Raw genomic sequence first — 56388 nt, forward strand, 5'->3', positions numbered from 1 at the left:
GAACGTCATCGGCCCGGCGCCCGAAACGCTCACCGGCATGGAGGTCGCGACCTTCGTCGCCGAGGTGGACTGCGCCGCGCCGCCGTTGCCCGCCGCCGAACCGCACCAGCCCGTCTTCACCCGCTACTGGCTCAACAACACCGGCCCGGCCCCGATCGGGAACATGCCCGTCGCCGTGCACCTGTCCGCCGCCGACCTCGACGGTCCCGGCGAACTCACCCTCTCGATCGCCTCCTCGCTCACCGAGGACACCGCCGAGGGCGTCGTGAGCCTGCTCGCCCCCGACGGCTGGCTGGTCGAGCCCGCGATCCGCCCGTACGTCCTGCCGCCCGGGGGCCACGCCACCGTCCCCGTGAGCTTCGCCCTCCCGCCGGGCGTCCGCGACGGCCTCTACTGGCTCCGCGCCCGCACCTCCTTCGCCGGCCAGGAGTACGAGGACATCACCCGCGTCCACATCGGCGGCCGTCACCCCGTCGGCCTCGGCGTCACGACCACCGGCCCCCTGCGGCTGAGATCCGGCGAGCACGCCGAGATCGCCGTCCGGCTGGCCTCCGGCGCCCTCACCCCGGTCTCCGTCCAGACCCAGCTCATCAGCCCGTGGGGAACCTACGACATGTTCCCCACCTGGAACACGGGCGTCGTCATCCCCGCCGAGGGCGAGGCGGACGTGCGTTTCCCGGTCGTCGCGGGCCTGCCCGGCCGCTGGTGGGCCCTGGTCAAGGTGGCCTGCGCCGGCTGGCTCCACTACACCGAGACCATCGAGATCGAGGTCATCCCGTGAGAACCGCCGCGGCCCGCGAGGGGGAGATCGTCGGCGACCGGACGAGGTCTGGCTGCGGGCGTCGCCGCTCTCGTCCGGGCATGAGAAGCCGTCCTCGATGCGATGGAGGCTGGAGCGATGGAGGCTGGAGCGATGGAGTCTGGAGCGATGAGGGCCGGAGCGATGGAGGCTGGAGCGATGGAGGCCGGAGCGATGAGGGCCGGAGCGATGAGGGCCGGAGCGATGGGGGCGCCGTCGATCTGGTGGGGGGCGGACGGTGAAGGTGGCCGCTGTCGTTCGCGGGCAGGAGATCACCGTTGCTGAGGTGGAGGTCCGGCTGGCGGACATCCGTGGAGGTCCACTGGCGGGGAGGCTGCCTCATCCGGACGCGCCTGAGGGGCGCAACGTGCGGCGGTGGCTGGTTCAGGTGATGGTGGCCGAGCTTCTCGTCCGGCAGGAGATGGCTGAGCGGCGGGGCTCCGGGGCGGGGGCGGAGCTGAGTCTGGAGTTGGCCATGCGGACCGGCGGAGTGGTCGCGGCCGTGCTCGCCACTCCGGATGGGCGCGCCCTGTTTGAGCAGGTCACCGGCAACATCCACGCGGACGAAGCCGAAATATCCGGCTACTACGTGCGCAATGGTGACAGGTTCACCGTGCCCGAGGTTCGGTGGACTCGTGAGCTCGGTCCGGTCCGGCGCGGGGAACTCACCGGGCCGATCGAGGAGGCCGTCTTCGGGGCCGCCGAGGGTGAGGTCGTGGGGCCGGTCGAAGGGCCGGGCGGCCCGTGGACGATCACTGTGGAGCGGATCGAGGGCGGGGGGCGCAAGCCGTACCAGACGGTTCGGGAGGAGGTCGGACGGGAGCTCACGGCCGCCCGGCGTGAGGAGGAGTTCGCGCGGTGGCTCCAGGCCAGGACCGCCGCCTATGTACGGCTGTCGCCGGGGTTCGAGCATCCGGGCGATCCGAGCCAGCCCGACGCGGTCCACCGGCACTAGGGTGAGCGTCATGGGACGGCAATTGAGCGCGCTGGACGCGCAGTTCCTCAACTTCGAGACGGCCGCCAACCTCGCGCACATCGCCGGGCTGACCGTGCTCGACCCCTCCTCCGCCCCCGGCGGGATGGTGGCCAAGGACGCGATCATCGACCTGCTCCGGGAGCGCGCGCATCTCGCGCCGCCGCTGCGGCGCAGGCTGGTCGAGGTGCCGTTCGGGCTGGACCATCCGTACTGGGCGGAGGACCGGGAGGTCGACTTCGACTACCACGTGCGGGAGCTCGCGCTGCCCCCGCCCGGCAACGACCACCAGCTCGGCGAGCAGGTGGCGCGGCTGCACGGCAGGCGGCTGGACCGGCGCAGGCCGCTCTGGGAGCTCTACCTGATCCACGGCCTCGCGGGCGGCAGGGTCGCGATCTACACCAAGGTCCACCACGCCGCCATCGACGGCATCGAGGGCGCCGAGGTGCTGGCCGCGCTGATGGACCTGACGCCGGAGCCGCGCGAGGTCGAGCCCGACCTGACGCCGCCGGAGACCGCGCCCGAGCTGCCGGAGATGATCAGCCGCGGGGTGTCCCGGCTGCTCGACAACCCCTCGGCCGTGCTGCGTTTCGTCAGCAACGCCGTGCCCCGGCTGGACGAGATGCCCGTCGTCTCCCAGATCCCGGGAGCCGGGCTGGTGGCGCGGGTCATCCGCGGGATGGGCTGGACCGGGGACACGCCCGGCCCCGAACTGCCCGACCTGCCCCGCCTGACCGTGCCGCGTACGCCGTTCTCCGGGCCGATCACGCCGCATCGGCGGTTCGCGTTCGGCAGGCTGTCGCTGGCCGACGTGAAGAAGGTCAAGAACGCGCACGGGGTCACCGTCAACGACGTGGTGATGGCGCTGTGCGCGTCCGCCGTCCGCCGCTGGCTGGTGCAGCGGGACGAGCTGCCCGCGGAGCCGCTGGTGGTGGGCATCCCGTTCTCCACCCGGGGCGAGGCCGCCGACGACTCGATCGCCAACCAGGTCCTGCTGGCCACCACCGGCATCCCCACGGACGTGGCCGACCCGCGGGCGCGGCTGGCGCTGGTGAGCACGGCGATGGCGGCGGTGAAGGAACGGTTCGCGGTCGCCCCCGCGACCTGGCTGCTGGAGTTCAGCCAGGCCATGCCGGCCGCGCTGAGCAGCCTGGCCGACCGGGCCGCCTTCCGGCTGGCCGCCAGGACCGTCCCGGCCATGAACCTGATGATCTCCAACGTGCCGGGGCCGCAGCTTCCCCTCTACATCTGTGGCGCCCGCGTGCTGGCCCAGTACCCGGTCTCGGTCATCACCGACGTCAGCGGCGGCATCAACATCACCGTCTTCTCCTACGACGGGTTCCTGGACGTCGGCATCGTCGTGGACCGGGAGATGGTCCCGGACGTCTGGGACTTCGTGGACTACCTGCAGGACGCGCTGGCCGAGCTGATGCCCTGATCCGCGGCACCCGGGCGCGCCGTCACTTGGCGAAGTACGTGCCCGGGTCGCTGCGGCCGACGACCCCGCCGACGCAGCGGTAGCTGCGCACGCCGCGGGAGAACTGCTCGGTGGACGGCGGCAGGACCGACAGCTGCCAGCGGTCGGCCGTGTAGCGCGCGGCGGCGGCCGATCGGGAGGCCATCAGCACCTTCATCGAGCAGAGCTTGGTGACCGTGGGGTGTTGCTCCAGCTCGTTCAGGTTGCTGGTGAGGGCGTCCAGGGGCAGCGGCGCGACGGCGAACGTCTCCCAGGCGTGCTGCGCCTCACAGCCGACCCGGGGGGAGGTCACCGCGCCCGCGATGGAGACGATGCCGCTCCAGCACTCGGACTCCTTGACGCAGGCCGCACCCGGCACCGTCGCGGCCGCGCAGCCGTCGGTGTAGGTCGCCACCTCGATGCCGGCCTTCTCCTCGCCGCCGCCGAGTTCCTGGCCGATGCTGGGCACGCTCCCGGTTCCTGTCCCGCCGGGATCCCGGTCCAGGACCATGTAGACGATGCCGCCGGCCAGCAGCAACGCGAAGATCGCGGCGATCACCGCGAACACGGCGGTGGAGTTCCGGGCGGGCGGCGGGGACGGCGGGGACGACGGCGCGATCTTGGGCGTGGTGGCCGCCCGGTGCACGTCCGGCCCCGCGTAGGCCCCGCCGCCCGGGGAGGTCATCGAGTAGGGGATCGGCGGAGCGGCGTACCCGCCCGGCCCGGGAGGAGCGTAGCCGGGCGGCGGCGCGTAACCCCCGGGCTGGGGCGGTGGCCCGCCGGATCCGAAGGATGGTCCCGCTTGGGGGGGCGGCCCGCCGGATCCGAAGGATGGTCCCGCTTGGGGGGATGGCCCGCCGGGCCCGAAGGGCGGGCCCGCTTGGGGAGGCGGCCCTCCGGGGGCGAAAGGCGGGCCCGTCTTGGACGGCGGCCCACCGGGTCCGTGGGGTGGTTCTGCGTATAAGCCCGCCTTGGGCGATCCGCCCGGACCATGCGCCGGTCCCGCGTTGGGGGGAACCCCGCCGGGGCCATGACCCGCCGACGCTCCCGCGTACGCGCCGGGAGAGTCGTCGCGGGGGGAGGACAGGGCGGCGGGGGCGGGGCCCGCGCTGGTGCCGTCCACGGTGAGCAGGGTCAGGGCGTCGCGTAAGCGGGCCGCGGTCTGGGTGCGCCGGCCCGGGTTGCTGGCCATGGCGTCCCTGAGGACGTCCACGAGGGCCACCGGGACGCCCGCGATGTCCGGGATCGGCTGCCGGTGCAACGCCATGATCACGGCGATGTTGACGACGCCGTTCTGGGGGAAGCGGGGCGGCCGGCCGCTCAGCAGGGCGTAGAGGGTGGCGGCCAGCGCGTACACGTCGCCGGCGGCGGTGGGCTCGGTCAGCTCGAAGGCCTCCGGCGGCGCGTACGCGGGCGTCAAAGACTCCCGGGTCACCGACAGTTCGGCGCCCTCGCCGGAGGACGGCATGGTGGCCAGCCCGAAGTCCGACAGCGCCACCAGGCCGTACGAGTTGATCAGGATGTTGGCCGGCTTCACGTCCCGGTGCAGCACCCCGGCGGCGTGCGCGGCGGCCAGCGCGTCGGCGATCTTGATGCCGATGTCGCGCACCTCGCGCACGCTCAGCGGCCCGTGCTTGCGCAGCCGGTCGGCCAGCGACCCGCCCGGGCACAGCTCCAGCACCATGTACGGCCGCCCGTCCGGCATCACGCCCGCGTCGTACACGTCCGCCACGTGCGGATGCCCCGACAGCGCCCCGGCCGAGGTGACCTCGCGCATGAACCGCCGCCGGTCCCGATCCGACACCAGCACCCGGTTGTCGATCTTCAGGGCCACCTCGCGGCCGACGGCCAGCTGCCTGGCCCGGTAGACCACGCCGAACCCGCCCTGCCCGAGGATGTCCAGCACCTCGTAGCCCTGCACCAGCGGGGAGCCCGCCTCACTCATGGACTCTGGCCTCCTCTTGCCAGCGGCACCATACCGCACCTGAAGAGGACTCGTTTATTCGCCGGATTCCCCTGCCACGCCGAGGAGTTTCTCCGCTTCCATGTGGAGTGCGTGGATGAGGACGAGGCGCACGCGGAGTTCCGCGTCGCCCAGTTCCTCGGTCGTGATGGGATCGTCCATTCCGACTGGTGGACGCCCCATCGCGGCCGGTGGTTTGCCGGGCATGCCGGGCTCGTATGCGTACGGCTACTCCCCGAAGCGGGACAGTCTGCCCTTGGTCCTGGCGTGGCGGAGGGTCAGGCCGTACAGCCAGAGGGCGGCGGCCACGTAGGCGACGTCGAGGCACGCGGCGGCGGTGAGGCGGTCCCAGGGGATGGCGCCGCCGCCGAGCACCGCGCGCATGCCCTCGAAGACGTGGGTGGCGGGGACGAAGGCGGCGATCGTCTGGAGGGCCTGCGGCAGGACCGAGACCGGGTAGAAGACGCCCGCCAGCGGCTGGAAGACGAAGACCAGGCTCCAGGCGATCACCTGGGCGCCCTCGCCGAAGCGCAGCACGCAGGAGATCGCGACGACGGCCAGCGCCCAGCCCATGACCATGAGGACGGCCATGAACGGCACCAGCCCGATGCCGACGGTGAGCAGGCCGAACCCGTACAGGACGTACGCGAGGACGGCCATGATGACGATGCTGGCGGCGATCTTGGTGAGGGAGAAGAGCACCAGGCCGGTCAGGTACTCCGCCGGGGTGACCGGGGTGACGTGCACGTTGAGCAGGTTCCTGCTCCAGATGTCCTCCAGGAAGCCGATCGCCACCTCGTTGGCGGCCCGGTGCAGCACCTGCCAGAGCAGGACCGCGCCGAGCAGCATGGAGACGATGAACGGCACCTTCTGGGCCTGGAGGAAGAGCGTCACATAGCCCCACACCACCAGCTCGATGACCGGCCAGAAGACGATCTCGAACACCCGGATCGGGCTCCGCCGGAGCGCCGCCAGGTCCCGCACGACGACCCCGCCGATCCGCCTGCGCCGCGCGGCCAGGCTCAACGGCGGGTACGCGAGGTCCGTGACGCTCATGCCGGCACCGTGCCTTCCCTGGCGACCTTGAGGAAGACCTCCTCCAGGTCGTCCACGCCGAAGTCGCTGGCCAGTTCGGCCGCGCTGCCCCGGGCGACGATCCGGCCCGCGGACACGAAGTGGATGCGATCGCACATGCGCTCGACCTCGCGCATGTTGTGCGAGGTGATCAGCAGCGCCGTCCCGGTCTCCCGCGCGACCCGCACGAGCAGGCCGCGGATGCGGTCGCCGGCGTCCGGGTCCAGGGCGGCCGTCGGCTCGTCCAGGATCAGCAGGCGCGGCTCGTTGAGCAGGGCCTTGGCCAACTGCACGCGGGTGTGCTGGCCGGAGGAGAGCTCGATCACCTTGCGCCGGGCCAGCGCGCCCAGGTCCAGCAGGTCGACGATCTCGGCGACGCGGCGGCGGGGGCGGCGCAGGCCGTACAGGCGGGCGAAGGCGTCCAGGACCTCGCGGACGTGGAGCACGCCGGGCAGGCCCAGGTAGCTGGCCGAGAAGTTGACCCGGCTGAGCACCTCCGTGCGGTGCCTGGCCAGGTCGAGGCCGAACATGCGGACGGTGCCCGAGTCCGGCGTGACCAGGCCGAGCAGCATGTGCAGGGTCGTCGACTTGCCTGCTCCGTTCGGGCCGAGCAGTCCGGCGATCTCGCCCGTGCCGACCGTGAGACTGATCCCGTCCACGGCCTGCACGTCCCCGAACCGTTTGGCGAGGTCTACCGCCTCAAGAATCCCCACCCGCCCAGCGTGCGGGGCTCAGCCCTCCGACCGCAACGCGTTTTCAGGCGGGCGCGGGCGCGGGCGCCGGAGGCGGGGGTTTGGGCGTCTCCGGCGGGGTCGCGGGCGGGCCCGAGTCGGGGGAGCGGCCCTGCGCGCTGCGGATCAGGGCGACGGCGACGGAGGTGACCGGCGCGGCCAGGAAGGCGCCGACGATGCCGGCCACGACGCTGCCGACGGCCAGGGCGACCAGGATGACGGCGCCGGGCAGGTCCAGCGCCTTGCCGTAGATCATGGGGGCCAGCACGTGCCCTTCGAGCTGCTGGATGAGGATCACGACGGCGATGACGATCACGGCGACCAGCCAGCCCTTGGCCACGAAGGCCACCACGGCGGCCAGCAGCCCGGCCAGGAACGCGCCAACCACGGGCAGGAAGGCGCCCAGGAAGGTCAGTACGGCGAGCGGAAGCGCGATGGGCACGCCGAGCAGCCACAGGGCCAGGCCGATGAAGAAGCCGTCCACGAAGCCGACCGCGGCGACGCCCCGGATGTAGCGGCCGACCACGTCGAAGACGACCCGGCTGGTGGTGACGATGTGCGGCCGGGACGCGCGGGGCGACAGGTCGGCGAGCCAGCGCAGCAGCACGTCGCCGCTGTGCACCAGGTAGATGGCCAGGATGACGGCCAGCACGGCGCCGATCACGATCTCGCCCGCGATGGTGACGCCGGTGAGCGCGCCGGTGGCGATCATCTGGCCGCGTTCCTGGAGGAAGGTGCGGGCCTGGGCGATCAGCTCGTCCAGGCGGGCCTGGTCCAGGCCGAGGGAGGCGGCGAACGTCTGCAGGTCGGCGACGGCCTTGTCCACGCTCTCGCCGAGCTGGCCGAAGCCGCTCACGGTCGGCGGCACCAGCAGGGCGATGAAGCCGGCGAACAGCGCCAGGCCGCCCAGGACCACCAGGAGCGTGGAGAGGGTGCGGTTGACGCCGCGGGCGCGGAGCCAGCGGGCCGGGGGGTACATGAGGGCGGTGAAGAAGACGGCGAAGACGGCGGAGATGGCCACCGTGCGCACCTGGTAGAGCACCCAGAGGATGACCGCGGTGAGAGCGATCAGGATGAGGATCTGTTTGGCGGTGAGGCTGGCCCGGTACAGGGCTCCTCCGCTCTCGGCGGTCGCCGGTTTCATCAGCGCTCCCTCGCGTCTCCTGCGATCTGCCCGCTGATGATCGCAGAAGATCCGCCGCGGCGGCGAGGGGACCGCGGGGACCCCCTCGCCGTCAGGCGATCACGTGGAGCCGCTGATCTCCAGATCCCGGAGCTTGGGGTCGCCGGCGTCGGCGTAGTAGTCGTCCGGCCGCGTGGCGTCGGGCCCGTCGGCCACCTTCGCGGCGCGGGCGATCAGCGTGCCCAGCACCGCGAAGACCAGGTTCACGATCAGGGCCAGGAAGCCCGCGTACACGGTCATCTTGGTGTCCAGGCCCAGCTTCTCCAGCGGGAAGGCCGAACCGCCGAAATGGGCGTGGTCGATGGCCGGGTTGGAGATGTTGTAGAGCAGCACCATGCCGGCCGACATGCCCGCCACCCAGCCCGCGATCAGGCCGGCCCGGTGGAACCAGCGGCTGAACAGGCCGAGGGTGATGGACGGCAGCGTCTGCAGGATGATCACGCCGCCGATGAGCTGCAGGTCGATGGAGAACTGCGGGTCGATGAGCAGGATGAACAGCACCGCGCCGACCTTCACCACCAGCGAGGTGATCTTGCTCACCGAGGCCTCCTGGGCGTCGGTGGCGTCCGGCCTGATGTACTCCCGGTAGATGTTGCGGGTGAACAGGTTGGCCGCCGCGATCGACATGATGGCCGCTGGGACCAGCGCCCCGATGCCCACCGCCGCGAACGCCACGCCCGCGAACCAGTCCGGGAACATGCGGTCGAACAGCTGCGGCACGACCGTGTTCACGTCCCGCCCGATCGGGGTGACCCCGGCCGCGATGGCCATGTAGCCGAGCAGCGCGATCAGACCGAGCAGCAGGCTGTAGGCGGGCAGCGCCGACATGTTCCGCTTGATCACGTCCCGGTTTTTGGAGGCCAGCACGCCGGTCACGCTGTGCGGGTAGAGGAACAGCGCCAGCGCGGAGCCCAGCGCCAGGGTCACGTACTGGAGCTGGTTGTTGGCGTTGAGGAGGATGCCGTCGCCGGGGGCGGGCGTCGCGTCGAACTTGGCCTGGGCCGCGTCGAAGATCGCCCCCCAGCCGCCGAGCCGCGCCGGGATGTAGATGATCGCCACCAGGATGACCACGTAGATGAGCGTGTCCTTGACGAACGCGATCAGCGCGGGCGCCCGCAGCCCCGACTGGTAGGTGTACGCCGCCAGGATCGCGAACGCGATGATCAGCGGCAGGTCCCCGGAGACCCCCATGGTCTTCAGCACGGCCTCGATCCCGACCAGCTGCAACGCGATGTACGGCATCGTCGCCACGATCCCCGTGATCGCCACCAGCAGCGCCAGCGTCGGCGACCCGAACCGCGCCCGGACGAAGTCCGCCGGGGTGACCAGGCCGTGCACGTGCGAGACCGACCAGAGCCGGATCAGGATCAGCATCACCAGCGGATACACGATCACCGTGTACGGCACCGCGAAGAACCCCATCGCGCCCGCCCCGAACAGCAGCGCGGGCACCGCCACGAACGTGTACGCCGTGTAGAGGTCGCCGCCCACCAGGAACCAGGTGATCCACGACCCGAAGTTCCGCCCGCCGAGCCCCCACTCGTTGAGGCTGGCCAGGTCGTCTGCCCGCCGCCACCGCGAGGCCACGAAGCCCATGCCGCTCACCAGCGCGAACAGCGCGGTGAAGACGACGATCTCGGTGATGTGCCCGCTCATGCCCGGGTCCGCCAATGCACCAGAAGCGTGACGGCCACGCTGAGCAGGATGAACAGCAGCTGCAGCCAGTAGAACAGGGGGATGCCGAACAGGCGCGGTTCGATGGAGTTGAACAGCGCGGGGATCAGCGGCACCACGACGGGGACGACGAGCAACCAGTACCAGGGGTTGCGGTCGGAGCGGGGAGCGTCCAACGCGTCTTTCCTTCCAGGAGGCCTTCCGGGAGACCGGACAGACTGTCAGATCGCAGCGTAAAGTTCCCCGTGTCACAGTCGGCCCGACTGATCGGTGAGCGGTGCCTACAGCGCGGCGAACGGTCAGTCGAGCTGCGGCAGCAGCACGGCGGACGGGCGCGCCGGATCGTGGAAAACCTCCTGGTCGCTGGCCACCATCGGGCCGCCGGCGCCCAGCGGCAGGCCGGTGCCGGGGTTGCGCGGGATGCGGGGGTAGGCGCCGCTGGCCACCTGCACCCGGATCTGGTGGCCGCGCCGGAACCGGTGCCCGATCGGCCACAGGTCCACCGGCACCCGCCGTACGCCGTCGGCGTCCGCGGCGTCGGCCGGGGTGAGCCGCCGCACTCCCTCGCACACGTTCATGGACGTCCCGTCGGGGCGTACGTCGCAGATCCGGACGACCAGGTCGGTGTGCTCGCGGCTGGTCCGCACGTACAGCTCGGCGGAGACCGGGCCGATCACGTCGGTGTCGGCGGTCAGCTTGGGGGAGGTGTAGACGAGCACGTCCCTGCGGGCCTCCAGCCGCCGGTTGTCGCGCGGCTCGGAGTTGCCGATCAGCACCGGGCCGCCCAGCACCGGCGTCGGGTGCTCCGGGTCGTACCGGTAGCGGTCCGGCGAGGACTCGCCCGCGCGCTCCGGGCCCAGGTTGAAGCCCGGCTGCAGGTGCCAGCGCCGTGTCCGCGTCCCCGGCACCGGCCAGTCCGGGTAGTCCCGCCACTCGCCGGCCCCGGTCACGTACAGCCGCACCGGCGACGTGCGCAGGCCGGAGGGGTCGCCCAGCAGGTGCGCCCGGAACCAGGCCAGCGCGTCGGCGTTGGCCGTGCGCCCGTGCCGCACGTCCGCGTGGTACCAGGGCCCGATCGTCAGGTACGGCTGCCGCCCCGCGGCCCGCATCGCCGCGTAGTCCTTGAGCTGCCACGGCAGGAACACGTCGTACCAGCCGCCGGTCATCGTCACCTCGGCCGCCACCCGCTCCACCGACGCCGAGAAGTCCCGCTTCCGCCAGTACGCGGAGGCCGGGTTGCCGTGATGGGCCAGCAGGTCCTGGAAGAACGGCAGCGGCCGCCCGGCCGACACCCGGTCCAGCTCGGCCAGGGGGCGTCCCGACAGGACCGCCCGCCGGGTGCGCCGGGGCGCCAGCAGCGCCGACGCGCCGCCGATCGGCCCCTCCATGCCCGCCGTGAGCGTGGTCCAGATGAGCGAGGACTCCAGCGCGAACGCGCCGCCCACGTAGGCGGCCTCCCGGAACGAGGACGCGGTCACCTGGGTGGCCATGGCCCGCAGGTCGGGGGTCTCCGCCGCGATGGCCCACTGGGTGAAGCCCAGGTAGGAGGGGCCGTGCATGGCGAAGCCGCCGCCGTACCAGGGCTGGGATCGCATCCACTCGACGGTGGCCAGGCCGTCGTCGTGCTCGTCGCCGAGCGGGTCGAGCAGGCCGCCGGAGCCGAAGCCGCCCCGGCAGCTCTGCACCACGACCTGGAATCCGTGGCGGGCGAAGGCTTTGCCGTACATCCAGCCGACCATGCCGGACCGGCCGTACGGCGAGCGGATCAGGATGGTGGGCGGGCGGGGGCCGCCCACGGAGGAGTTCACGAAGGAGTTCACGGAGGAGTTCACGGGGGAGTAGAGGTCGGCGAGCAGGGTGACACCGTCGTGCATCGGCACGGGCACGTCTCGCCGAACGGAAACGCGCGACATCACGTACTAATTGGTAACATAACGGACATACTCCTGTCACGTGCCGAATTGCCGATCGGGGACGGCACCGCTATTGTGTGCCGCATGCGAACTCCTCAGCAGTGGTGGCGCCGCTAACAGGCGGCAGTCGAACCCAGGTTTTCGCATTCGCGAGCAAGCACTGGCCGCCCCGGAACGGGCGGCCTTTTTGGTATTCGCCCCCGGGGCTCGATGAGAGATCAAGGGGCGAACCGTGGAGATCACCCGATATAGGACCGGCGGGGGCGTCGAGGTCGAGCGCGGCGTGCGCGAGGTCTCCGAGGCGGCGCTGGAGGAGATCGTCACCGCGCTCGGGGAACGGCGCGGCGGCGCGTTCTCCTCGGGCATGGACTACCCCGGCCGGTACAGCCGGTGGGCGTTCGGCTATGTGGATCCCTGCCTGGAGATCGTCGCGCGCGGGCGGAACATCTCCGCCCGGGCGCTCAACGCGCGCGGCCGGGTGGTCCTGCCGGCCGTGGCGGCCTGCCTGCTCGCGGCCGGCGAGATCGCCGGGGAGCGCACCGAGGACTGGATCGAGGTGACGGTCGCCGAGTCCGCCGAGTTCCTGCCCGAGGAGATGCGCAGCCGCCGCCCCACCGTCTTCACCGCGATCCGCGAGGTCATCGCCGCCTTCAAGGGCGAGGACCCGCACCTCGGCCTGTACGGCGCCTTCGGCTACGACCTGGCCTTCCAGTTCGAGCCCATCCGGTTCGCCCTCACCCGCCCCGAGGACCAGCGCGACCTGGTCCTGCACCTGCCCGACCGGCTCGTCGTCATCGACCGCGTCCGCGAGACCTGCGTCGAGTACACCTACGACTTCGCCGTGGACGGCGCCACCACCCGGGACCTGCCCCGCACCGGCGACGCCCACCCCCTCCGCAAAGCCACCGAGATCCCGAAAAATCCGGAAAGAGGTGCTTATGCGGAAGTGGTGGCGCGGGCCAAGGAGAAGTTCAAGCGCGGCGACCTGTTCGAGGTCGTGCCCGGCCAGGTCTTCCACGCGCCCTGCGACGACCCCGCCGCGTTCTACCGGTCGCTGCGGGTCAGCAACCCCGCGCCGTACGAGTTCCTGATCAGCCTCGGCGACGGCGAGCACCTGGTCGGCGCGTCCCCGGAGATGTACGTCCGGGTCGCCGGCGACCGGGTGGAGACCTGCCCGATCTCCGGCACCATCGCCCGCGGCGCCAACCCCGTCGAGGACGCCGAGGCCATCCGCACGCTCCTGTCCAGCGTGAAGGAGGAGTCGGAGCTGACCATGTGCACCGACGTGGACCGCAACGACAAGTCGCGGATCTGCGTGCCCGGCTCGGTCAAGGTCATCGGCCGCCGCCAGATCGAGATGTACTCCCGGCTGATCCACACCGTGGACCACATCGAAGGCCGCCTGCGCCCCGAGTTCGACGCCCTGGACGCCTTCCTCACCCACATGTGGGCGGTCACCGTCACCGGCGCCCCCAAGACCTGGGCCATGCAGTTCATCGAGGACCACGAGGCCACCACCCGCCGCTGGTACGGCGGCGCCGTCGGCTTCATCGGCTTCGACGGCTCCATGAACACCGGCCTCACCCTGCGCACCGCCCAGGTCAGGGAGGGCGTCGCCACGGTCAGGGCCGGCGCGACGCTGCTCTACGACTCCGACCCCGACGCCGAGGAGCGCGAGACCGAGCTCAAGGCCAGCGCCCTGCTCGGCGCCCTCGCCGCGGTCGGCAAGCCGGCCGGCGCGGGCGAGCCGGGCCCCGAGCGGGAGCAGCCGGGCAGCGGGCACACCGTGCTGCTCGTCGACCACGAGGACTCCTTCGTCAACACCCTGGCCGACTACTTCCGCCAGCAGGGCGCCTCCGTGGTCACCCTCCGGCACGGCTTCCCGCTCGACATGGTCGACCGGATCGCGCCCACCCTGGTCGTGCTCTCGCCCGGCCCCGGCTGGCCGTCCGACTTCGGCACCGACAACCTGATCAAGGCCCTGTACGCCAGGGAGCTCCCGGTCTTCGGCGTCTGCCTGGGCCTGCAGGCCATGGTCGAGCAGGCGGGCGGGACGCTGGAGCTGCTGCCGTACCCGGAGCACGGCAAACGCGGACAGGTCAAGCGGGAGGGCGACAGCGCCCTGCTGGACGGCCTGCCGGAGGCGTTCACCGCCGCCAGGTACCACTCGCTCCACGCCAAGCACCCGGGGGTGCACGGGTTCACGGTCACGGCGGCCACGGCCGACGGCGCGGTCATGGCGATCGAGGACGTGGCCAACCGGCGGTTCGCGGTGCAGTTCCACCCCGAGTCGATCCTGACCACCGAGGGCGGCGCGGGGGCCCGGATCATCGCGAACGTGCTGCGGCTCTGCGGGTAAAACCGAGCGTGATCGGCGGACACGGAGGGTGACGGCGACCTAGAGTCCCCCTGTCCATTTGTCCACGTGTCCACGCACGTCACCGACAGAACGGGCGGCCCGGTTCCCGCGGGCCGCCGTTCTGGATTGGCAGGCCCATGCGCTCCCGCCTTCCCGACCAGGTCGCCGAGGCCCTGCTGGCCCCCCTCGTGGACCAGCACTGTCACGGCGTGCGCCGCGACGACCTGGTCAGGTCCGCGTTCGAGACGCTGATCACCGAGAGCGGCGCGCCCGCGCCGCCCGGCACCACGCACTTCGACAGCCCGCTCGGCCTGGCCGTGCGCCGCTGGTGCGCGCCCCTGCTGGATCTGGAGCCGCACGCGCCGCCCGCCGTCTACCTGGCCAGGCGCGCCGAACTGGGCGCGGAGGAGGCGAACCGGCGGCTGCTGCGGGCGGCCGGGGTGGTGGCCTTCCTGATGGACGGCGGGGGCGACGGCGACCTGCTCTCCCCGGCCGAGACCGGGCGGCTCGGCGGGGCCGCCGCCGACGAGGTCGTCCGGCTGGAGCGGGTGGAGGAGGAGGTCGCGGCCGAGGGGCTCGTGTCGCTGGACTACCTCGACCGGCTCCAGCGGGAGGTGGAGGAGCGGGCGTCCCGGTGCGTGGGCCTCTCCTCGGTCGTCGCGTACCGGTACGGGCTGGACTTCGAGGCGGGGCGGCCGTCGCGCGGGGCGGTGCTGGCGGCGGCGGGACGGCGGCTGGCCGACCCCAAACGGCCCCTGGGCGACCCGGTGCTGCTGCGCCACCTGCTCTGGCTCGCGGCCGACGTGGCCAGGGAACGCGCCCTGCCCATCCAGTTCCCGTGCGGCGACGGCGGGGCGCGGCCATCCGCGCCGCATCGCGGCGATCCGGCGAGGATGGCCGGGTTCATCCGGGCGCTGCTGCCGCTGAGCGTGCCGGTGATCCTGCTGGACTGCTACCCGTACCACCGGCAGGCGGCCCGGCTGGCCGCCGCCTTCCCGCACGTGTACGCCGGGGAGGCCAGACCGGCGGCACTGACCGAATCGCTGGAGCTCGCGCCGTTCCACAAACTGCTCTTCGGATCCGGGGGAGCCGGGGTGGCCGAAACCATTTATCTGGGCGCACTGAATCACCGCCGCGCCCTCGGCCGGCTGCTGGCGGAGCGGCTGGCGGAGGACGAATGGTCGGCCGCCGACGCCGTCCGCGTTGCCCAGATGATCGGGTCCGGAAACGCCCGCCGTATATATCGTCTTTAAGTAGGAGGACAGGGCGTGGATCTTGGGCGGATAATTCTGCCTGATGAGTGCTATCGAGATTAGAAACCTATCGAAATCGTTCGGGCCGGTACGCGCCGTGAACGATGTCTCCTTCACCGTGGAGGCCGGGACCGTCACCGGGTATCTCGGGCCCAACGGCGCGGGCAAGACGACTACTCTGCGCTCGCTGCTCGGCCTGGTCACCCCCGACGCGGGCGAGGCCCTGGTCAACGGGCAGCGATACACCACGCTCGCCCACCCGCTCAGCGAGGTGGGCGCCGTGCTTGAGGCCACGAGCTTCCACCCGGGCCGTACGGCCCGCAACCATTTGCGCATCATGTGCACCGCGGCCGGCCTGCCCGCCAGGCGGGCCGACGAGGCGCTGGAGACGGTCGGCCTGGCCGACGCGGCGGGGAAGCGGGTCGGCGGCTTCTCCCTCGGCATGCGCCAGCGGCTGGCCCTCGGCTCCGCCCTGCTCGGCGAGCCCAAGGTGTTCATCTTGGACGAACCGGCCAACGGCCTGGACCCGGCGGGCATCCAGTGGCTGCGCGGCTTCCTGCGCCACCTGGCCCACGAGCGGGGGGCGGCCGTGCTGGTCTCCAGCCACGTGCTGTCCGAGGTGGAGCAGACCGTGGACAACGTTGTGATCATCGCGCGCGGCAGGCTGGTCCGGCAGGGCACGCTCGCCGAGCTCACCCAGAACGGCGACACCGCCGTCCGGGTCAGGACCGGGGCCGACTTCCGGCCCGCGCTGGAGGAGGCGGGAGCCCGGGTGGAAGAGGTGGAACCGGGCGTGCTCCGCGTCTTCGGCATGGACACCGAGCGGATCGGCCAGCTGGCCCTGGACAACCGCGTCCTGCTGACCGAGGTCACCCAGGAGCGCTCGGACCTCCAGCAGGTCTTCCTGGAACTCACCGGGGACGAGCCCGCGGCGGCCGTCGGCACGGAGGCGGGCAGATGATCCAGCTGATCCGCGCCGAGCTCCAGAAGCTCTTCACCACCCGCATCTGGTGGGCGATGCTCATCGTGATGCTCCTGCTCACCGGCCTCAGCCTGTTCTTCATCATCTTCTTCGCCGGAGAGCCCGCCCAGAACGGCGCGCCGGGGCTGCCCGCCCTGGAGGACCCCGCCTGGCTGCCGATCGGCCTGTCCGCGGCGTCCGGCGGGACCATCTTCACGATGATCCTCGGCGTCATCATGATGACCAGTGAGTACCGCTACCAGACCATCACCGGCACCTTCCTCACCACCCCGCAGCGCGGCCGGGTCATCGCGGCCAAGCTCGGCGCGGGCGTGGTCGTGGGCGTGCTGTTCGCGGTGGTCTCCCTGCTGGTCGTCGGCGTCACCTGCGTCATCGCCGTGCTGGCCGCCGGCGGCGAGCTCGACCTGACCGGCAACCGGGTCCCGCAGATCGTCCTGGGCGTCTTCGCAAGCCTCGCCCTGTACGCCCTGTTCGGCATCGGCCTCGGCGCCCTGATCCGCAACCAGATCGCCGCCCTCATCGGCGCGATCGTCTGGGCGTACGTGATCGAGTCCATCTTCGGGGCGATCCCGGCCCTGCAGGTGGTCGGCAAGTGGCTGCCCGGCGGCGGCGCGGCGGCGCTCATGAGCATCGACGTGGACACCGGCCTCGGCGCCCCCGACCTGCTCCCGGCCTGGGGCGGCGCGCTCCTCCTGATCGGCTACGCGGTGCTCTTCGCCGTCGTCGCCAACCTCACCACCACCAGGCGCGACATCACGTGAGGACCGCGTGCCGGTACGGCGGTCCCGGCCGGCACGCGATCTTCTTCTAGAAGGTCATTCAAAAGGAGTCCGGCGCCGCTGACGCGAGTCCCCTGTCCGCGGGGATGTCATCGACGGGCGAGCTTTTGAATAATCTTCTAAGCTGAAGGTCATGGTAAAGATCCAAAGTGATGTCACCGTCGAACTGGTCAAGCACAGCGCGTCCGACAGCGACGTGCTCTGGGCGGCGCGGGTCTCGACGGCGGGGGAGCAGTCACTGGAGGAGGTCCACAAGGATCCCCAGCGGTCCAAGGGCCTGATCAACTTCCTCATGCGCGACCGGCACGGCAGCCCGTTCGAGCACAACTCGATGACCTTCTTCATCAGCGCGCCCATCTTCGTGTTCCGCGAGTTCCACCGGCACCGCGTCTGGTCGTACAACGAGGAGAGCGGCCGGTACCGGGAACTCCAGCCCGTCTTCTACGTGCCCGGCAAGGACCGCAAGCTCGTCCAGGAGGGCCGGCCAGGCAAGTACGTGTTCCTGGACGGCACCGACGAGCAGCACGCCCTGGTGGAGCGCACGATGGAGGCCTCCTACCGGCAGTCGTACGCGGCCTACCAGGAGATGCTGGACGCCGGGATCGCCCGCGAGGTGGCCAGGGCGGTGCTCCCGGTCGGCCTGTTCTCCTCCATGTACGCGACCTGCAACGCCCGCGCCCTGATGCACTTCCTGTCGCTGCGCACCAAGGACGACCGGGCCACCGTGCCGTCGTTCCCGCAGCGGGAGATCGAGATGGTGGCCGAGAAGATGGAGGCGCTCTGGGCCGGGCTGATGCCCCTCACCCACGAGGCCTTCAACGGCAACGGCCGGGTCGCGCCCTGACGGTGAGCGTTCAGGTGAGCGTTCAGGTGAGCGCCGGGAGCACGTAGACCTCGGCGCCCGGGGGGAGCGCGCAGTTCAGCCCGCCGATGCGGCGGGCGTTCTCACCGCAGACGAAGATGCTGATGTGGCGGCGCAGGCCGCCGTACTCGTCGCGCAGGCGCTCCTCCAGCGACGGGTGGGTCCGGCGGAGCGTGTCGAGCGCTCCGCCCAGGGTCGGCAGGTCGTCGTCGGAGGCGGCGACGGCGAACACCTTGACCTCGGTCTGGTGGCCGACCCAGTGGCGGAGCGTGCTCGGCAGCACGAAGGTGACCAGCGTGATCGGCTTGGCCATCTACAGCACCGCCGCTCGGGTGGTGAAGACGTCCGGCAGGTGGCGGACGATCAGGTCCCAGCTTTCGCCCTCGTCGCGGGAGCCGTACACCTCGCCGTCGCGGGTGCCGAAGAAGAGCCCGGCGGGGGAGGCGGTCATGGCGTCGCGCAGGATCGAGGAGTAGACCGGCTCGTCCGGCAGGCCCCCGGCGAGCGCCTGCCAGCTGTCGCCGGCGTCGTCGGTGCGGTAGACGCCGTACCGGTGGCCGACGGGGGTGCGGTCCATGTCGCCGTGCAGCGGAAACACGAAGGCGCTATCCGGATTGTCCGGATTCATCACGACGGGGAAGCCGAAGTCGGAGGGCAGGTCGTCGCCGATGGAGGTCCAGGAGCCGCCGAAGTCGTCGGACCGGTACACGCCCCAGTGGTGCTGCAGGAACAGCCGCTCCGGGTGCGCGGGATGGTTGGCCACCTTGTGCACGCACTGCCCGAAGTCCGGATACTGGCTGCCCTCCGGGGCGAACGGCACCTTGATCCCGCGGTTGGCCGGCTCCCACGTGGCCCCGCCGTCCTCGCTCCGGAAGAAGCCCGCCGTGGAGACCGCCACCCCGATCCTGGCCGGGTCGGTGGCGTGCGGGATCACCGTGTGCAGGCACATCCCGCCCCCGCCCGGCACCCAGCGCGGCCGGGTCGGGTGCTCCCACAGGCCCTCCATCAGCCGGTAGGTCCTGCCGCCGTCCTCCGAGCGGAACAGCGCCGCGGGCTCCGCCCCCGCCCAGACCACACCCGGCTCGGTCGGCGACGGCTGGAGCTGCCACACCTTCGCCAGGGTCGTGCCCGTGGCCTCGGGGAAGGCCACCGGCGGCTTCTCCGCCTCCTGCCAGGTCTCGCCCAGGTCGTCCGACCACAGCACGGAGGGCCCGAAGTGCCCCCACTCGATCGCGGCGATCACCCGCGGGCGCCCGGCCCCGGTGTCCCTGGTGTCGATGGCCACGGCGTGCACCGCCACGTTGGCGAAGCGCACCGGATCCATCTCGTACGGGCCGCCACCGGAGGACCGGGCCAGGAACAGGCCCTTGCGGGTGCCGATCGCGAGCAGTGCGTCCATGTGAGACCTCCTCTGGGAGCGGACGGCTCAGGGCCCATGGTGCCAGCCGGGACGAGATCGCGGGCGCGGACGGGAGATGTGGCCGGATTCACCGCTCCCCGTTCACTGCTCCGCCTGGATCACATCCCGGTGGATGCGGGTGAGCGGGACCCCGGCGCACCGCAGGCGGCGCACGGTCTCGTTGACCATGCCGGCCGGGCCGCACACGTAGACCTCGTGCTCCACCCAGGAGTGGAAGCGCTCCACCACGTCGGGCACCTGGCCGCGCATGCCGTCGTAGGCGGGCTCCTCGGAGACGACCGGCAGCACGCGCAGCCACGGGAAGCCCGACTCCATCCGGACCAGGTCCGCCATGTCGTACAGGTCGGCGGCCTTGCGGGCGCCGACCAGCAGGTGGATGTTGGGCCGCCGGCCCGACCTGATGACCTGCTCCACGATGGCCTTCAGCGGGGCCAGGCCGGTGCCGCCCGCCACGCACAGGATGTCGCGGCCCGAGTCGCACGCGGTCATCGTGCCGACCGGCGGGCCGATCAGGACCTGGTCGCCGATCCGGGTGTGCTGGGCCAGCGCGGTGCTCACCCAGCCGCCGGGCAGGGCGCGCACGTGCAGCCGGATCGTGTTGTCCTCCCGCGGCGCGTTGGCGATCGAGTACGTGCGCCAGACGCGCGGCCAGCGGGCGGTCTGCACGTTGACGTACTGCCCGGCGGCGAAGTCCAGGCGCTGCCCCGGGCGGAGCGTGACCACGGCGATGTCGGGCGTGCGCAGCTCGTGGTCGATCACCTCCGCCAGCCACCAGGCCGGGGACACCCCCGCGTCCGCGTCGGCGGAGCCGATCATCAGATCGGCGGCGGCCGTGTACGCGGCCACCCAGGCCGCCTCGACCTCGCTGTTCCACGTCTCGGCGGCGAACCGCTTGACGGTGGCCAGCAGCGCGTTCCCGACCGCGGTGTAGTGCTCGGCGACCACGCCGTACTTGCGGTGGTCCCGGCCGAGCTGCCCCAGGTACGAGCCGAGGCTGCCCGGGCTGTCGAGCATCCAGACGATCCGGGTGAGCGCGCCGAAGAGCCGGTCGCGCTGCACGTCCATGGCCGGAGGGAACATTCCCCTCAAATGCGGATTTTCTGCGAAAAGTCGCCCGTAGAAGTACGCGGCGGCCTTGTCCGCGACGGGCTCGATGGCCGAGAAGCTTTCTTTGACGAGGCGCGGATTTAACGACATCTGCGTGAGTCCCACCCTAGGCGACCGGAAATCGACTCCGGTCTGCTCGATCCACCTCCCTGACGGCTCCGGGTGATGAGCGCACGGCGGCCCCGGCTCAACCGAACACTCATTTCGGAGTGTTCCACTCGCACTCGGGCGTCACAACTGTTTCCTAACAAGGCGGTGTGAAAGCGCACTCTATGTAATCGTCCCGTTATGCTCAGTGAGTCTTATCGGCTTATTTTCGGACACTGAAGGTGAAAAATCTTCATGTCGTGTGCTGAAGCTCCCATTGATACGTGGGATACGTGACAAAACCGAAATCGAGTACGCCATGATGGGCTAGCCGTCGCGAAGAACCACCTGGAGAACGCCATGCCCCGTCCGCTCGTTGGCATCACGACCTATCTGGAGGCCGCCCGCTGGGGCGCCTGGGTCAGGGAGGCGGTGCTGTCCCCGCAGGCGTACGCGCGCGCGGTGGAGAAGGCGGGCGGGCTCCCGGTGCTGCTGCCGCCGCTGAGCCCCGCCGGGGCCGAGGACCACCTGCGCGGCCTGGACGCCCTCCTGCTGGCCGGCGGCGCCGAACTGGACCCCGGCATGTACGGCGAGCCCCGCGACTCCCGCGTCGACGAGCCCCAGCAGCACCGCGACCGCTTCGAGCTCGCCCTCACCCGCGCCGCCGTGGCCGCGGGGCTGCCGCTGCTCGGCGTCTCGCGCGGCATGCACATGCTCAACGTGGCCCAGGGCGGCACCCTGATCCCGTGGCTCCCCGAGGTCGTCGCCCACGACCGGCACGGCACCGCGCGGCACACGGTCACCGTCAGCGTCTCCAGCAAGATCGGCAAAGCGATAGGCGACCGCGCCGAGGTCACCGGGCCCCACAACCAGTCCGTGAAACGCCTCGGCACCAACCTGCTGGCCGTCGCCTGGGCCGACGACCAGATCGTGGAGGGCATCGAGCTCCAGGGCCACCGCTTCGCCGTCGGCGTGCAGTGGCACCCGGAGCGCACCGAGGACATCCGCCTGATCGAGGCCCTGATCGAGGCCGCCCGCCCCTAGGACGCGCCGCGCCCGGGACGCTCCTCGGCGAACCAGCGCCGCAGCCGCTCGACGACCGCGTCCAGCGCGCCGTTCCGGAGGCCGGACTCCAGGGCGCCGTCGGTGAACCGCTCGCCGCGCACGTACGCGGTGGCCAGCCGGCAGGCGTCGGCCACCGGAGCCTCCGCCAGCCCGCGCCCCTCGGGGAAGAGCGGGCTGGCCCGGGTCCAGCCGGGCCAGTCGAACGGCACGACGGCCAGCTCCCCGAGCAGGCGCACCACCCGCAGGAACCCCTCGCCGTAGACCGGGTACGGCAGCTGCGTCACCCCGGCGGCGTTCTCCCGCCCGCCTTCCCAGGTGACCTCGCGGTCGGCCGGTGTGAGCGCGTCCACGGCCGCGAACAGCGCGTGCCAGCGTTCCGCCGGGTGGGCGGCCAGCCCGGCGGCGATGCTCTCGTCGCCGGTCACCACCCGCTCGAAGACCGCGTACGCGTCCTCCGTGAACAGCACGAACCGGACATCGTCGATCGCGCGCGCCTCGGCCGAGGCGGCGCGCAGCGCGCGTACGGCGATCTCGGCGGCGCTCTCCAGCGGCCACCGGTAGACCCCCGTGGAGATCGCCGGAAACGCGACACTCCGCGCCCCCAGCCGCCCGGCGAGAAGCAGGCTCTCCCGGTAGCAGGACGCCAGCAGGGCCGACCGGTCCTCGGAAGCCGAGTACACCGGGCCGACCGTGTGGACGACCCAGCGCGCCCGCAGCTCGCCCGCCGTCGTGGCCACCGCCTGCCCGGCCGGCAACCCGTCCCGGTACGCCGAGGCCCGCAGCTCACGGCACTCCGCGAGGATCGCCGGGCCGCCGCGCCGGTGGATGGCGCCGTCCACCCCGCCGCCGCCCAGCAGCGAGGAGTTGGCCGCGTTGACGATCACGTCGGCGTGCTGGTCGGTGATGTCCCCCTTGACCACGCGGATCCGCATGGACCAAGTCTGTCAGGAACGTCTCAGGTTCCGGAGGCCAGTTCCTCGGCCAGGATCGGGGCGGCGACGGTCGCGGCGTGGATGCCGATGACGCTGACGATGGCCAGCACCTCCATGATCTCCTCGGCGGTGGCGCCGTACCGGACGGCGTTGCGCATGTGGAGCTTGAGGCCGGGGGCGTACAGGTGGGTGGCGGAGGCGTCGAAGGCGATGTAGACGAACTCCTTGATCTTCGGCTCCAGCACGCCCTTGCGCCAGGGCAGGCCGGAGAAGTCCAGGTACGCCTCGAAGAGGTCGGGGTCGAGCTCCAGCAGGCCGTCCCAGAAGGAGTGCCAGTAGCCCCGGCGCTCGGTGAAGTCCGCCTTCAGCGTCTCCCTGCGCTCGTCGAGGGGGGCGGGCCCGGTCCGCAGGCCCTCCTCCTCCAGCACCTCCAGCAGCAGCGGCACGCCGATGTTGGCGGCGTGGATGCCGAGGGTGCTGGTCAGCTCCAGCACCTCCATGATCTCCTCGGCCGTCGCCCCGTGCGCCAGCGCGGCCCGCACGTGCTGGCGGATGCCGGGCGTGTACAGGTGCGTGGCGGCGGCGTCCGCGGCGATGTAGACGAACTCCTTGATCTTCGGTTCCAGCACGTCCCTGCGCCACGGCACGGACGACAGGCCCAGGTACGACTCCAGGAAGTCGGCGTCGAGCCGCAGGATGCTCTCCCACGCCTCCCCCCACGTGCCGCGCACCCGGGTGAACTCGTCCTTGATCTCCTGCTGGCGTGGCGTGAGCGCCATCGTTGTCCCTTTCTCGTGCACTCAGTCTTGCGGGGTCCAGGCGCCCGATCCGCCGGACCGGGTCACCGTGTTGACCATGAACGCGCCGCCGTCGGCGGACACGACCTCCCCGGTGATGTAGGAGGCGTCCTCGCCGAGCAGGAACGCGACGACGCCGGCGATCTCGTCGGCCGTGCCGACCCGCCGCATCGGGACGGTGCCGCCGCGCTGCTCCACGCCCGCGAGCCGGTCCCCGAAGATCGCGGTGGGGATCAGCCCGGGGGCGACCGCGTTGACCCGGACGCCGCGCGGGCCGCCGTACATGGCCGCCCCGCGCACCAGGCCGAGCACCCCGTGCTTGGACGTCTGGTACGGCAGCTGGTCGGCGGCGCCGCGCAGCGAGGAGATGGACGCGGTGACCACGATCGCGCCGCCGGACTCCTGCTCGCGGTAGCGGCGGAAGGCGGCGCGCAGGCCCAGGAAGGGTCCGCGCAGGTTCACCGCGATGACGTGGTCGAAGTCGGCCGGATCGACGTCGGGCAGCGGGGCCATGGTGCCGAGCACCCCGGCGTTCAGGTGGTGCAGGTCGATCCGCCCGAACCGCTCCACCGCCGCGTCGACGTAGGCGTCCACCCCGGCCACGGTGGAGACGTCGGCGGCCACCGGGGCCGCCGGTCCCGGCAGTTCCCGCGCCACCCGGGCGGCGGCCTCGCCGTCGACGTCGGCCACCACGACGCTCGCTCCCTCCCGGGACAGGCGGCGGGCGCTCGCCGCGCCGATGCCGCTGCCGCCGCCCGTGACGACGGCGACCTTCCCTGCGTGCCTTCCGGCTGCTGCGGTCATGTTCTCCGCTCTCCCCTCGGGGTCCCGGTCAGGCGATCCGCGCGACGAGACCGTCCAGGCCGGCCACCCCGTCCAGGAGCGGGAACCGGCGTACCACGTCGGGGTCGTGCCCGGCGACGATCACGCTGCCGGGCGCCTCGCCCAGCTCGCGCAGCACCTCGTACGCCCGGTACGTCCCGGCCAGGTCGGTCAGCCAGACGAACGGGCGGTCCCGCTCGATCTCCTCGTAGAAGTGGGCGGCGTCGGAGGTGAGCACGGCCCGGCCGGACTCGGTGGACACCACCACGACGAGCTGGCCGGGCGTGTGCCCGCCGACGGGGATCACCTCGATGCCGGGCGCGATCGTGAGCGGGCCGTCCGCGAACGTGGCCCGGCCCTCGTCGCGGAGCGCCACCAGGTGGGCCACGTCGCCGGGTTCGGTGGGGAAGGCGAACAGCCCGCGCCGCGCGTACGGGCCCGTCCAGAAGTCGAACTCGGCGCGGCCGATGACGACCTCCGCGGCCGGGAAGGCGGGCAGGTTGCCGATGTGGTCGTAGTGGGCGTGAGTGGCCACGACCTGCGGCACCTTCTCGGGCCGCACACCCAAGGCGGCGAGTGCGGCCAGCGGCTCGGCCAGTTCGACGCGCTGTTTGCGGGGGGCGGCGCCCTTCGTGCGGTACCCGGTGTCGATCACGACGGTGTGCCGGTCGTTCCTGGCCACCCAGAAGTAGAAGTCCAGGTCGAGCGGGCCGTCCGGTTCGCCGTAGACGTGGTGGTTGAGGAACATCTCGGCGCGGGTGGAGGGGCGGGTGCCGTACCGGATGGCCAGCACCTCGTAGGTCGCGGTCATGGGAAGAGCAGTCCGGCGGCGTTGGCGCCGAGCATGCGGCGGATGTCGTCCTCGGCGAGGCCGGCGTCGAGCAGGCCGCGCGCGCCGCGCCGGAAGAGCGTCACCGGGAGCGGGTTGGCCTTCTGGCCCGAGTCGGAGGAGAGCACGGTCCGCTCGGGGCCCGCGGCCTTGATGAAGGTCAGCAGCTCCGCGAGGTCCCTGCGGCGCTCCGGGCGGCCGAAGTACATCACCAGGCAGTGCTCGATGTGCGCGCCCTGGCGGGCCCACTCCGCGGCCTGCTCCGTGGACGCGCCGACCACGAAGCACGGGTGGTTCACCAGGATGCGGTCCACGCCCTCCTGCCGGGCCGCCGCGATCAGCTTGCTCGTCTCCTCGACGCCCAGGTGGCCGCAGGTGAGCACGGCCCGCTCGGCGGCGATCACCGAAAGGATCTCGCGCACCACCGGCAGCACCTGGCCGTCCTCATCGAGGATGGAGATCACCGTGTCGGCGCGCAGCCGTACGGTGGGGGTGGGGAAGCCGGTGTCGTGGTGGGCGTGGTGGTCGATGTGCGCGGCCGACGACAGGGTGGGGAACCACACCACCCGGCCGCCCATGCGCAGCGCCAGCTCCACCGCGTACGGGTTGAGCCCGCCCACGGAGTTGTTGAGCGCGACGCCGCCGCGCACCGCGATGGGCAGCTCGTCGAGGCCGGCCGGTCCGAGGGCCAGGATGTCGGTGACCATGCTGTGGTGGTGCGACTTGGCGACGATGGCCCGGAACCCGGCGCCGGCCGCGTCCCGCGCCGCGTCCAGGATGCTCATGCGCCGGGGGAACGGGCTGGGGCCGGGGTGCTGGTGCAGGTCCACGGCCCCGGCGAGCAGGGCGTCGGCCTCCGGGTCGGCGTGGTTCCGGTCGCCGTCCAGCTCAGGATCGAGCAGGGAGGCAGTCATGTGTGCTCCTTACAAATAAATCTGGATAAATCGCGAAAAAGTGGTCAGTTTCGGGTTACGAGGACTTGGTGGGCGGGGTCCCAGTAGGCGGTGACCCCGGTGCCGGGACGCAGGTCCGCGCCCGGCGCGTCGGGGGAGAGCACGGCGGTGCCCGTGACGCCGTCCCCGTAGTCGAGTTCGATCCGCTGGTGGGTGCCCTGGAAGGAGAGCCCGGTCACCGTCGCGGGCACCTGGTTGGCCTCGCCGGGCACGTCGGCGGAGGAGGCGGCGACGCGCAGCCGCTCGGGCCGTACCACCAGGTCGCGCTCCGGCGAGCCGTCGGCCGCGGGCAGGGCCCACTTGTGGCCGCCCCACTCGTAGACGCCGCCCGGCCGTACCTGCCCGGCGAAGAGGTTGGACTCGCCCAGGAACCGGGCCACGAACCGGGTGCCGGGGTCGCGGTAGAGGTCGGCGGGGGTGCCGACACGCTCGACCCGGCCCTCGTTGAAGACGGCGATGCGGTCGGAGAGGGACATCGCCTCGTCCTGGTCGTGGGTGACGAAGACGAAGGTGAGCTTGAGCTCGGCGTGCAGGCGTTTGATCTCCTGCTGGAGGCTCTGCCTGAGCTTGCGGTCCAGAGCGCTGAGCGGCTCGTCCAGCAGCAGCACGCTGGGCGAGAAGACGACGGCCCTGGCCAGCGCCACCCGCTGCTGCTGGCCGCCGGACAGCTCGTCGGGACGCCGGCCGCCCTTGTCGGCCAGGTCCACCAGCTCCAGCGTCCGCGCCACCAGCCGGGCGATCTCGGCCTTGGGGACCTTGCGCTCGCGCAGCGGGAAGGCCACGTTCTGCGCCACGGTCATGTGCGGGAAGAGCGCGTAGTTCTGGAAGACCATGCCGAAGTCGCGCTTGTGCGGCGGGAGCGGCGCGATGTCGCGCCCGCCGAGCCGGATCCGGCCCGAGGTGACCTCGGTGAACCCGGCGATCATGTTGAGCGTGGTGGTCTTGCCCGAGCCGCTGGGGCCGAGCAGAGTGACGAACTCGCCGGAGGCGATGTCGATGGTCACGTTGTCCACGACGAGCGGGCCCGAGCCGTACCGCTTGCAGAGGTCTGTCAGTTCTATCCGGCCGCTGTCGGAGGGGGGAGTGGTCATCGCTGCCTTCCTGCGTTCCGCCGGCGCGCGCCGATCACCTGCGCGAGCAGGATGGGCACGCTGACCACCAGGACCATCAGGCTGGACGCCGCGGAGATGGTCGGGTCGATCTGCACGGTCACGCTGTTGAACATCTGTACGGGGAGGGTGAGGGCCGTGGGCGACTGCAGGAACAGCGAGATCACGACCTCGTCGAAGGAGATGACGAACGCCAGGACCGCGCCGGAGAGCACGCCCGGCAGCGCCAGCGGCAGGGTGATCTTGCGGAAGACCGCGAACGGCGCGGCCCCGAGGCTGCCGCCCGCCTTCTGCAGCGCCGGGTCCATGCCCTGCAGCCGGGCCGTGACCGCGATCACCACGAACGGCAGCGCCAGGGCGGTGTGCGCCAGCGCGATGCCGAAGAGGCTGCCGGTCATGCCGAGCCGCAGGAAGGCGGAGAAGATCACCAGGGCGATCAGGATGTTGGGGATGATGATCGGCGAGAGCAGGAAGCCGACGGCGAACCCCCGGCCGCGTTCGCCCAGCCGGGTCACGCCGATCGCCGCCGCGGTGCCGAGCACGGTGGCCAGCGCCGTCGTGACCAGCCCCACCTGGAGCGAGTTCAGGATGGCGGTGGTCCACTCCGGCGAGGTGAACAGGCGCTCGTACCACTCCAGCGTCCAGCCCTCCGGCGGGAACCGGAAGGTCCTGGCCGAGGAGAAGCTCATCGGGAGCACCACCAGCGTCGGCACGGTCAGGAAGAGCCCGACCAGCATCCCGACGATCTTCAACCACAGGCGCGGCCTCATCGGTCGCCTCCCGCCATGACGTGGGCCGCGCCGACGGCCGCGCCCGGACCGGTGAGCCGCCGGCTGGCGCCCAGCACGGCCAGCGTGACGACCAGGACGAAGACGCCCATCGCGCCGCCGCCCCCGAAGTCGAGCAGATCCCGGGTGCGTACGCTGATGACCTGGGCGATCAGCGCGCTCTGCGGCGAGCCGAGCAGCGCGGGCGTCACGTAGAAGCCGAGGGCCAGCACGAAGACCAGCGAGGCCCCGGCGGCGACGCCGGGCAGCGAGAGCGGGAAGAACACCTTGCGGAACGAGCCGAACGGGCTCGCGCCCAGGCTCTGCCCGGCCAGCAGCAGCCGCCGGTCGATCTGCTGCATGACGCTGAACATCGGCAGCACCATGAAGGGCAGCAGCACCTGGGTCATCGAGATGGTCACCGCGGTGGTGGTGCCCAGCAGCGTGACCTCGCCCAGCCCGAGCAGGCGGAAGAAGCCCTGCACCACGCCGCCGTCCTGCATCAGGACCATCCAGGCGAAGTTGCGCGCCAGCATGCTCGTCCAGAACGGCACCAGCACGACCGTCACCATCACGGCCCGCAGCGCCGGCCCGGCCAGGGTCATCAGGTACGCGTACGGGTAGGCCAGCACGAGCCCGGCCACCGTGACCAGGAGCGCCACCAGCAGCGTGCGCCCCAGCACCCGGAGCGTGTAGCCGTCGGTGAACAGCGAGACGTAGTTGGCCAGGCCGGGTTCGGGGTCGGTGACGCTGTCCAGCAGGATGCTCAGCATCGGCAGCAGGAAGAACAGCGTCAGCGCGACCAGCGCGGGCAGCAGGAGCAGCAGGCCCGCGGCCCGCCGCCGCCCGGCCGGCGAGAGGCCGGTCCGGAGCGGGGCGGAGACAGTGGTGACGGCCGGCATCGGCTAGCTGACCTTCCAGCTCGTCCAGCGCTTCACGACGTCGTCGGTGTTGGCGATCCACCACGGCTTGTCCTGCTCGGCGAGCCGGCCGCGGTCGGGCAGGAAGGCGTTGAAGGCCTTCTGCACGTCGTTGTAGTTGATGGTGGAGATGTCCACGTCGGCGCGCGCGGGGGCGGTGCCGGTCAGCTCGGCGTACGCCTTGGCCTGGGCCGGCTCGGTGACGAAGATGATGCCCTGCTGGGCCAGCGCCTTGTGCGGCGCGCCCTTGGGGATCACCAGGGCGCCGATGTCGGTGGTGGTGAAGTCCCAGACCGCCTTCAGGTTCGCGCCGCTCTGGGCGGTCACGATCGAGCGGGCGGTCACGGTGATCACCATGGAGCCCTGGCGGTCCACCAGCATCTGCTGGACGGCGCCGTAGCTGGGCGCGAAGACCAGGGACGACTTGATCGTGTCGAGCTTGCGGAACGCCCGCTCCACGTCCAGCGGGTAGAGCTGGTCGGGGGCGACGCCGTCGGCGACCAGCGCGGCCTCCAGCAGGCCGTTCTTGGGGTAGTCCTGGACGATGCGCTTGCCGGGGAACCGCTTCAGGTCGAAGAAGTCCTCGATCTTCGTGGGCGGGTCATTGGGGTAGTCGTCGGCGTTGTAGCTGAAGACGTTGGCGTACCGGTAGGTGGGGACGAAGCAGTCGTGGGTGGTGCCCGGGGGGAACTTCGCCCGGTCCAGGCCGGGGTCGTCGAGCTTCTCGTACAGCTCACCGCAGTACGCGCCCGCGTAGATCCAGCTCATGTTGGCCAGGTCCCACTCGGTCCTGCCGGCGGCGACCATGACCTTCACCTGGGCCGGGTCGGCGGGGCTGACGTTGACGAACGTGGTGCCCGTCTTGGCCGTGAACGGCTCCTGGAGCGCCTTCTTCTCGTCCTCCTGGAACTGGCCGCCGGTGCTCGCCCAGGTCAGGGTCTTCTCCGCGGACGCGTCTGTCGTGGCTCCGCCGCCGCAGGCCGCCGTGGCGGCGAGGAGCGCGCCGGCCGTCAGCAGGGAGCGTAGGTGTCTGTGCCTCATTGTTCTTGCCTTTCTCGAGCGAGGATCTCCACGCTCCTGGGGAGGCGCGGGTTGATCTCGGGTTCGCCCCCGCCACCCGTTCATCTGTGGGCGCTGATATGGGCGCTGCTAGTCGCCCGTGACTTCGAGCGAGGCCCGCAGCGCCTGGGTGATCGCCCGCGCGCCGTCGCGCAGGACCATCACGACGTCGCTGTCGTCCTCCTCCGGCACCAGGGACGTCACGCCGACCACGGCCAGGGTGGCGACGACCATGCCGTCGGCGTCCCGGACGGGCACGGCGACCGCCCGTACGCCCTCCGAGGAGCTGGACCGGATGGCGACCCCGGTCCTGCGCACCTCCTCCAGGCCGTCGACCGGCTCGTTGACGAGCTCCGCCCGCCGGTCGGCGTACCGCCGGTGGAAGGACTCGTCCTCGAAGGCGCGGAACACGCAGTCCTGCGCGGTCCCGGTCCGCAGCGTGCTGCCGACCCGGATGACGACGTGCGCGGTACGGCTGCTGTCCTCGTGCACCTGGGCCACCACCGGGCAGCGGCCGTTCCAGATGGAGAGCACGACGGTGTGCCTGACCCGGTTGCTGACCTGCTCCATCACGGGGCGGGCCAGGTTCACCACGCCGAGCCGGGACAGCGCCATCGTGCCGAGTTCGGCGAGCAGCGTGCCGAACTCGTACCGGTTGCGGTTGCGGCGCTGGAGCAGCCCGTGGTTCTCCATGGAGGCCAGGTAGCGGTGGGCCGTCGACTTGCCGACCCTCAGCTCCTGCGCCGCCGAGACCAGGTCGATGCTCCCGGTCTCGCCGAGCAGCCGCAGCAGTTGCACGACCCGCGCCACCACCTGGATGTCGCCGCTGGGGATGTCCAGCCCTTCTTTCGAGGGCCTGCTCTCCTCGGATGCCACTGCGCGGGTCCTCCCGTCCGATGGCCGTCCCGCCCTTGCCGGTTTGCTGTCCCGGAGTACGGGGTGGCCGTCCACTAATCCGATACGCCGGACTGTAAGCCACGTCATTCGGGGCCCGTCAAGGTTTCCAGCACATTTCTCCCGTAACACTTTGGGGTGAAATGTGGCTCTTGACGCGATTGACCACAGGAGCCTACGGTCACGACATCCTGCTATCCAGGATTCACATCCCGGATAACAGAATTCAATGATCGACGGGAGACCTCCATGCGCATGCTCGAACGGATCCGCCACGCCGACCGGTGCCTGGCCGGCACCTGGATCAAGATCCCGGCTCTGGAGACCGTCGAACTGCTGGCCCGCGCGGGCTTCGACTTCGTCGTGGTCGACATGGAGCACAGCCCGATGGGTCTGGAGTCGGCCTACCGGGCCGCCGTCGTCGCCCAGGGCCTCGGCCTGCACGTCCTGGTCCGGGTGCCCGACGCGGGCGGCAGCCACCTGCAGCGCGTGCTCGACATCGGCGCCGACGGGATCCTGGTGCCGCACGTCACCAGCAGGGACGACGCCGAGCGCGCCATCGGCGGCATGATCTTCCCGCCGGCCGGGACCCGGGGCCTGGGCACCACCTCCAGGGCCGGCGCCTGGGGGCTGGACGGCACCGCCGAGTACCTGCGGCGCGGCGACCAGGAGACCCTGCGCATCCCCCAGCTGGAGGACCTGGGCGCGCTGGAGGAGGCCGAGAAGATCCTCGACACCCCCGGCCTGAACGCCGTCTTCCTCGGCATGGGCGACCTGACGCTCTCCACCGGCCTGCCCGCCGACGACCCCGTCCTGCGGGGGCACGTCGACCGGCTGCTCGCGGGGGCGAAGGCCCGCGGCCTGCCGTGCGGCACCGCGGCCCGCGACGCGGCGGCCGCGCGGGAGGCGGCCCGGCAGGGCTTCTCCTTCGTCATGATCAGCAACGACGCGAGCATCTTCGGCCAGGCGGCGGCCGAGCTCCGCCGCGCCGCCGGCCCCCTTCCCCTGACCGCCCGCGACTGACCCACCCGGCCCGATCAGTAAGACCGGCCAAACCAGTAAGAGGAGAGCACCCCCATGCCCTACGACCCGAGCGACGCGCGTTCCGCGCTCCCGGGAGCGACCGCCACGGCGACGCCGACCGGCCCCGGCGCCGCCGCCGACCACGTCAAGTTCTACGCGCTGCCCCCGGTCGTAACCGACGGCGGCACCCGTACCTGGTACGGCCGCAGCCAGCACCTCGTCATCGGCTACACCGACCTGGCCGGCGAGACCGGGTTCCCCCTGCCCGGGGACTCCGGCGAACACGCCGACGAGTGCGCCGTGCTGATGCCGGAGCGCTCCACCACCGCGTTCGTCACCATCGGCGGGGAGACCACCGAGGTCCCCGGCTGCACGCTTACCTTTATCCCCGCGCGGGCGGGCACCGTACGCCTCAGCGGCAGCGGCCGCGTCATCACGATCTTCACGGCCCGGACCGCGCCCCCGCAGGCCAGGGCCGCCAACGAGGAGTCCTACGAGCGGCCGCACCCGGCCGTCGCGCCGCTGGCCGCCTGGCCGGAGCCGGTCGGCGGCCCCCGCCTGCGCACCTACGACCTGGACGTGCCCGGCCTGGCCGAGCCGCCCTTCCGGCTCTTCCGCTGCTCGACCTTCATGGTGAACTACATCCACCCGCGCACCGGGCCGCGCGACACCACCCGCATGTCCCCGCACTTCCACGACGACTTCGAGCAGTGCTCGCTGGTCCTCGAAGGCGACTACGTGCACCACCTGCGCTGGCCGTGGACCACCGACCTGAGCGAGTGGCGCGCGGACGAGCACGAGCCCGTCGGCAGCCCGTCGCTCACGATCATCCCGCCGCCGGCGCTGCACACCAGCCAGGCGACCGGCGAGGGCGTCAACCACCTGATCGACATCTTCTCGCCGCCCCGGATGGACTTCTCGAAGATGGACGGCTGGGTGCTGAACGCCGCCGACTACCCGATGCCCGAGCAGCCCGAATCGGGTGAGGCCCGATGAGCAGGCTCAGGCTGTTCGAGGTGGCCGACCTGGACGAGCGGCAGCGGGTGGTCTACGACCGGCTGACCAACGGCCGCCGGGTCGGCAGGCCGCAGCCGTACCCGCTGGTCGACGAGGCGGGACGGCTGACGGGGCCCACCAACGCGTGGCTGCTCAGCCCGCCCATCGGGGAGGCGTTCGAGAAGCTGGGCGCGGCCATCCGGTTCGACCTGTCGGTCAGCCACCGGATCCGGGAGATCGTCACGCTCCGGGTCGCCCATCACCGTGACAGCCCGTACGAGAAGTACGCCCACCGCCTCTCCGCGCCCGGCGCCGGGCTCACCGGGACCGAGATCGAGGACCTGTGCGCGGGACGCGACCCGGGCCTGACCGACGAGCGGGAACTCGTCGCGTACGAGGTGACGGGAACCCTCATCGAGACGGGCGAGCTGGACGACGAGACCTACGACAGGACCGTCGCCCTGCTGGGGGCCGAAGGACTCTTCGAGATCACCGTGCTCATCGGCTACTACCTGCTCACGGCCACGCAGCTCGCCGTCTTCGGCGTCACGCCGCCGGAGTGAGCGCCATGCCCGGGAACCAGTCAGCGACCGTCGCGATCATCGGCGGCGGCTTCGGCGGCATCGCCGCGGCGGTCAAACTGCTCAAGGCCGGAATCGGCGACTTCACCGTCTTCGAGCGGTCGCCCGGCCCAGGCGGCACCTGGTGGGACAACCGCTACCCCGGCTGCGAGGTGGACATCCCCTCCCACGCCTACTCCTTCTCCTTCGCCCCGCGCGACTGGCCGCGCACCCACGCCACCCAGCCGGAGCTGCGCGACTACGCCGAGTCCGTGATCGACCAGTACGGGCTGCGGGACCGTTTCCGCTTCGGCGTCGGGGTGGAGTCGGTCACCTGGGACGAGGCGGCCGGGTCCTACCTGGTGCGTACCAGCGACGGCGAGGAGCGGCCGTACCGGTTCGTCATCAGCGCCGTCGGGCTGCTGAGCGTGCCGCGCTACCCCGACTGGCCGGGGCTGGACGAGTTCGAGGGCGTCAGCTTCCACACCTCCCGGTGGGACGAGGAGGCGGACCTGACCGGCAAGCGGGTCGCCATTGTCGGCACCGGCTCGACCGCGGTGCAGATCGTGCCGGCCATCGCCCCGGACGCCGGACGGCTCCAGGTCTTCCAGCGCGAGCCCGGCTGGGTGGAGCCCAAGGGCGAGCGGGCGTTCACCCCGGCGGAACGCGCCCGCTTCCGGCGTTTCCCGGCACTGCGCCGGCTCTACCGGCTCATGCTGTTCTTCCGGTCCGGCCGCCGCTTCAAGGCGTACGACCTGGGCGGGCGGGACCAGGGCCGGATGCGTGAGCTGTGCCTGCGCTACATCGCCGGCGCGATCCACGACCCCGTGGTGCGTGACGCGGTGACGCCGTCCTACCCGTGGGGCTGCAAACGCCCGATCTACGCCAGCGGCTTCTATCCCGCCCTCAACCGGGACAACGTCGAACTGGTCCCGCAGGCGATCAAGGAGGTCACGCCCAAGGGGGTCGTCGACGCCCGCGGCGTCGAGCACGAGGCGGACGTCCTCATCCTGAGCACCGGCTTCCAGCCGACCCGCTTCCTGTCCCAGTTCACCCTGACCGGACGGCACGGCACCGACATCCAGGACTTCTGGGGCGACCGCCCGCGCGCCTTCCTCGGCGCCACCGTGCCCGGCTTCCCCAACTTCTTCATCCTGTACGGCCCGAACACCAACGGCGGCTTCTCCATCATCGCCCAGCTCGAACGGCAGGCCGAGGTGGCGGTGCGGGCCATCCGGAAGGTGCTGCGCACGGGCGCCACGCTGGTCGACACCCGGCCGGCCGCGCTGGAACGCCACGTGCGCTGGCTGGACAGCCAGCTGGACAAGCACGCGTCGGCGATGAACTCCGGCTGCAACAACTACTACCACTCGTCCTCGGGCGCGAACGTCACCCAGTGGCCCCGCACCCACTTCGTCTACTACCTGCTGTGCCGGACCCTGCCCCGGTCGGCCCTGATCTACCGGTGATGCCATGAGTTACGAGGTGAGTTACGAGGTGCTCGCCGTCCGCTACGCGACTCGCGAGGCGCGGGCGAGCGAGATGTACGCCCTCCACCCGATGTACGGAGAACCCGACCGCGGCGTCCGCATGGACTACTACTTCTGGCTGGTACGCGGCGGCGGCCGGACCATCATGGTGGACACCGGCTTCGCCCCCGAGGTCGGCGACCGCCGCGGCCGGGTCACGCTGTGCGCCCTGCCAGACGCGCTCGCCCGGCTCGGCGTCGCCGCCGAGGACGTGGACACCGTGGTCGTCACCCACGCCCACTACGACCACGCCGGCCAGGTCGGCCTGCTCCCGCGCGCCGAGATCGTCATCAGCGACCGGGAACTGACCTTCTGGACCGGCCGGTACGGCCGCCGCCCCCAGTTCGCGCACGCCACCGAGCCCGCCGACATCGACGCGCTGCGCCGGCTCGACGCCGAGGGCCGGGTCACCCGGATCCGCGACCGGCACCCGGTGGCCCCCGGCGTCGAACTGGCCGAGGTCGGCGGCCACACCCCCGGTCAGCTCGTCGTGCTGGTGGACGGCGAGGACGGGCCGGTGCTGCTCGCCTCCGACGCCGTGCACTACTACGAGGAGCTCGACCTGGACCGGCCGTTCGCGGTCTTCGCCGACCTGACGGGCATGTACCGGGGCTTCGACACCGTGCGGGAGCTGGCCGCCGGCTCGGGCGGAGCCGTGGTCGCGGGGCACGATCCCGCCGTACTGACCCGGTTCACGTCCTGGGACGCGGGCGATCCCGGCTTCGCCGTACGGGTGGGCTGACATGAGAATCGAGGAGCGAGGCTTGAGCGGGAGATTCGAGGGCGCGGTCGCCGTGGTGACCGGCGCGGGGTCCGGTATCGGCGCGGCCACGGCGAGACGGCTGTCCCGGGAGGGCGCGTCGGTGGTCGTCGTGGACATCACCGAGGAGGCCGCCCGGCAGGTGGCGGCGGAGCTGCCCGGGCCCGCGCTGGCGGTGCGGGCCGACGTGTCGCGGGAGGACGACACCGAGGCGTACCTGGCCGCGGCCGCGGACCGGTTCGGCCGGGTCGACCTGCACCATCTGAACGCGGGCGTGGTCGGCACCTTCGACCGGCTGCCCGACATCGCCATCGAGGACTTCGACCGGGTCGTCGCGGTCAACCTGCGCGGCGTCTTCCTCGGCGTGCGCGGCGCCTTCCGCAGGTACGCGGCGCAGGGCGGCGGCGGCGCCATCGTCATCACCGCCTCCATCGCCAGCCTGCGCGGCAGCCACGACCTGCTGCCGTACGAGTCGTCCAAGCACGGCGTGCTCGGCGTCATGCGCGGCGCCGCCATGTACGGCGGGCCCCAGGGCGTACGGGTGAACGCCGTCGCGCCCGGCCTCGTGCCGACCGGCCTGTTCGCGGGTTCCGGCGCGGTCGGCGGCGCGGGCGACGACCTGCACCGGCGCGGCACCACCGTTCCGCAGCGGCGCACCGGCACCCCCGACGAGGTCGCCGCCGCGGTCGCGTACCTGCTCAGCGACGACGCGTCGTACGTGAACGGCGAGGTGCTCTCCGTGGACGGCGGCTCCGCCTGGGTGAACACCGTACGGCCCGGCGGCGGCGCGGGCGCCTGGGATCCGGGCCCCGTCGACGCGGCGGCCCGCGTGATCGAGGAGAAGGCCCGATGACCAGGATCGGCTTCATCGGCCTCGGGAACATGGGCGGCCGGATCGCCCGCCGCCTCGTCGACGCGGGCCACCCCGTCCTCGGGTACGACCCGGCGGCGGGCGCGGCGGAACGGGCCGGCGCGACGCCCGCCGCAAGCGTCGCCGAGGTCGCCCGCGAGAGCGACCAGATCCTGCTCTCGCTGCCCGACAGCCGCGCCGTGGAGGCCGTCGTGCTCGGCCCGGACGGCGTGCTCGCCCACGCCGGGCCCGGCCAGATCGTCGTGGACCTCAGCACCGCGGCCCCCGACTCGACCCGGCGGATCGCCGCCGCCCTGGCCGCCCGCGACGCCGCCTACCTGGACGCGGGCGTCTCCGGCGGAGCGGCCGCCGCCGAGCGCGGCACGCTGACCCTCATGGTGGGCGGCGAGGAACACGCCCTGGAGCGGGTGCGCCCCACGCTGGCCCCGTTCGCCGCGAAGGTCTTCCCCATGGGGCCGTCCGGCGCCGGCCACTCGGCCAAGCTGCTGAACAACTTCCTCAACGCGGTCAGCCTGGCCGCCACCAGCGAGGTCATGGTCGCGGCACGCAAGGCCGGCCTGGACCTGCGCACGCTCCTGGACGTGCTCAACTCCTCCAGCGGCGCCAACTGGGCCACCGCCAACCGCTTCCCGCACATCGTCGAGGGCGACTACCTGGAGGGCGGCCTCACCTCCGCCCTGATGACCAAGGACGTGGTCCTCTACGTCGACCACCTGCGCGGCCTCGGCGTACCGGCGCTGAACGCGGCCGGCCCGCTCGCCAGCTTCGGCCTCGCCGCCAACCTCGGGTACGCGAACCAGATCAGCAACCGCGTCGTGGACGCGATCGGCGACATCGCCGGCGGCGTCCGCCTGCACGAACCACCGAAGGAGAGCTGACCATGAGAATCGTGCGCGGCCACGCCGAGGGCACCGCGTCCGCCCTCAAGTCGGACACCTTCGCCGGCACGGTCTGGGCCGACTCGGTCCTGCCCACGACCGACGGCACCACCATCAACGTCGTGACGTTCACCCCCGGCGCGCGTACCCACTGGCACGAGCACACCAACGGCCAGATCCTCCAGGTGCTCGCCGGCCAGGGCTGGGTGTGCGCGGAAGGCGGCACACCCCACCCGCTGCTGCCCGGCGACACCGTCTGGGTCCCGCCGGGCGAACGCCACTGGCACGGCGCCACCGAGACCACCCTCATGACCCACACCGCCATCTCCATCGGCCCTACCCGCTGGTACGGAGAGGTCGACGACGCGGACTACGCAGCCGCCCACACCACCGAGGAACCACGATGAACCCCGAACGTTTCGAAGCCGGCCTGGAGATGCGCAAGAAGGTCCTCGGCGCGGAGCACGTCGAACGCTCCCTCGCCGCGGTGAGCGACTTCAGCCGCCCGGTCCAGGAGCTGGTCACCGAGTACTGCTGGGGCGAGATCTGGACCCGGGAGGGCCTGGAGCCGCGCGTCCGCAGCATGCTCAACCTGGCCATGCTCACCGCGCTCAACCGGGGCCACGAGTTCGCCGTGCACGTGCGCGGCGCGGTCGCCAACGGCGTCACCGAGGCGGAGATCCAGGAGGTCCTGCTCCAGGCCGCCGTCTACGTCGGCGCGCCCGCCGCCCTGGAGTCCTTCCGCATCGCGGAGCGCACCCTGAACGAGCTGCGCGAACAGGGAGTGGCGGTCAAGTGACGGCCGCCCTCACCACGGTCGGATTCGTGGGGCTGGGCAACATGGGCCTGCCCATGGCCTCCCGCCTGGCCGCCGCCGGCTACCGCGTCCGCGCGTACGACATCGCCGTGACGTCCGCCCCCGGCATCGACGTCAGACCGGACGTGACGGAGGTCGCCGAGGACGCCGGCGCGGTGGTCCTGATGCTCCCCGACTCCGACGCCGTCGAGTCCGTCCTGTACGGCGCGGGCCTGCTCGCCGCCCTCGCGCCCGGCACCATCGTGATCGACATGGGCTCCTCGCAGCCGCTGCGCACCCGCGACCTGGCGGCGCGCGCCGCCGAACGGAACGTGCGCCTGGTCGACGCGCCCGTCTCCGGCGGCGTCAAAGGCGCGGCCGACGGCACCCTCACCGTCATGGCCGGCGGCGAACCCGGCGACGTCGCCCGGGTGCGCCCGATCCTGGAGACGCTGGGCGGCCGGGTGCTCCGGCTGGGCCCCGCCGGCTCCGGGCACGCGCTGAAGGCGCTCAACAACCTGATGTCCGCCACCCACCTGCTCATCACGGCGGAGGCGCTGCTGGCCGGCGAGCGTTTCGGCCTCGAACCCGAGACCATGCTGGCGGCCGTGAACGGGTCGAGCGGCCGCAGCGGCTCCACCGAGAACAAGTGGCCGAACTTCGTGCTGCCCGGCACCTTCGACTCGGGCTTCGCGCTCCGGCTCATGCTCAAGGACATGCGCATCGCGGTGGAACTCGTCGAGGCCACCGGCGTCCCGCCCCGGCTCGGCGGCGCGGCCGTCGCGCTCTGGGCGGACGCGGCCGACCACCTGCCTCCGGCGGCCGACCACACCGAGATCGTCCGCCGCGTACGCCGGCCCGACGACCGCTCATGACCGTCCGCGCCCGCCCGCCCCGACGGCCGGCGGGCGCGGATGACCAGTTGATCAGGCGGTACGGCAGGTCAACGCCGGCGTGGCCCCGGGCGTACCGGTCCCGAGGAACCCGAACGTCGTCGCGGCCGCCGCGCCGAGCGAGCCGTTGTACGACACGTTCCGCGCCGTCACCGCGGACCCGCTACTCGTCACCGTCGCACTCCACACGGAGCTGACGGCCTCCCCGCCGGTGTACGTCCAGTTCACCGTCCACCCGGAGATCGCCGCCGACCCGGCGACCACGCGGACGTCGGCCTGGAACCCGCCGTTCCACGAGTTCACGATCCGGTACGTGGCCGAGCATCCCTGCCCGGGGTTGGGCGTCGGAGTGGGCGTCGGGGACGGGGTCGGGGTCGGAGTAGGCGTGGGGGTTGGCGTCGGCGTCGGGGTCGGCGTCGGGGTGGGTGTGGGGGAGGGGTTCGAGCCCGTGAAGTTCACGTCGCTGCAGAAGTAGTACGACTGGTCGGAGTGGCTGGCCTGCCAGATCGTGAACACGATGTGATGGCCGGACCGGTTCGGCGCGTTCACCTGCACTGGGGTCACGGCCCCGGTGGCGACCCGCCCCGTCTGCCCGACCAGCTCCAGGTCACTCCAGCGCAACCGCTGGGTCTTCGGATTGAAGCCCTGTCTCGTCGCGTACACGCGGATGTAGTCCGCGCCGTGAATGGCCTGGTCGAGCAGGTTCAGCGTGAACCGGGCGGGTTTGTCGACCGTCTTCCACGCCCCGGGGACGTCCATCGACGAGTACCGCCCGTCCCAGGTGTTGCCGCCGCTGCAGAGCGTCCCGTCGGGCACGGCCGCCTGGTGGTTGCCGCCGACGCCGTCGCGGTACAGCCCGTTCCAGTTCCACATGGCCTGCGCGTCGTCCTGCCAGGCCTGCCAGCACATGGGGTCCAGCGTGGCCATCTGCGGATTCTGGAAGTCGCTGCCCCAGCGCTGCCAGCAGCCGTAGTTCCGGGTCGGCGGGTCGCTCACCGACCCGTGCGCCGACGCGGGCGAGACCAGCGCGGTTGCGAGCAGCAGCAGAGCGCCCACAGCCGCGAGCAGACTTCGGAGCAATGTGCGGGGGAGCGTATGCACGTTTTCCTCCTCAGGTTCAGGTGCATCCGGCCGCTCACGATCCCCCACCCGCAAGTCACGAACAACGATGAACCCCACCCCAACCCAAGCGAACTGGACCATTAAGACCAACAGACTGAAACGTTCACATTTCCCACACGCAAGATTCGTCGGATCTCTCCGGGGCGGTTGGTCATCCCGCTACGGTGCTACTCCCCGGCCGGGTCGCGTCGTAGCCATCGGGCCAGCGCCTGACAGCGCAGTTCGGAGGTGCAGTGCAGCGGAGTGAACGGCTCGCGCCCGACACCGTCGAGGAGGGCGTCAACCGGTAGCCACCGCACGTCCCTGGCTTCCCAGTCGTCCTTCGCCCGCGACCGCCAGTGCTCGTGGATCTGGGCTCCGGTCAGGTCGGGGAGCAGCAGGACGACCACTCCGAGGTTGAGCAGGTCGATCTGCATGAGCGTCGTCAGGGGGATGGCCTGCCGTTCCTCCACCTCGCAGCCGAACTCCTCGCGGAATCCGCGACGGGCGGCGTGAAGGAACGGGTTCTCCTCGCGGGAGAAATCCCGCTCGTTGAGCTGCTCCTCGAAACTGGCCGACCAGTGCAGCGGCGAGTATCCGACCTTGTCGCTGCGCTGGGCGAGAACGACCTGGCGGTCGGATGTCAGGATCACCGCGTGGACGACGGCGACTCCGGGCAGCACGTCCTCGCCGAAGGGCAGGGGGAGCAGCCACGACCCGTCCGGCCTGTGGCTGATCCACGCAGGGTCCTGCTGCACCGCCCTGTGGAACCGGTTCGACGCGCTCCAGGTCGTGGGCACCAGAGACGCCTCGACCGCGCCGCCCCCGCGTAACGCGGCGAAGCGGTACTTCGTCTCCAGATCAGGACCGGTGGGGATGTGCCCGAGCGCGGCGAGCCTGTCCTGCACGAACGACGACACACCCGGGCCGTCCGACACGTCGACGCTCAGGTGGACCTGGCCGCCGTCCGGAGCCGTCGCCTCCAGGGCGCCGGGCGTGACGATCCACTGCGGTGTGGCGGTGGCCAGCTCGACCAGGTCCGCGGCGACCCGCTCCGACCCTCTCTCCAGGGCGGTCTTCGCCGCGTACAGGAGCGAGAACCGGAACGCCTGCCGTGCCTCATGATCGTGGATCCGGTCGAACTGCCGCTTCAGCGCGTCCAGACTCGCCTCGCGGATCTCGGTGGGCAGCACGTCGCGGAGCAGCTGGTCGAGCAGCGCGTCACGGGCCATGGGATCATCGAAGCATCCCAGTGCCCCGGCCGCAGGGATACGGACGTAGACATGTTCGTGCAGGAGCGATCCGATCAAAGCGCGGCAGATCGCCGGGCTGAAGGATCGCCTGCCGATCGTCGCCTGATCATGCACATAGGTGGCGTACTCCCGGACGACGTCCCAGTCGGAGTACGACCCGCGGTCGTCGTCGATGCGCAGGCCATAGATGATCTCCTCCTCGTCGCGTACGGGTTCGGCCCGTCCGTCCAGGCGGGCGAGCGCGTGGTACGCACGGCGACGCGTCACCGGGTCCACGTCCTCGTCGGCCGCGATGCGCTCCAGAAGGCCGAGCAGCTCGGGAGTCTTCTCCAGCCGGGCGAGCCCCTGCGCCAGGTAGCGAAGGCACTCGAGATCGTCACGGGTCTCCAGCGTCCTGGTGCCGAACGTGACGAGAATCCTCTCCACCTCGGCGGTGTTGTAGCGCGCCAGCGCTTCGATGAAACGCCCCTTCAGGTCCCAGCGATGCAGGCAGCGTTCGAGGACCGGCACCACGTGCGGGGAGTCCCGGGGGTCACCCGTGGTCAGCGCCAGAAACGCCGAGGCCACGCTGCTGGCGGCCTCCTGGGTGAGCGTCACGCCCAGTTCGCTGCCTCGTCCGCCGGAACCGTCCGGGCGGAGCGAGGCCACCCGTTCGCCGCGCAACGCCTCCACGACCAGCGGCAGAACGGTGGACACCTGCTCGCGCAGCACGTACGTGACCGCCCAGGCCTGCGCCATCCTGGTGTCGCCGAAGCGCTTCTCATCGAGGACGCGGAGGAACTCGTCGAACAGCGCCCGCCGCAGGGCGTCGTCGCCGAGCCGGATCAGCATCGACAGAACCGCCCAGCCGCACTCGTGCTCGCAGCGCCGGCAGAGCTCACGCGCGGTGCCGTCACGGTCGGGGCCGCGCCGGACCACGTCGGCCATGGAGAAGCAGTCCAGGAGGTCATGGGCGAGGCGGATCGTCCGGACTCGCCCGGACGAAAGCCGCTCCACCAGGAGCCGGTCGCGTTTCAGCCCGTTCACCGCCTCCCGCAGCTGCGCCGGGCCGAGACGGGATGCGTTCGCGATCGTCGTCAGCGGGATCTCGTAGGTGAGGTTCCTGATCTGTTCGAGCGCCAGGACCCGCAACAGCGCCTGCTTGCGGCTGCCGCTCGAGTCGGGGATGCCGCCGCCCTCGTCCTGGATGTCGGCGAACAGGCGGTGGAAGAAGTCGACGTCGGTGTCCGGGATGGTCCGCCACCGAGCCGCGCGGCTGATCGCCAGATCGAGGAAGAGCGGGGTGCGCATCAGGGAGTTGTCACGCGCCGACGGCAGATGGCTGACCACTCGTTCCACGTCCAGTTCCGTGACGGTCACCACCTCGGTGGCGACGTGCCCGGCGTACGTGGACTCCCACACGTCGTCGCGGCAGGTGACGATCAGGCCCCCGGCGGAGTCCAGGAAGGCCAGCAGTTCGACCGTCGCGGTCCGCTTCGGATCCTGAGCCAGTTGCACCTGGTCGAGCCCGTCGACGATGAACAGGACACGGCGGCCGTAGTGCTCGGCGAGCGTCCGGAGCCGCTGGCGCAGGACCTCGCTGTTGTCGCTCACCAGGTTGGCGGCCAGCCGGTCGAGACCTTCCTCGACTTCGTCGGAGTGGAGGAGAACACAGGAGAGGTCCTGGTCGTGCTGGGCGTACTGGACGTGGTGTGCCGCGATGACCGTCTTGCCGGATCCCGCAGGCCCGATGATCGCCGTCGGCCCCGAATCGTTGACGTACCCGCGCCAGGAGTCCGCCCAGAACGAGGGATGACGGATGTTCCTCGCCGCCCACGCCGTCGCCTCCGCATGACGCTCCCGGAGCCGCTCGTGGGTCCGGTGCGTCAACGCGCGCCGGAGGCGGCTGGTCAGCCCGGGTATGTCGGAACACGAGTCCCCCGACCGCGGGCTCTTGATGTACTGGCGGCGCCCGTCGCCGAGGAGCACCTTGCTGGCGTCCCTGTCGAACTCCAGGGGAATGATCGGAATACCGCGTTCCGTGGCCTCGCGCACCTCGGCCCGGATGAACTCCGGGTCTTCGGTGGCCTCCTTCGTCGCCACCAGGAGGAGCACCTTGACCTCGCTGATGGCGTCGCGCAGATGGGCCAGCCACTCGACACCGCCGGGAATGTCCTCGCGGTCGACGAACACCGCGCTGTGGTAGCCCAGGTCCTGCCGGAGCACCGCGACGACCTCGTCACAGATGCCGGGAGCTTTCCGGCTGTAGCTCACGAAGATCTCGTAAGACACAGGTCTCCTCGACTCAGACGGTGGCCTCGAACTCCGGCCTGTTCACGAGCATCACCCAGCGCATCAGCTCCTGGGTGAGCGTCGTCTCGACATGGATGGCCACCGCCCGGAACCGCAGTCCCGGGCCCGCCTCGTTGATGAGTCGCCGCAAGGCGTTCTCGTGGCGGAGCAACTCGTCCCGGGTCTGGGTGTAGGAGATCGCGAGCCGCTGACTGCCGTACAGACCTTGGATCGCCAGCGCGGCGCTGCACAGGGGAGGCATCGTCGCGGAGGTCAGCGCGAGCAGCGCCGTCCCGATGGACGGTGTGCCCGGCTGCGCCACGGTGGTCAGGACGGTCGCGTACACCGCCGCCGCGATCACGGCGACGAGCACGGCGATCTTGCCGAGCATGTTCAGCACCTTTTCGACGCGCGCGCACTTGCCGATCGCCAGGCGGAAGAACAGCACCTGCCTGCGGATCCGATAGTGCAGGTACGTCTGCATCCGCTCGTTGTCGTCGGGCAGGTCCGGGGGCTTCGTCGCCCAAAGTTCGTCTATCCAGAGCCGGTCGCCCCGAATGTCGTCACGGTTGGCCGGCGCGGCGAAGCGTTCGAGTTCGGACACGCCGGCCTGGAAAAGCGTCCCGACACGGGCGTCCCGTACGGCTGTGGCATCGCCGTCGTCCAGCCCGAGGTAAGGGCCGGTCCGCGCCAGCAGCAGATAGTGCTCGCGCCGGAAGAGTTCGGCTTTCATCCGGCTGGCCACCCACCCGTGTGTCGGCCGCCGATTACTCCATACCGTCGCGACCAATATCAGCAGCAACAGGGTCTGCGCCACCGCCAGTCCGATAGCGGCCGGGCCGCCTGTGCTGAAAAATATCGCTTGAAGAGCGAGAAACAGCACGGCCAGTACGGGGATGACGGCCACTCTAATCCCGGACGCGCGGTAGCGCCCTTGATAGTCAACGGTGTCACCAATTGCCCGCTTCGTCTGGTCGGACTTCGCCTGGATTCCCGCATACGTGGTCGGTTCCCGTACGGAGGAGGGAATTACGAGGTCCCTGCGTGCGGCGTCATCCGCGCGGCGCCTTCGGCGGTGTAAGTGCTCCCGGAATAGCGGGTAAAGGACGTGGAGCGTCAGCAGTATCCAGAGTGCGATCAGGATCGGCAGTATGATCACCACGAAAGTGATCCTCGAGATAGCGGCCCCCGCGATCACCGCGACAAGTAGCCCGGACACGCCGGCCAGAGACCAGATCAAGAATCTTGACGGCATTCGGCCTCCGGAATAGTTGGGGCACTATGCACAATCAAGGCAGCGCGGATCGCCTGTCAACCGATTGGCGGAAATGAAAAGAGCGGTTTGAATCGCGAAGAGCCGCTGGGCAGGACGCCCAGCGGCTCTATGTCACGCCTCGGGTATTTCTCTGATTCATTGAAGTCCCGATGGGCCGGGTCGGAGACGTCGGCCCACCGGGGTGGGAATTACGGAGCCGGATAGTCCGTGATGTAGATCGGGGCGCCGATCTTGGTTGTGTCGGCCGCGTCGCCTATGCCGTTGACCACGTGGTCGATGATTCCGGCGCTGAGGTTGACGGTCATGATGTGGTGCAGCTTCACGCCGGGGGTGGCCGGGACCTCGAAGCCGTTCTCGGTGTGGATCGACGGGTTGTTCTGGTTGAAGACGTAGACGCCGCCGCCGTAGAGGTTGTGCCTCTTCACGTGGTTGCCGACCTTGTAGCCGGCGTAGCCCTCGACGGTGCCGTTCATCCAGTCGGCCTGGGTCGGCGGGTCGTACGGCAGTTCGTTCTGGTAGAGGATCGTGGTGCCGTCCTCGCCGTTCCAGACGGTGTTGTAGCGCTGGAAGTGCTCGACGAACAGGCCGGTCGCGGTCACGCGGTCGCCGTTGATGATCGCGCCGGTGCGGCCGGTGTTGGTGTTCCAGCGCTGGGTGTCGGTGAAGCCCTCGACGCCGTGGTCGGCGCGCCACACCCAGGTGTGGTCGATGAGCACGTTGTCGCTGTTGACCTCGAGCGCGGTCTCGGTCTTGCCGATGTGCGGCCCGCCGACGCGGAAGTACACGTCGGAGAGGGTCGTCGGGTTGTTGGAACCGTGGCCCTTGTCATGGCCGTGGCCGTGGCCGTGCCGCTGCTTGCCCACCTTGAGCAGGACGGGCGACTTCTTGAGACCCGCGTCGATGGTGACGCCGGCGACGACGACGCCGGGCACGTCGGCCACCTCGAGCGGGGTCGAGCCGTTGACCGCGGTGAGCGTGGCGTGCCCGATGCCGAGCACGACCGTGTTCGCGCGCTTGACCTCGATGCTGCGGGCGATGTCGTACACGCCGGGGGTGAGCAGGAGGTTCTTGCCGCGGGCGAGCTGGTTGTTGATGGTCTGCACCGAGTCCGACGGCTTCGCCACGAAGAACTCGTGGATCGGCAGCGTACGGCCCGGGGTCAGGCCGTCGGCCCAGGTGATGCCGCGGGTGCCCCTGCGGGCCTCGGGCACGCGGACGTTGTACCTGCCCTGCGCGTCGACGTACAGGAAGGGCTTCTCCCGGCTGAGGGGAGTGGTCTCCAGGGTGGTGTACGGCGGGCTCGGGAACGCCGAGTCGTCCGGCGCGCCGACGACGCCCGCGAAGACCTGGTTCCAGACGGCGTTTGACCAGCCGGCGACCTCGCTGTTGCGGGTCAGCCACTGCTGCTGCGATCCGTTCGTGACGGACGGCAGCCTGGAGTCGGCGATGAAGCCGCCGCTGGCGTACTGCGGGCCGGCGGTGCAGTAGTCCATCAGCGACAGGTTGCCGCCGCTGATGTTGAGGCGGCGCAGCGACACCGCCTGGGAGACGGCCCAGAAGTTGGCCGACGCGCGGCAGCCGTCCTGGCCGAGCGCGTTGACGTTGATCGACAGGTTGGACAGGGTGCGCCAGAAGTTGACGAGGGCGAGGCAGTTGCCGGTCCCGTTGTCCGCCAGGCAGCGGTTGTAGACCTCCACCTTGCCGTTGATGACGACGTCGGCGGGGGAGGCGCCGAGGCCGGAGACCTCGGTGTAGTAGCCGACCTTGATCTGGAGCGGCTGCTCGGCGGTGCCGTACGTGCCGGGCTTGAAGAGGTACGCGTGGCGCGTGGTGCCCATCTCGTTGTTGACCTGGGCCGCGTGCGCCGCGTCGAGGGTCGCCTGGATCGTGCTGACGGGCATGCTCGGATCGAAGACGGTGACGTTCGGCCCGAGGTCGGGGGAGCCGTGGCGGCCTCCCGACGCGGCGGTGGCGGTGCCCGCCGTCATGACGGCGGTCGTCAGCACGACGCCTAACGTGAACGCCCGGCGCAACCGCGGGCGCCGCCTCGTGACACTCCCGTCGCCGGGAGTCTGGCTCGTCATACAGTTCGTCCTTTCCGCCGTGTGCACGGCGTTGAACACGGATCGTGAGAGCGCTCTCTCGTGACCTGGTAAAACTTGGTTCAAGGATTGAAGTATTGTCAGACGTTTCTACCGCGTTAACTGGCCGCCGCACAAGAGCCGACCGGCGCCGCCGCCGTGTGGCTTGGTGGAAGATCGGTTGGTTTGGGTTACTGTGCCGCTTATGGCATTGAATCCCCAGGCTGCCGCGTATCTGAAGCTGTTCCCCGCCGACATGAGCGCCGATCTGGCGACGATCACCGATGACGAGATCCGGCAGCTGCGCACGATGGACGCGATGGCGGCGCAGCGGGGCGCGCCCGCGCCCATGGCGGCCGTGCGCGACGACGAGGAGACCGGGGTCCCCGTCCGGATCTACCGCCCGGCCGGGGACGCCGGGCCGTCGCCGGTGGCGGTCTACTACCACGGCGGCGGCTGGGTGTACGGCAGTGTCGAGCGCAACGACCCCCTCGCCCGGGACCTGGCGGCGCGGACCGGGGCCGTGGTCGTCTCCGTGGACTACCGGCTGGCCCCCGAGCACCGGTTCCCCGCGGCGGCGGACGACGCCTGGACGGTCCTGGCCGACGTGTTCGAGCGGCCGGAACGCTACGGCGCGGACCCGTCGAGGGTCGCGGTCGTGGGGGACAGCGCGGGCGGGAACCTGGCGGCCGTGGTGGCCTGGCAGGCCAGGGACGCCGGCTACCGGCTGGCCCACCAGCTGCTCGTCTACCCGGTCGTGGACGTCGCCATGGACACCCCCAGCTACCGCGCGTACGCCTCCGGCTTCGGCCTCGGCGCCGATGAGATGGCCTGGTTCGTCAAGAAGTACGCCGGCGGAGCGGACCCGTCCGACCCGAGACTGGCGCCGCTGAGGCTGGCGGACATGTCCGGCCTGGCCCCGGCGACCGTGATCACCGCGGAGTGCGACCCCCTCTGCGACGAGGGAGCCGCCTACGCGGACGCGCTGCGCGGCGCGGGCGTGCCGGTCGGCTACCGCTGCTACGAGGGCAGCCTGCACGGCTTCTACGGCCTGCCCGGCTTCTTCGACCAGGCCGGCGAGGCCCGCGACTACGCCGCCGCCCGCCTCCGCGAGGCCTTCACCGGCTGACCGGGGCCGCGTCAGAAGCTGCGGGGCAGGCCCAGCACCTGGGTGGCGACGAAGTTGAGGAGGAGTTCCTCGGTGACGGGCGCGACCTTGCCGATGCGGGCCTCGGTGAGGAGGCGGGCGACCGGGTACTCCAGCGAGTACGCCATGCCGCCGTGGGTCTGGAAGGCCGCGTCGGCCGCCTCCCACGCCGCCTGGGAGGCCGTGAGCTTGCCGATGTTGGCCTCGGCGGCGCACGGCAGGCCCTGGTCGAACAGCCAGGCGGCCTTGTACAGCATGAGCCTGGCCAGCTCGATCTTGGCCTTCACCTGGGCCAGCGGGAACGCGATCGCCTGGTTGGCGCCGATCGGGCGGCCGAAGACCTCGCGCTCCTTGGCGTACGCGACGGCCAGCCGCAGCGCCACCTCGGCGCCGCCGATGGCGGAGGCGCCCAGGAGGATGCGCTCGGGGTTGAGGATGTCCCACAGGACGGCCGCGCCGCCGTGGACCTCGCCGAGGACGGAACTGGCGGGCACGCGCAGGTCGTCGAAGAAGACCATGTTGGACGGCGTGGTGTTGGCGCCCAGCTTCGGGATGGGGCGGTAACTCAGCTGGCCGGCGGCCACGGCGGCCGGCACGTCGACCAGGAAGACGGTCAGGCCGCTGGTGCGGGGCTTGGCCTCGGCGGCGGGAATGGTCCGCGTGACCAGGAGCATCCGGCCGGCCCGCTGCACCCCGGTGATCCAGATCTTCTGGCCGTTGATCACGAACTCGGAGCCGTCCGCGCGGGCGGAGGTGGCGATGGCCAGCGCGTTGGAGCCCGCGTCCGGTTCGGTCAGCGCGAAGCAGGTCTCCATCTCGCCGGTGGCCAGCTTGGGCAGCAGTTCCGCGCGCTGGGCGGGGCTGCCGTGCCGGGACAGGGTGAGGGCGCCGAAACCGGGCGTCAGCACGTACGTGAATGCGGAGCCCCCGGCCGAGCCGCCCGCCGCCAGCGTCTCGGTGGCCACGGCCAGTTCGAGCAGGCCCTGGCCGCCGCCGCCGTACTCCTCCGGGACGGCCAGGCCGAGCCAGCCGCCCTTGGCCAGCTCGGCCCAGACCTCCTCCGGCCAGCGCTTCTCGGCCTCGCACCGCTGCCAGTAGTCCATGTCGTAGTGCGCGCAGATGGCCGCGATCCCGGCCTGGACGGCTTGGGCGCTCTCCGGAAGCGTGAAGTCCATGGCGGGCAATACTAGAAGAAGGTTCGGTCAGACTCCAGTCCGGCGGGGGCGGCGGGCGTGATAGACGAACGCCGGGGGCAGGTTGCGCCACACCGTCCGGCCGAGCACGACCTCCTCGAAGTTGTCCACCAGGGCCTTCCTGATCCGCACCGCCGGGGGCAGCCGCCGCGCGTGCACGTACGCGAACATGGTGAAAGCGGCCTCCGGCTTCATGGCCGTCAGCACGCCGTCCAGCAGGGCCCGCTGGGTGCCCGCCCCGAAGGCCGCCCACGGCAGCCCGCTGATGATCACGTCGGCCTGCCCGGCGTGCCGGGCGTCCAGCAGCTCGGGGAGCTTGGTGGCGTCGTCCACGATCACCTCCACTCCCGGGTGGCTGCGGGACAGATGACCGGCCAGGGAGGGATTGATCTCCACCGCCAGGTGCCGGCCCCGCCCGCCGAGCCGGCGCTGGATCTCGGCGGTGAACGAGCCCGTCCCGGGACCCAGCTCCACCACCACCGGGTCGCCGTCCTCGGGGATCGGGACGGTGATCGCGGCGGCCAGCCGCCGCGAGCTGGGGGCGATGGCGCCGATCGACGCGGGAGAGCGCATGAACTGCCCGAAGAAGAGCGCTGGTTCGTTAGCCATGGCCGCACGTTAAAGGGTGCGGGGCACCGGCGGAAACATGCGAGCGGCCACACTGACCGGCCACTTGAAGGACCCAGGTCCTCCCCAGGGCGTAGCGCGGCGGGAAACCACGGCACTGACCGGGGCCGATACCGTTCTGTCATGCGCTGGCGTGGTTTTGCCCCGGATCTACTTCTGGCCGGGGAGGAGCGGGCTCCGCTGCTGGACGCTCTGCTGGCCGGCCTCGGGGTCGCCTTCGCCGTGCTGGGCACCTGGACGAGCTGGCCGGACGCGCGCGTGCAGGAGTGGGCGATCGGGCTGCTCGCGGTCCTGTCCGGGCTGGCGCTCGGCGTGGTCCGCTGGCGGCCGGGCGCGGTCCTGCTGCTGGAGAGCGCCGCCCTGCTGCTCGCCGCCGCAGTCGCGCCCGAGACCGCCGCCAGCCTGCAGGTGCTGCTCTTCATCGCGCTCGGCGTCTACGCCAGCCACGTCACCTGGCGCAGGCTGCTCGCCGGGTACGCGCTCTGCTGCCTGATCACCGCCGTCACCGCGATGGGCGCCGGCTCGCCGGTGACGTACTGGTGGCTGCCCGTGCTCGGCACCATGGTCGCCGCCCCGGCCGCCATCGGCGCCTTCTTCCGGGTACGGCGCACCGCCGCCAGGCGCGAGGTCGAGTTGGCCGAGGAGCGCGCCCGCTCCGACCGCCTGGCCGAGCGGGAGCGCATCGCCCGCGAGGTCCACGACATCGTCGCCCACCACGTCGGCGCCATGGTCCTGCGCGCCGGCGCGGCCGAGTACGCGGGCGCCGGCGGCCCCGCGGCCGAAGCCCTGGCCGACATCCGCGCCACCGGCCACCAGGTCCTGGAGGACCTGCGCGGCCTGCTGACCGTGCTGCGCGCCCCCGGCGCGGAACTCCCGGTCGGCGACCCGGAGGACGTGATGCGCGACGCCGCCGCCCGCGTGGCCGGGGCCGGCCTGGACGTGGCGCTGGAGATCGCCCCCGAGGTCGCCGTGGCCCCCCTGGTGGCCCGCGCCTCGGCCGCCAGGATCGTCCAGGAGGGACTCACCAACGTGCTCAAACACGCCGGGCCCGGCGCGCCCGCCCGGGTGCGGGTGGCGGTCACCGAACACGAGCTCACCGTGGAGGTGCGCAACGAGGCGGGCGGCGCGGCGAGCCCGCCGCGGCTGCCCTCCTCGGGGCAGGGCATCCCCGGCATGCGGGAACGCGCCCACGCCCTGGGCGGCCGGCTCACCGCGGGCCCGCTGCCCGACGGCGGCTGGCGGCTCGCGGCGGCCTTCGCGCTGCCCGAGGCGGGCCCCGGCTGGGACTGCGCGGTCACCCGCCTCGCCAAGGGCGGCCCCCGGTGATCAGGATCGTGGTGGCCGACGACCAGGCGCTGGTCCGGGCCGGGGTGCGGATGATGCTGGAGGCGGCCGGGGGCATGACCGTGTGCGCCGAGGCGGCCGACGGGGCCCAGGCCGTACGGGAGGCGGAACGGCATCGGCCCGACGTGGTGCTGATGGACCTGCGCATGCCGCTGGTGGACGGCCTGGAGGCGACCAGGCGCATCCTGGCCGCGCGGCCGGGCACGGTGATCGTGGTGCTCACCACCTTCGCCGAGGACGAGAACGTGTACGCGGCGCTGCGCGCCGGGGCGACCGGCTTCCTGGTCAAGGACGACCCGCCGGACCGCATGGTCGAGGCCGTCCGGCGGGCCGCCCAGGGCGAGCCCCTGCTGGCCGCCTCGGTGCTGCGCCGGGTGATGGCCCGCGCCCTGGCCGCGGAGCGGGACAGCCCGCCGCTGCCCGACTCCCTCACCGAGCGCGAACTCCAGGTCCTCACCCTGGTCGGCATCGGCCTGTCCAACGGCGAGATCGGCGAACGCCTCCACCTGGGCGTCACCACCGTCAAGACCCACGTGGCCTCGGTCATGGAGAAGCTGGAGCTGCGCAACCGCACCCAGGCGGCCGTGGTGGCGCACCGGCTCGGCCTGGTGGACGCGGACTTCCGCCCGACCCGCCCGTGACACGGTTGTGACCCCGGTGTGACGTGTCGTTTAACGGGGGCGCACGGACGCCGGGGGCGCGCCGCGCGCATGTAGGGTCTGGTTCGTGGACACCGCCGAAGACCGGATTTGGACGATTCCGAATCTCCTGAGCTTCCTGCGCCTGCTCGGCGTGCCGGTGTTCCTCTGGCTCGTGCTGGGCCCGCAGGCCGACGGCTGGGCCATCGCCCTGCTGATGGTCGCCGGCTTCTCCGACTGGCTGGACGGCAAGCTGGCCAGGGCCTGGAACCAGACCAGCAGGCTCGGCCGGCTCATCGACCCGGCCGCCGACCGCCTCTACATCCTGGCCACCCTGCTCGGCCTGGTGCTGCGCGAGATCATCCCCTGGTGGCTGGTCGCCGTGGTCCTCGCCCGCGACCTGCTGCTGCTCTGCATGGTCCCGATCCTGCGCCGCCTCGGGTACGGCCCGGCCCTCCCCGTGCACTTCCTCGGCAAGGCGGCCACCGCCAACCTGATGTACGCCTTCCCGCTCCTGTTCCTGGCCTCCCACTCCGGGTGGTACGCGGAGATATGCGCGATATTCGGATGGGCCTTCGTCATCTGGGGTACGGGTCTGTACTGGTGGGCGGGAGTGCTGTACGTGGTGCAGGTGCGCAGGCTCGCACGTGCGTCCCGGTGAAGGTGGGATCGACGTGAGGGCCGTGACGTGAAGGCCGGGACGTGAAGGCCGTGGTGATGGCGGGCGGGGAGGGCACCCGCCTCCGCCCGATGACGGCCAACCAGCCCAAGCCCCTGCTGCCCGTGATCAACCGCCCGATCATGGAGCACGTGCTCCGCCTGCTCAAACGGCACGGCTTCACCGAGGTCGTGGTGACCGTGCAGTTCCTGGCCGCGCTGATCCGCAACTACTTCGGCGACGGCGACGAGCTGGGCATGAACCTGCACTACGCCACCGAGGAGACCCCGCTCGGCACGGCCGGCAGCGTCAAGAACGCCGCCGACCGGCTCCGCGAGGACCGCTTCCTGGTCATCTCCGGCGACGCCCTCACCGACATCGACCTGACCGACATGCTCAGGTTCCACCGCGAGAACCGCGCCCTGGTCACCATCGGCCTCAAACGGGTCCCCAACCCGCTCGAGTTCGGCATCATCATCGTCGACGAGCGGGGCCGCATCCAGCGCTTCCTGGAGAAGCCCACCTGGGGACAGGTCTTCTCGGACACGGTCAACACCGGCGTCTACGTGATGGAGCCCAGCGTCCTGGACGAGGTGGCCCCCGGCGAGTCGGTGGACTGGTCCGCGCACGTCTTCCCCCGCCTGCTGGCCCGCGGCGCCCGCCTGTTCGGGTACGTGGCGGACGGCTACTGGGAGGACGTCGGCACCCACGAGAGCTACCTCAAGGCCCAGGCCGACGTGCTGGAGGGCCGGGTCAAGGTCGACTTCGACGACGCCTTCGAGCTGTCGCCCGGCGTCTGGGTGGCCGAGGGCGCCTCCGTGGACGCCGACGCCGTGCTCAAGGGCCCGCTGTTCATCGGCGACTACGCCAAGGTCGAGGCCGGCGCGGAGCTGCGCGAGTACACGGTGCTCGGCAGCAACGCCGTGGTCAAGGAGGGCGCCTTCCTGCACCGGGCGGTCGTCCACGACAACGTGTACGTGGGCCCGGCCGCCCACCTGCGCGGCTGCGTGATCGGCAAGAACACCGACGTGATGACGGGCGCCAGGATCGAGGAGAACGCGGTCGTCGGCGACGAGTGTGTGATCGAGTCGGAGGCGTACGTGTCCTCCGGGGTGAAGATCTACCCGTTCAAGACGGTCGAGGCCGGCGCGGTGGTCAACACCAGCGTCATCTGGGAGTCCCGCGGCCAGCGCAGCCTGTTCGGCCAGCGCGGCGTCTCCGGCCTGGTCAACGTGGAGATCACCCCGGAGCTGTGCGTCCGCCTGGCCAGCGCGTACGCGACGACCCTGAGCAAAGGCGACACCGTGGTGACCTCCAGGGACGCCTCCCGGGCCGCCCGCGCCCTCAAACGGGCCGTGATCAGCGCGCTCAACTCCAGCGCCATCAACGTGGTGGACCTGGAGGCCGCCGCCATGCCGGTGGCCCGGTTCCACACCTCCCGGGAGAACGTGCGCGGCGGCATCGCCCTGCGCACCACCGCCGGGGACCCGCAGAGCGTGGACATCGTCTTCCTGGACGACACCGGCGCCGACCTGGCCCCGGCCGCCCAGCGCAAGCTGGAGCGGGTCTTCTCCCGCCAGGAGTACCGCAGGGCCTTCCCCGGCGAGATCGCCGAGCTCACCTTCCCGGCCCGCGCCGTGGACACCTACGCCCGCGAGCTGCTCCGCTGCGTGGACATGACCGGCGTCAAGGACGCCGAGATGAAGGTCGTGGTGGACTGCGCGGGCGGCACCTCCTCACTGGTGCTGCCGAGCCTGCTCGGCCGGGTCGGCGTCGGCGTGCTGACGGTCAACAACCGGCTGGACGACGCCTCGCCCACCGAGACCCTGGCCGAGCGCCGCCGCGACCTGCAGCGCCTGGCCGAGCTGGTGGGCTCCTCGCGGGCCGCCTTCGGGGTCAGGTTCGACCCGGTGGGGGAGCGGGTCTCGCTGGTCGACGAGATGGGCCAGCTGATCAGCGAGGAGCGCGCCCTGCTGGTGGTGCTGGACCTGGTCGCCGCCGAGCGCAGGGGCGGCCGGGTGGCGCTGCCGGTCACCACGACCCGGGTGGCCGAGATGGTGTGCCGCTTCCACGGCGTGCACGTGGACTGGACCGCCACCGGCATCGACGCCCTCACCACGGCCGCCGCCCACCCGGAGACGATCTTCGCCTGCGACGGCCGCGGCGGCTTCGTGGTGCCCGAGTTCGGCCCCACCGTGGACGGCCTGGCCGTCTTCCTGCGCCTGCTCGGCCTGGTCGCCAGGACCCGGCTCTCACTCAGCCAGATCGACGCCCGCATCCCCGAGGCCAAGCTGCTCCGGCGTACCGTGCCCACGCCGTGGGCGCACAAGGGCGCGGTCATGCGGTCGGTCGTGGAGGCCGCGGAGGGCCGCCGCCTGGACACCACGGACGGGGTCAGGGTCGTGGAGGAGGACGGCAGCTGGGCCATGGTGCTGCCGGACCCGGCCGAGGCGGTCACCCATCTGTGGGCGGAGGGCCACGACGTGGACACCGCGCAAACGCTGATCGAACGGTGGGCTCTGGTGGTCGAGCGGGCCGCCGGATCGGCTTGAAACGATAACCTGTATAACCTGAACGACCCGAACCCCCCTGGCGGATGATGATGGTGTGGCGGCATGGACCTTGGACCGTGCCTGACGGTAGCGTTGGGTAGTCAATGTCCAGCGTGCCTGCCTTGACCTTCGTGTCTGATCAGCGTAAGTTTCGGCATTCGCAGTTTTGAGCAAGTCGTGAGAGAGGCCGAGCCGTTCGATGCCCAGCGTCTACTGCACGCAGTGCGGTCACCCCAACCCCGAGGATGCCCGTTTCTGCTCTCGATGCGGTTCGCCGCTGAGCCCGCCCGCGCACCAGGTGGTGCCGGACACGACTTCGACGATCTCGCTCGAAGCCGTGGACGAGGCGACCGGCCAGACGCTGCTGCCGGATCGGTCCGCGGTCGAGCAGCTGCCGCCGGGCACGGCGCTGCTGGTCGTCATGCGCGGCCCGAACGCCGGCAGCCGGTTCCTGCTCGACAGCGACCTCACCACGGCGGGTCGCCACCCGGAGAGCGACATCTTCCTGGACGATGTGACCGTGTCCCGGCGGCACGCCGAGTTCTACCGGCGCGGCGGCCAGTTCACGGCCCGCGACGTGGGCAGCCTCAACGGCACCTACGTCAACCGGGAGCGCATCGAGGAGTTCCCGCTGGCGGGTGGCGACGAGGTGCAGATCGGTAAGTTCCGGTTGGTGTTCCTCACCCGCGGCCCCGGAGGGCCGTGACCGCTGGGTGAGAAGGGGGTGAGCCCATATGGCCGCTGAGGCGATCAGGGCGCATATGAGCATCGGGGAGGTGCTCGCCCTGCTACAGGGGGAGTTCCCCGAGATCACGATCTCCAAGATCCGGTTCCTGGAGGGCGAGGGGCTGATCGAGCCCCAGCGCAGCCCCTCCGGGTACCGCAAGTTCACCCATACCGACGTCGAGCGGCTGCGTTTCATCCTGACCGCCCAGCGCGACCAGTACCTGCCGCTGCGGGTGATCAAGGACCAGCTGGCCGACACGCCCGGCCCCCGCGCGGTCGGCGCCGAGCAGCCGCAGGTCCGGCTCACCCGCGAGGAGCTGCTGGCGGCCGCCGAGATCGACGAGGAGACCCTGGCCGAGCTGGAGAGCTACGGGCTCATCCCGGCCGGGGCGCGCCGCTACGACGCCGACGCGCTCGACGTGGCCCGCAGCGTCGGCGGGCTGGCCAGGTTCG

General features: G+C 71.4%; 53 protein-coding genes and 2 pseudogenes (1 of these 55 only partly in view). 27 read left to right on the top strand and 28 right to left on the bottom strand.

Translation table 11 applies throughout. The annotated features are described in order from the left end of the window. The 4 genes and pseudogenes from Aph01nite_RS11930 to Aph01nite_RS11940 all read left to right on the top strand — a co-directional run. The coding region (locus Aph01nite_RS11930) for a COG1470 family protein (RefSeq protein ID WP_239161609.1) at window positions 1–781 on the top strand (781 nt) is incomplete at its 5' end. Window positions 782–1043: 262 nt separating this feature from the next. After that, a pseudogene (locus Aph01nite_RS42790) lies at window positions 1044–1145 on the top strand (DUF7158 domain-containing protein); the annotation flags it as partial. A gap of 21 nt (window positions 1146–1166) precedes the next feature. Next, on the top strand, window positions 1167–1754 hold the full coding sequence (locus tag Aph01nite_RS11935; protein ID WP_204040890.1) for a peptidylprolyl isomerase: 588 nt from the start codon (window positions 1167–1169) through the stop codon (window positions 1752–1754). A 10-nt stretch (window positions 1755–1764) separates the two neighbouring features. Continuing rightward, on the top strand, window positions 1765–3210 hold the full coding sequence (locus Aph01nite_RS11940; protein WP_204040891.1) for a WS/DGAT/MGAT family O-acyltransferase: 1446 nt from the start codon (window positions 1765–1767) through the stop codon (window positions 3208–3210). A gap of 22 nt (window positions 3211–3232) precedes the next feature. Here the strand turns inward: Aph01nite_RS11940 and Aph01nite_RS11945 are convergent, their stop codons facing one another. From Aph01nite_RS11945 to Aph01nite_RS11975, 8 genes are all read right to left on the bottom strand, one after another. Beyond that, complete coding sequence (locus Aph01nite_RS11945) at window positions 3233–5173, bottom strand: serine/threonine-protein kinase (RefSeq protein WP_204040892.1); 1941 nt, start codon at window positions 5171–5173, stop codon at window positions 3233–3235. A gap of 54 nt (window positions 5174–5227) precedes the next feature. Continuing rightward, window positions 5228–5353 (bottom strand): hypothetical protein, encoded by a 126-nt coding sequence (locus Aph01nite_RS42120; RefSeq protein WP_275419157.1) that lies wholly within the window; start codon window positions 5351–5353, stop codon window positions 5228–5230. Between the two features lie 66 nt (window positions 5354–5419). Further along, complete coding sequence (locus Aph01nite_RS11950; RefSeq protein ID WP_204040893.1) at window positions 5420–6247, bottom strand: ABC transporter permease; 828 nt, start codon at window positions 6245–6247, stop codon at window positions 5420–5422. Further along, the gene (locus tag Aph01nite_RS11955; RefSeq protein WP_204040894.1) at window positions 6244–6978 is read right to left on the bottom strand and encodes an ABC transporter ATP-binding protein; all 735 of its coding nucleotides are present in this window, start codon (window positions 6976–6978) and stop codon (window positions 6244–6246) included. Before Aph01nite_RS11955 ends, Aph01nite_RS11950 begins: the two co-directional genes overlap by 4 nt. 43 nt (window positions 6979–7021) lie before the next feature. Next, window positions 7022–8140, bottom strand: coding sequence for an AI-2E family transporter (locus tag Aph01nite_RS11960; RefSeq protein ID WP_204040895.1), 1119 nt, complete (start codon window positions 8138–8140; stop codon window positions 7022–7024). Window positions 8141–8239: 99 nt separating this feature from the next. After that, entirely contained in the window at window positions 8240–9835 is a 1596-nt protein-coding gene (mctP, locus tag Aph01nite_RS11965; RefSeq protein ID WP_204040896.1) for a monocarboxylate uptake permease MctP, read from the bottom strand. Further along, window positions 9832–10029 (bottom strand): DUF3311 domain-containing protein, encoded by a 198-nt coding sequence (locus tag Aph01nite_RS11970; RefSeq protein WP_204040897.1) that lies wholly within the window; start codon window positions 10027–10029, stop codon window positions 9832–9834. The genes mctP and Aph01nite_RS11970 overlap by 4 nt, the downstream gene beginning before the upstream one ends. Before the next feature lie 123 nt (window positions 10030–10152). Then, on the bottom strand, window positions 10153–11727 hold the full coding sequence (locus tag Aph01nite_RS11975; protein ID WP_239161619.1) for a CocE/NonD family hydrolase: 1575 nt from the start codon (window positions 11725–11727) through the stop codon (window positions 10153–10155). A 271-nt stretch (window positions 11728–11998) separates the two neighbouring features. Between Aph01nite_RS11975 and Aph01nite_RS11980 the strand changes: the two genes are divergently transcribed. The 5 genes from Aph01nite_RS11980 to thyX all read left to right on the top strand — a co-directional run bounded on the left by Aph01nite_RS11980 (window position 11999) and on the right by thyX (window position 17983). Next, window positions 11999–14125: an anthranilate synthase component I gene (locus Aph01nite_RS11980; RefSeq protein WP_204040899.1), complete on the top strand. Its 2127-nt coding sequence runs from the start codon at window positions 11999–12001 to the stop codon at window positions 14123–14125. 137 nt (window positions 14126–14262) lie between these two features. Beyond that, entirely contained in the window at window positions 14263–15378 is a 1116-nt protein-coding gene (locus Aph01nite_RS11985; protein ID WP_204040900.1) for an amidohydrolase, read from the top strand. 97 nt (window positions 15379–15475) lie between these two features. After that, window positions 15476–16339, top strand: a complete 864-nt coding sequence (locus Aph01nite_RS11990; RefSeq protein ID WP_239161610.1) for an ABC transporter ATP-binding protein — start codon at window positions 15476–15478, stop codon at window positions 16337–16339. Next, complete coding sequence (locus Aph01nite_RS11995; protein ID WP_204040902.1) at window positions 16336–17121, top strand: ABC transporter permease; 786 nt, start codon at window positions 16336–16338, stop codon at window positions 17119–17121. Before Aph01nite_RS11990 ends, Aph01nite_RS11995 begins: the two co-directional genes overlap by 4 nt. A gap of 151 nt (window positions 17122–17272) precedes the next feature. Beyond that, on the top strand, window positions 17273–17983 hold the full coding sequence (thyX, locus tag Aph01nite_RS12000) for an FAD-dependent thymidylate synthase (RefSeq protein ID WP_204040903.1): 711 nt from the start codon (window positions 17273–17275) through the stop codon (window positions 17981–17983). Between the two features lie 22 nt (window positions 17984–18005). Here thyX and Aph01nite_RS12005 read toward each other — a convergent pair whose 3' ends face one another. The 3 genes from Aph01nite_RS12005 to Aph01nite_RS12015 form a co-directional block, all read right to left on the bottom strand. After that, complete coding sequence (locus Aph01nite_RS12005) at window positions 18006–18314, bottom strand: ubiquitin family protein (protein WP_204040904.1); 309 nt, start codon at window positions 18312–18314, stop codon at window positions 18006–18008. Further along, window positions 18315–19400 (bottom strand): WD40/YVTN/BNR-like repeat-containing protein, encoded by a 1086-nt coding sequence (locus tag Aph01nite_RS12010; RefSeq protein ID WP_204040905.1) that lies wholly within the window; start codon window positions 19398–19400, stop codon window positions 18315–18317. Between the two features lie 102 nt (window positions 19401–19502). Beyond that, the gene (locus tag Aph01nite_RS12015; RefSeq protein ID WP_204040906.1) at window positions 19503–20618 is read right to left on the bottom strand and encodes a globin domain-containing protein; all 1116 of its coding nucleotides are present in this window, start codon (window positions 20616–20618) and stop codon (window positions 19503–19505) included. Between the two features lie 357 nt (window positions 20619–20975). On the opposite strand from Aph01nite_RS12015, the gene Aph01nite_RS12020 reads away from it, so the two are divergent. After that, window positions 20976–21659 carry a gamma-glutamyl-gamma-aminobutyrate hydrolase family protein gene (locus Aph01nite_RS12020; protein WP_204040907.1) on the top strand — a complete coding sequence of 228 codons (684 nt, stop codon included), beginning with the start codon at window positions 20976–20978 and terminating at the stop codon, window positions 21657–21659. Here the strand turns inward: Aph01nite_RS12020 and Aph01nite_RS41355 are convergent. From Aph01nite_RS41355 to Aph01nite_RS12070, 11 genes and pseudogenes are all read right to left on the bottom strand, one after another. Further along, window positions 21656–22108, bottom strand: coding sequence for a DUF6508 domain-containing protein (locus tag Aph01nite_RS41355; RefSeq protein ID WP_239161620.1), 453 nt, complete (start codon window positions 22106–22108; stop codon window positions 21656–21658). The two genes, Aph01nite_RS12020 and Aph01nite_RS41355, sit on opposite strands and share 4 nt — an antisense overlap. Then, window positions 22103–22612 (bottom strand): annotated as a pseudogene (locus Aph01nite_RS41360) (O-acetyl-ADP-ribose deacetylase); the annotation flags it as partial. The pseudogene Aph01nite_RS41360 and the gene Aph01nite_RS41355, both read right to left, overlap by 6 nt. 23 nt (window positions 22613–22635) lie before the next feature. After that, window positions 22636–23391 carry a carboxymuconolactone decarboxylase family protein gene (locus tag Aph01nite_RS12030; protein WP_204040909.1) on the bottom strand — a complete coding sequence of 252 codons (756 nt, stop codon included), beginning with the start codon at window positions 23389–23391 and terminating at the stop codon, window positions 22636–22638. 21 nt (window positions 23392–23412) lie between these two features. Further along, on the bottom strand, window positions 23413–24213 hold the full coding sequence (locus Aph01nite_RS12035) for an SDR family NAD(P)-dependent oxidoreductase (RefSeq protein WP_204040910.1): 801 nt from the start codon (window positions 24211–24213) through the stop codon (window positions 23413–23415). Between the two features lie 28 nt (window positions 24214–24241). Beyond that, complete coding sequence (locus Aph01nite_RS12040; protein WP_204040911.1) at window positions 24242–25042, bottom strand: N-acyl homoserine lactonase family protein; 801 nt, start codon at window positions 25040–25042, stop codon at window positions 24242–24244. Continuing rightward, a complete protein-coding gene (locus tag Aph01nite_RS12045; protein WP_204040912.1) occupies window positions 25039–25974 on the bottom strand; it encodes a DUF6282 family protein in 936 nt (311 codons plus the stop codon). The genes Aph01nite_RS12040 and Aph01nite_RS12045 overlap by 4 nt, the downstream gene beginning before the upstream one ends. A 44-nt stretch (window positions 25975–26018) precedes the next feature. Beyond that, window positions 26019–27104 (bottom strand): ABC transporter ATP-binding protein, encoded by a 1086-nt coding sequence (locus Aph01nite_RS12050; RefSeq protein WP_204040913.1) that lies wholly within the window; start codon window positions 27102–27104, stop codon window positions 26019–26021. Next, entirely contained in the window at window positions 27101–27892 is a 792-nt protein-coding gene (locus tag Aph01nite_RS12055) for an ABC transporter permease (protein WP_204040914.1), read from the bottom strand. Before Aph01nite_RS12055 ends, Aph01nite_RS12050 begins: the two co-directional genes overlap by 4 nt. Next, window positions 27889–28791 (bottom strand): ABC transporter permease, encoded by a 903-nt coding sequence (locus Aph01nite_RS12060; RefSeq protein WP_204040915.1) that lies wholly within the window; start codon window positions 28789–28791, stop codon window positions 27889–27891. Before Aph01nite_RS12060 ends, Aph01nite_RS12055 begins: the two co-directional genes overlap by 4 nt. A gap of 3 nt (window positions 28792–28794) precedes the next feature. Beyond that, window positions 28795–29850, bottom strand: a complete 1056-nt coding sequence (locus Aph01nite_RS12065; protein WP_204040916.1) for an extracellular solute-binding protein — start codon at window positions 29848–29850, stop codon at window positions 28795–28797. Between the two features lie 108 nt (window positions 29851–29958). After that, window positions 29959–30744 carry an IclR family transcriptional regulator gene (locus Aph01nite_RS12070; RefSeq protein ID WP_204040917.1) on the bottom strand — a complete coding sequence of 262 codons (786 nt, stop codon included), beginning with the start codon at window positions 30742–30744 and terminating at the stop codon, window positions 29959–29961. Window positions 30745–31011: 267 nt separating this feature from the next. Between Aph01nite_RS12070 and Aph01nite_RS12075 the strand changes: the two genes are divergently transcribed. The 10 genes from Aph01nite_RS12075 to Aph01nite_RS12120 are packed head-to-tail and all read left to right on the top strand — an operon-like array spanning window position 31012 to window position 39050. After that, window positions 31012–31785, top strand: coding sequence for an HpcH/HpaI aldolase family protein (locus Aph01nite_RS12075; protein ID WP_204040918.1), 774 nt, complete (start codon window positions 31012–31014; stop codon window positions 31783–31785). Window positions 31786–31839: 54 nt separating this feature from the next. Further along, window positions 31840–32781, top strand: a complete 942-nt coding sequence (locus tag Aph01nite_RS12080; protein ID WP_204040919.1) for a cupin domain-containing protein — start codon at window positions 31840–31842, stop codon at window positions 32779–32781. Further along, a complete protein-coding gene (locus tag Aph01nite_RS12085; RefSeq protein WP_204040920.1) occupies window positions 32778–33344 on the top strand; it encodes a carboxymuconolactone decarboxylase family protein in 567 nt (188 codons plus the stop codon). Before Aph01nite_RS12080 ends, Aph01nite_RS12085 begins: the two co-directional genes overlap by 4 nt. A gap of 5 nt (window positions 33345–33349) precedes the next feature. Then, window positions 33350–34810, top strand: coding sequence for a flavin-containing monooxygenase (locus Aph01nite_RS12090; protein WP_204040921.1), 1461 nt, complete (start codon window positions 33350–33352; stop codon window positions 34808–34810). Between the two features lie 4 nt (window positions 34811–34814). Then, on the top strand, window positions 34815–35612 hold the full coding sequence (locus Aph01nite_RS12095; protein ID WP_204040922.1) for an N-acyl homoserine lactonase family protein: 798 nt from the start codon (window positions 34815–34817) through the stop codon (window positions 35610–35612). 22 nt (window positions 35613–35634) lie between these two features. Continuing rightward, window positions 35635–36483 (top strand): SDR family NAD(P)-dependent oxidoreductase, encoded by an 849-nt coding sequence (locus Aph01nite_RS12100; protein WP_204040923.1) that lies wholly within the window; start codon window positions 35635–35637, stop codon window positions 36481–36483. Further along, on the top strand, window positions 36480–37379 hold the full coding sequence (locus Aph01nite_RS12105) for an NAD(P)-dependent oxidoreductase (RefSeq protein ID WP_204040924.1): 900 nt from the start codon (window positions 36480–36482) through the stop codon (window positions 37377–37379). Before Aph01nite_RS12100 ends, Aph01nite_RS12105 begins: the two co-directional genes overlap by 4 nt. Window positions 37380–37381: 2 nt before the next feature. Next, window positions 37382–37786 carry a cupin domain-containing protein gene (locus Aph01nite_RS12110; RefSeq protein WP_204040925.1) on the top strand — a complete coding sequence of 135 codons (405 nt, stop codon included), beginning with the start codon at window positions 37382–37384 and terminating at the stop codon, window positions 37784–37786. Beyond that, window positions 37783–38178 carry a carboxymuconolactone decarboxylase family protein gene (locus Aph01nite_RS12115; RefSeq protein WP_204040926.1) on the top strand — a complete coding sequence of 132 codons (396 nt, stop codon included), beginning with the start codon at window positions 37783–37785 and terminating at the stop codon, window positions 38176–38178. The genes Aph01nite_RS12110 and Aph01nite_RS12115 overlap by 4 nt, the downstream gene beginning before the upstream one ends. After that, window positions 38175–39050, top strand: a complete 876-nt coding sequence (locus Aph01nite_RS12120; RefSeq protein WP_204040927.1) for an NAD(P)-dependent oxidoreductase — start codon at window positions 38175–38177, stop codon at window positions 39048–39050. The genes Aph01nite_RS12115 and Aph01nite_RS12120 overlap by 4 nt, the downstream gene beginning before the upstream one ends. Window positions 39051–39101: 51 nt before the next feature. Here the strand turns inward: Aph01nite_RS12120 and Aph01nite_RS42440 are convergent, their stop codons facing one another. From Aph01nite_RS42440 to Aph01nite_RS12140, 4 genes are all read right to left on the bottom strand, one after another. After that, window positions 39102–40124: a lytic polysaccharide monooxygenase auxiliary activity family 9 protein gene (locus Aph01nite_RS42440; RefSeq protein WP_307836772.1), complete on the bottom strand. Its 1023-nt coding sequence runs from the start codon at window positions 40122–40124 to the stop codon at window positions 39102–39104. 233 nt (window positions 40125–40357) lie between these two features. After that, window positions 40358–43693, bottom strand: coding sequence for a TIR domain-containing protein (locus tag Aph01nite_RS12130; protein WP_204040929.1), 3336 nt, complete (start codon window positions 43691–43693; stop codon window positions 40358–40360). 13 nt (window positions 43694–43706) lie between these two features. Beyond that, the gene (locus tag Aph01nite_RS12135; protein WP_204040930.1) at window positions 43707–44855 is read right to left on the bottom strand and encodes a DUF4231 domain-containing protein; all 1149 of its coding nucleotides are present in this window, start codon (window positions 44853–44855) and stop codon (window positions 43707–43709) included. Between the two features lie 302 nt (window positions 44856–45157). Then, on the bottom strand, window positions 45158–47053 hold the full coding sequence (locus Aph01nite_RS12140) for a pectate lyase-like domain-containing protein (protein WP_239161611.1): 1896 nt from the start codon (window positions 47051–47053) through the stop codon (window positions 45158–45160). Window positions 47054–47255: 202 nt separating this feature from the next. On the opposite strand from Aph01nite_RS12140, the gene Aph01nite_RS12145 reads away from it, so the two are divergent. Further along, window positions 47256–48179, top strand: a complete 924-nt coding sequence (locus Aph01nite_RS12145) for an alpha/beta hydrolase (protein ID WP_204040931.1) — start codon at window positions 47256–47258, stop codon at window positions 48177–48179. A gap of 11 nt (window positions 48180–48190) precedes the next feature. Here Aph01nite_RS12145 and Aph01nite_RS12150 read toward each other — a convergent pair whose 3' ends face one another. After that, window positions 48191–49372: an acyl-CoA dehydrogenase family protein gene (locus tag Aph01nite_RS12150; RefSeq protein WP_204040932.1), complete on the bottom strand. Its 1182-nt coding sequence runs from the start codon at window positions 49370–49372 to the stop codon at window positions 48191–48193. Between the two features lie 27 nt (window positions 49373–49399). Continuing rightward, a complete protein-coding gene (locus Aph01nite_RS12155) occupies window positions 49400–49999 on the bottom strand; it encodes a class I SAM-dependent methyltransferase (protein WP_204040933.1) in 600 nt (199 codons plus the stop codon). Between the two features lie 141 nt (window positions 50000–50140). Between Aph01nite_RS12155 and Aph01nite_RS12160 the strand changes: the two genes are divergently transcribed. The 6 genes from Aph01nite_RS12160 to ftsR all read left to right on the top strand — a co-directional run. Continuing rightward, on the top strand, window positions 50141–51343 hold the full coding sequence (locus Aph01nite_RS12160) for a sensor histidine kinase (RefSeq protein ID WP_204040934.1): 1203 nt from the start codon (window positions 50141–50143) through the stop codon (window positions 51341–51343). After that, window positions 51340–52002 carry a response regulator gene (locus Aph01nite_RS12165; protein WP_204040935.1) on the top strand — a complete coding sequence of 221 codons (663 nt, stop codon included), beginning with the start codon at window positions 51340–51342 and terminating at the stop codon, window positions 52000–52002. Before Aph01nite_RS12160 ends, Aph01nite_RS12165 begins: the two co-directional genes overlap by 4 nt. A gap of 85 nt (window positions 52003–52087) precedes the next feature. Continuing rightward, window positions 52088–52660 (top strand): cardiolipin synthase ClsA, encoded by a 573-nt coding sequence (gene clsA / locus Aph01nite_RS12170; RefSeq protein ID WP_204040936.1) that lies wholly within the window; start codon window positions 52088–52090, stop codon window positions 52658–52660. 41 nt (window positions 52661–52701) lie between these two features. Then, a complete protein-coding gene (locus tag Aph01nite_RS12175) occupies window positions 52702–55209 on the top strand; it encodes a mannose-1-phosphate guanyltransferase (RefSeq protein WP_204040937.1) in 2508 nt (835 codons plus the stop codon). Window positions 55210–55408: 199 nt separating this feature from the next. Beyond that, window positions 55409–55915 carry an FHA domain-containing protein gene (locus Aph01nite_RS12180; protein ID WP_155350791.1) on the top strand — a complete coding sequence of 169 codons (507 nt, stop codon included), beginning with the start codon at window positions 55409–55411 and terminating at the stop codon, window positions 55913–55915. 55 nt (window positions 55916–55970) lie between these two features. Beyond that, window positions 55971–56388: the 5' portion of a transcriptional regulator FtsR gene (gene ftsR, locus Aph01nite_RS12185; RefSeq protein WP_239161612.1), read on the top strand. The gene runs 209 nt beyond the window's last position; 418 of the gene's 627 nt are visible here — the first part of the coding sequence; its start codon is at window positions 55971–55973; its stop codon lies beyond the right edge, outside the window.

Origin of the sequence: Acrocarpospora phusangensis (assembly GCF_016862995.1) — a bacterium.
Lineage (GTDB): Bacteria > Actinomycetota > Actinomycetes > Streptosporangiales > Streptosporangiaceae > Acrocarpospora > Acrocarpospora phusangensis.

Excerpts from the sequence above, each read along its gene's own strand:
- Aph01nite_RS11940 (WP_204040891.1), top strand. The coding sequence starts at position 1,765 with ATGGGACGGCAATTGAGCGCGCTGGACGCGCAGTTCCTCAACTTCGAG.
- Aph01nite_RS11945 (WP_204040892.1), bottom strand. The coding sequence starts at position 5,173 with ATGAGTGAGGCGGGCTCCCCGCTGGTGCAGGGCTACGAGGTGCTGGAC.
- Aph01nite_RS42120 (WP_275419157.1), bottom strand. The coding sequence starts at position 5,353 with ATGGACGATCCCATCACGACCGAGGAACTGGGCGACGCGGAACTCCGC.
- Aph01nite_RS11950 (WP_204040893.1), bottom strand. The coding sequence starts at position 6,247 with ATGAGCGTCACGGACCTCGCGTACCCGCCGTTGAGCCTGGCCGCGCGG.
- Aph01nite_RS11960 (WP_204040895.1), bottom strand. The coding sequence starts at position 8,140 with ATGAAACCGGCGACCGCCGAGAGCGGAGGAGCCCTGTACCGGGCCAGC.
- mctP (WP_204040896.1), bottom strand. The coding sequence starts at position 9,835 with ATGAGCGGGCACATCACCGAGATCGTCGTCTTCACCGCGCTGTTCGCG.
- Aph01nite_RS11975 (WP_239161619.1), bottom strand. The coding sequence starts at position 11,727 with ATGCACGACGGTGTCACCCTGCTCGCCGACCTCTACTCCCCCGTGAAC.
- Aph01nite_RS11985 (WP_204040900.1), top strand. The coding sequence starts at position 14,263 with ATGCGCTCCCGCCTTCCCGACCAGGTCGCCGAGGCCCTGCTGGCCCCC.
- Aph01nite_RS11995 (WP_204040902.1), top strand. The coding sequence starts at position 16,336 with ATGATCCAGCTGATCCGCGCCGAGCTCCAGAAGCTCTTCACCACCCGC.
- thyX (WP_204040903.1), top strand. The coding sequence starts at position 17,273 with ATGGTAAAGATCCAAAGTGATGTCACCGTCGAACTGGTCAAGCACAGC.
- Aph01nite_RS12005 (WP_204040904.1), bottom strand. The coding sequence starts at position 18,314 with ATGGCCAAGCCGATCACGCTGGTCACCTTCGTGCTGCCGAGCACGCTC.
- Aph01nite_RS12010 (WP_204040905.1), bottom strand. The coding sequence starts at position 19,400 with ATGGACGCACTGCTCGCGATCGGCACCCGCAAGGGCCTGTTCCTGGCC.
- Aph01nite_RS12015 (WP_204040906.1), bottom strand. The coding sequence starts at position 20,618 with ATGTCGTTAAATCCGCGCCTCGTCAAAGAAAGCTTCTCGGCCATCGAG.
- Aph01nite_RS12020 (WP_204040907.1), top strand. The coding sequence starts at position 20,976 with ATGCCCCGTCCGCTCGTTGGCATCACGACCTATCTGGAGGCCGCCCGC.
- Aph01nite_RS12030 (WP_204040909.1), bottom strand. The coding sequence starts at position 23,391 with ATGGCGCTCACGCCACGCCAGCAGGAGATCAAGGACGAGTTCACCCGG.
- Aph01nite_RS12035 (WP_204040910.1), bottom strand. The coding sequence starts at position 24,213 with ATGACCGCAGCAGCCGGAAGGCACGCAGGGAAGGTCGCCGTCGTCACG.
- Aph01nite_RS12040 (WP_204040911.1), bottom strand. The coding sequence starts at position 25,042 with ATGACCGCGACCTACGAGGTGCTGGCCATCCGGTACGGCACCCGCCCC.
- Aph01nite_RS12045 (WP_204040912.1), bottom strand. The coding sequence starts at position 25,974 with ATGACTGCCTCCCTGCTCGATCCTGAGCTGGACGGCGACCGGAACCAC.
- Aph01nite_RS12050 (WP_204040913.1), bottom strand. The coding sequence starts at position 27,104 with ATGACCACTCCCCCCTCCGACAGCGGCCGGATAGAACTGACAGACCTC.
- Aph01nite_RS12055 (WP_204040914.1), bottom strand. The coding sequence starts at position 27,892 with ATGAGGCCGCGCCTGTGGTTGAAGATCGTCGGGATGCTGGTCGGGCTC.
- Aph01nite_RS12060 (WP_204040915.1), bottom strand. The coding sequence starts at position 28,791 with ATGCCGGCCGTCACCACTGTCTCCGCCCCGCTCCGGACCGGCCTCTCG.
- Aph01nite_RS12065 (WP_204040916.1), bottom strand. The coding sequence starts at position 29,850 with ATGAGGCACAGACACCTACGCTCCCTGCTGACGGCCGGCGCGCTCCTC.
- Aph01nite_RS12075 (WP_204040918.1), top strand. The coding sequence starts at position 31,012 with ATGCGCATGCTCGAACGGATCCGCCACGCCGACCGGTGCCTGGCCGGC.
- Aph01nite_RS12080 (WP_204040919.1), top strand. The coding sequence starts at position 31,840 with ATGCCCTACGACCCGAGCGACGCGCGTTCCGCGCTCCCGGGAGCGACC.
- Aph01nite_RS12085 (WP_204040920.1), top strand. The coding sequence starts at position 32,778 with ATGAGCAGGCTCAGGCTGTTCGAGGTGGCCGACCTGGACGAGCGGCAG.
- Aph01nite_RS12090 (WP_204040921.1), top strand. The coding sequence starts at position 33,350 with ATGCCCGGGAACCAGTCAGCGACCGTCGCGATCATCGGCGGCGGCTTC.
- Aph01nite_RS12095 (WP_204040922.1), top strand. The coding sequence starts at position 34,815 with ATGAGTTACGAGGTGAGTTACGAGGTGCTCGCCGTCCGCTACGCGACT.
- Aph01nite_RS12105 (WP_204040924.1), top strand. The coding sequence starts at position 36,480 with ATGACCAGGATCGGCTTCATCGGCCTCGGGAACATGGGCGGCCGGATC.
- Aph01nite_RS12110 (WP_204040925.1), top strand. The coding sequence starts at position 37,382 with ATGAGAATCGTGCGCGGCCACGCCGAGGGCACCGCGTCCGCCCTCAAG.
- Aph01nite_RS12115 (WP_204040926.1), top strand. The coding sequence starts at position 37,783 with ATGAACCCCGAACGTTTCGAAGCCGGCCTGGAGATGCGCAAGAAGGTC.
- Aph01nite_RS12140 (WP_239161611.1), bottom strand. The coding sequence starts at position 47,053 with ATGACGAGCCAGACTCCCGGCGACGGGAGTGTCACGAGGCGGCGCCCG.
- Aph01nite_RS12145 (WP_204040931.1), top strand. The coding sequence starts at position 47,256 with ATGGCATTGAATCCCCAGGCTGCCGCGTATCTGAAGCTGTTCCCCGCC.
- Aph01nite_RS12150 (WP_204040932.1), bottom strand. The coding sequence starts at position 49,372 with ATGGACTTCACGCTTCCGGAGAGCGCCCAAGCCGTCCAGGCCGGGATC.
- Aph01nite_RS12155 (WP_204040933.1), bottom strand. The coding sequence starts at position 49,999 with ATGGCTAACGAACCAGCGCTCTTCTTCGGGCAGTTCATGCGCTCTCCC.
- Aph01nite_RS12160 (WP_204040934.1), top strand. The coding sequence starts at position 50,141 with ATGCGCTGGCGTGGTTTTGCCCCGGATCTACTTCTGGCCGGGGAGGAG.
- Aph01nite_RS12180 (WP_155350791.1), top strand. The coding sequence starts at position 55,409 with ATGCCCAGCGTCTACTGCACGCAGTGCGGTCACCCCAACCCCGAGGAT.